The organism is Kitasatospora sp. NPDC038210, from assembly GCF_055600605.1.
The window spans coordinates 57,672-115,342 of the sequence record NZ_JBVJYK010000006.1 but is presented as its reverse complement, the minus strand read 5'-3'; the positions used below and the strand labels follow the sequence as shown (position 1 = coordinate 115,342).

At 72.4% G+C, this 57,671-nt stretch carries 42 protein-coding genes (2 of these 42 cut by a window edge); 16 read left to right on the top strand and 26 right to left on the bottom strand.

Annotation, left to right across the window (positions count from 1 at the left end):
• On the top strand, window positions 1-175 hold the 3' end of the coding sequence (gene meaB, locus ACZ7KX_RS14595; protein WP_350522897.1) for a methylmalonyl Co-A mutase-associated GTPase MeaB. 782 nt of this gene lie to the left of the window's left edge; 175 of the gene's 957 nt are visible here — the last part of the coding sequence; its start codon lies beyond the left edge, outside the window; its stop codon occupies window positions 173-175.
• A 128-nt stretch (window positions 176-303) separates the two neighbouring features.
• On the opposite strand, the gene ACZ7KX_RS14590 is transcribed toward meaB, so the two are convergent.
• From ACZ7KX_RS14590 to ACZ7KX_RS14570, 5 genes are all read right to left on the bottom strand, one after another.
• Window positions 304-819, bottom strand: a complete 516-nt coding sequence (locus tag ACZ7KX_RS14590; RefSeq protein ID WP_350520246.1) for a MarR family winged helix-turn-helix transcriptional regulator — start codon at window positions 817-819, stop codon at window positions 304-306.
• A gap of 40 nt (window positions 820-859) precedes the next feature.
• Window positions 860-1,669 carry an AIM24 family protein gene (locus tag ACZ7KX_RS14585; protein ID WP_470326962.1) on the bottom strand — a complete coding sequence of 270 codons (810 nt, stop codon included), beginning with the start codon at window positions 1,667-1,669 and terminating at the stop codon, window positions 860-862.
• 263 nt (window positions 1,670-1,932) lie between these two features.
• Entirely contained in the window at window positions 1,933-2,583 is a 651-nt protein-coding gene (locus ACZ7KX_RS14580) for an AIM24 family protein (RefSeq protein ID WP_470326755.1), read from the bottom strand.
• On the bottom strand, window positions 2,583-3,221 hold the full coding sequence (locus ACZ7KX_RS14575) for an AIM24 family protein (RefSeq protein WP_350520244.1): 639 nt from the start codon (window positions 3,219-3,221) through the stop codon (window positions 2,583-2,585). The genes ACZ7KX_RS14580 and ACZ7KX_RS14575 overlap by 1 nt, the downstream gene beginning before the upstream one ends.
• 80 nt (window positions 3,222-3,301) lie before the next feature.
• Window positions 3,302-4,099 (bottom strand): DUF2127 domain-containing protein, encoded by a 798-nt coding sequence (locus ACZ7KX_RS14570; protein ID WP_470326754.1) that lies wholly within the window; start codon window positions 4,097-4,099, stop codon window positions 3,302-3,304.
• Between the two features lie 294 nt (window positions 4,100-4,393).
• On the opposite strand from ACZ7KX_RS14570, the gene ACZ7KX_RS14565 reads away from it, so the two are divergent.
• Entirely contained in the window at window positions 4,394-4,705 is a 312-nt protein-coding gene (locus tag ACZ7KX_RS14565) for a DUF3817 domain-containing protein (RefSeq protein ID WP_350520242.1), read from the top strand.
• A 186-nt stretch (window positions 4,706-4,891) separates the two neighbouring features.
• Here ACZ7KX_RS14565 and ACZ7KX_RS14560 read toward each other — a convergent pair whose 3' ends face one another.
• Window positions 4,892-6,517, bottom strand: a complete 1,626-nt coding sequence (locus ACZ7KX_RS14560; protein ID WP_470326753.1) for a M4 family metallopeptidase — start codon at window positions 6,515-6,517, stop codon at window positions 4,892-4,894.
• Window positions 6,518-6,991: 474 nt separating this feature from the next.
• Complete coding sequence (locus ACZ7KX_RS14555; RefSeq protein ID WP_470326752.1) at window positions 6,992-8,620, bottom strand: M4 family metallopeptidase; 1,629 nt, start codon at window positions 8,618-8,620, stop codon at window positions 6,992-6,994.
• Window positions 8,621-9,116: 496 nt separating this feature from the next.
• Here ACZ7KX_RS14555 and ACZ7KX_RS14550 point away from each other — a divergent pair, with 496 nt between their 5' ends.
• From ACZ7KX_RS14550 to ACZ7KX_RS14540, 3 genes are all read left to right on the top strand, one after another.
• Window positions 9,117-9,653: a MarR family winged helix-turn-helix transcriptional regulator gene (locus ACZ7KX_RS14550; RefSeq protein ID WP_350520239.1), complete on the top strand. Its 537-nt coding sequence runs from the start codon at window positions 9,117-9,119 to the stop codon at window positions 9,651-9,653.
• A 76-nt stretch (window positions 9,654-9,729) separates the two neighbouring features.
• Window positions 9,730-10,071: a DUF3817 domain-containing protein gene (locus ACZ7KX_RS14545; protein ID WP_470326751.1), complete on the top strand. Its 342-nt coding sequence runs from the start codon at window positions 9,730-9,732 to the stop codon at window positions 10,069-10,071.
• 284 nt (window positions 10,072-10,355) lie between these two features.
• A complete protein-coding gene (locus tag ACZ7KX_RS14540) occupies window positions 10,356-12,041 on the top strand; it encodes an acyl-CoA mutase large subunit family protein (protein ID WP_470326750.1) in 1,686 nt (561 codons plus the stop codon).
• Between the two features lie 75 nt (window positions 12,042-12,116).
• On the opposite strand, the gene ACZ7KX_RS14535 is transcribed toward ACZ7KX_RS14540, so the two are convergent.
• Window positions 12,117-12,743: a TetR/AcrR family transcriptional regulator gene (locus tag ACZ7KX_RS14535; protein WP_470326961.1), complete on the bottom strand. Its 627-nt coding sequence runs from the start codon at window positions 12,741-12,743 to the stop codon at window positions 12,117-12,119.
• Between the two features lie 447 nt (window positions 12,744-13,190).
• On the opposite strand from ACZ7KX_RS14535, the gene ACZ7KX_RS14530 reads away from it, so the two are divergent.
• The 4 genes from ACZ7KX_RS14530 (at window position 13,191) to ACZ7KX_RS14515 (ending at window position 17,962) form a co-directional block, all read left to right on the top strand.
• The gene (locus ACZ7KX_RS14530) at window positions 13,191-14,180 is read left to right on the top strand and encodes a tetratricopeptide repeat protein (protein ID WP_470326749.1); all 990 of its coding nucleotides are present in this window, start codon (window positions 13,191-13,193) and stop codon (window positions 14,178-14,180) included.
• A gap of 778 nt (window positions 14,181-14,958) precedes the next feature.
• Entirely contained in the window at window positions 14,959-15,630 is a 672-nt protein-coding gene (locus ACZ7KX_RS14525; protein ID WP_470326748.1) for a DUF6230 family protein, read from the top strand.
• Window positions 15,631-15,788: 158 nt separating this feature from the next.
• Complete coding sequence (locus ACZ7KX_RS14520) at window positions 15,789-16,472, top strand: DUF6114 domain-containing protein (protein ID WP_470326747.1); 684 nt, start codon at window positions 15,789-15,791, stop codon at window positions 16,470-16,472.
• The gene (locus tag ACZ7KX_RS14515; protein WP_470326746.1) at window positions 16,469-17,962 is read left to right on the top strand and encodes a hypothetical protein; all 1,494 of its coding nucleotides are present in this window, start codon (window positions 16,469-16,471) and stop codon (window positions 17,960-17,962) included. Before ACZ7KX_RS14520 ends, ACZ7KX_RS14515 begins: the two co-directional genes overlap by 4 nt.
• 85 nt (window positions 17,963-18,047) lie before the next feature.
• Here ACZ7KX_RS14515 and pyk read toward each other — a convergent pair whose 3' ends face one another.
• From pyk to ACZ7KX_RS14475, 8 genes are all read right to left on the bottom strand, one after another.
• Complete coding sequence (pyk, locus tag ACZ7KX_RS14510) at window positions 18,048-19,475, bottom strand: pyruvate kinase (RefSeq protein ID WP_470326745.1); 1,428 nt, start codon at window positions 19,473-19,475, stop codon at window positions 18,048-18,050.
• Between the two features lie 94 nt (window positions 19,476-19,569).
• Entirely contained in the window at window positions 19,570-20,793 is a 1,224-nt protein-coding gene (locus ACZ7KX_RS14505) for an acetate kinase (RefSeq protein WP_470326744.1), read from the bottom strand.
• Entirely contained in the window at window positions 20,790-22,919 is a 2,130-nt protein-coding gene (pta, locus tag ACZ7KX_RS14500) for a phosphate acetyltransferase (RefSeq protein WP_470326743.1), read from the bottom strand. The genes ACZ7KX_RS14505 and pta overlap by 4 nt, the downstream gene beginning before the upstream one ends.
• A gap of 130 nt (window positions 22,920-23,049) precedes the next feature.
• Window positions 23,050-23,721 (bottom strand): hypothetical protein, encoded by a 672-nt coding sequence (locus ACZ7KX_RS14495; RefSeq protein ID WP_470326742.1) that lies wholly within the window; start codon window positions 23,719-23,721, stop codon window positions 23,050-23,052.
• A 46-nt stretch (window positions 23,722-23,767) separates the two neighbouring features.
• Complete coding sequence (gene glgB, locus ACZ7KX_RS14490; protein WP_470326741.1) at window positions 23,768-26,215, bottom strand: 1,4-alpha-glucan branching protein GlgB; 2,448 nt, start codon at window positions 26,213-26,215, stop codon at window positions 23,768-23,770.
• Window positions 26,216-26,322: 107 nt separating this feature from the next.
• Window positions 26,323-27,813 carry a maltokinase N-terminal cap-like domain-containing protein gene (locus ACZ7KX_RS14485; RefSeq protein ID WP_470326740.1) on the bottom strand — a complete coding sequence of 497 codons (1,491 nt, stop codon included), beginning with the start codon at window positions 27,811-27,813 and terminating at the stop codon, window positions 26,323-26,325.
• Window positions 27,814-28,060: 247 nt separating this feature from the next.
• Window positions 28,061-29,785: a maltose alpha-D-glucosyltransferase gene (gene treS, locus ACZ7KX_RS14480; RefSeq protein WP_350520226.1), complete on the bottom strand. Its 1,725-nt coding sequence runs from the start codon at window positions 29,783-29,785 to the stop codon at window positions 28,061-28,063.
• The gene (locus tag ACZ7KX_RS14475) at window positions 29,782-31,737 is read right to left on the bottom strand and encodes an alpha-1,4-glucan--maltose-1-phosphate maltosyltransferase (protein ID WP_396552047.1); all 1,956 of its coding nucleotides are present in this window, start codon (window positions 31,735-31,737) and stop codon (window positions 29,782-29,784) included. The genes treS and ACZ7KX_RS14475 overlap by 4 nt, the downstream gene beginning before the upstream one ends.
• A gap of 1,105 nt (window positions 31,738-32,842) precedes the next feature.
• On the opposite strand from ACZ7KX_RS14475, the gene glgP reads away from it, so the two are divergent.
• Window positions 32,843-35,551 carry an alpha-glucan family phosphorylase gene (gene glgP, locus ACZ7KX_RS14470; RefSeq protein ID WP_350520225.1) on the top strand — a complete coding sequence of 903 codons (2,709 nt, stop codon included), beginning with the start codon at window positions 32,843-32,845 and terminating at the stop codon, window positions 35,549-35,551.
• 135 nt (window positions 35,552-35,686) lie between these two features.
• Here glgP and ACZ7KX_RS14465 read toward each other — a convergent pair whose 3' ends face one another.
• Together ACZ7KX_RS14465 and ACZ7KX_RS14460 are read right to left on the bottom strand one after the other, a co-directional pair.
• On the bottom strand, window positions 35,687-37,543 hold the full coding sequence (locus ACZ7KX_RS14465; RefSeq protein ID WP_470326739.1) for an ABC transporter ATP-binding protein: 1,857 nt from the start codon (window positions 37,541-37,543) through the stop codon (window positions 35,687-35,689).
• The gene (locus tag ACZ7KX_RS14460) at window positions 37,540-39,402 is read right to left on the bottom strand and encodes an ABC transporter ATP-binding protein (protein WP_470326738.1); all 1,863 of its coding nucleotides are present in this window, start codon (window positions 39,400-39,402) and stop codon (window positions 37,540-37,542) included. Before ACZ7KX_RS14460 ends, ACZ7KX_RS14465 begins: the two co-directional genes overlap by 4 nt.
• Before the next feature lie 232 nt (window positions 39,403-39,634).
• Between ACZ7KX_RS14460 and ACZ7KX_RS14455 the strand changes: the two genes are divergently transcribed.
• Window positions 39,635-41,068: a family 2B encapsulin nanocompartment shell protein gene (locus tag ACZ7KX_RS14455; protein ID WP_470326737.1), complete on the top strand. Its 1,434-nt coding sequence runs from the start codon at window positions 39,635-39,637 to the stop codon at window positions 41,066-41,068.
• Between the two features lie 21 nt (window positions 41,069-41,089).
• On the opposite strand, the gene glgX is transcribed toward ACZ7KX_RS14455, so the two are convergent.
• Window positions 41,090-43,312 carry a glycogen debranching protein GlgX gene (glgX, locus tag ACZ7KX_RS14450; protein WP_470326736.1) on the bottom strand — a complete coding sequence of 741 codons (2,223 nt, stop codon included), beginning with the start codon at window positions 43,310-43,312 and terminating at the stop codon, window positions 41,090-41,092.
• Window positions 43,313-43,515: 203 nt separating this feature from the next.
• On the opposite strand from glgX, the gene ACZ7KX_RS14445 reads away from it, so the two are divergent.
• The 5 genes from ACZ7KX_RS14445 (at window position 43,516) to ACZ7KX_RS14425 (ending at window position 49,912) form a co-directional block, all read left to right on the top strand.
• The gene (locus ACZ7KX_RS14445; protein ID WP_470326735.1) at window positions 43,516-44,766 is read left to right on the top strand and encodes a L,D-transpeptidase; all 1,251 of its coding nucleotides are present in this window, start codon (window positions 43,516-43,518) and stop codon (window positions 44,764-44,766) included.
• 199 nt (window positions 44,767-44,965) lie between these two features.
• On the top strand, window positions 44,966-46,222 hold the full coding sequence (locus ACZ7KX_RS14440) for a L,D-transpeptidase (RefSeq protein ID WP_396552034.1): 1,257 nt from the start codon (window positions 44,966-44,968) through the stop codon (window positions 46,220-46,222).
• A gap of 235 nt (window positions 46,223-46,457) precedes the next feature.
• On the top strand, window positions 46,458-47,681 hold the full coding sequence (locus ACZ7KX_RS14435) for a L,D-transpeptidase (protein WP_470326734.1): 1,224 nt from the start codon (window positions 46,458-46,460) through the stop codon (window positions 47,679-47,681).
• Window positions 47,682-47,820: 139 nt separating this feature from the next.
• The gene (locus ACZ7KX_RS14430) at window positions 47,821-48,366 is read left to right on the top strand and encodes an ATP-binding protein (protein ID WP_350520217.1); all 546 of its coding nucleotides are present in this window, start codon (window positions 47,821-47,823) and stop codon (window positions 48,364-48,366) included.
• 559 nt (window positions 48,367-48,925) lie between these two features.
• A complete protein-coding gene (locus ACZ7KX_RS14425; RefSeq protein ID WP_470326733.1) occupies window positions 48,926-49,912 on the top strand; it encodes a DMT family transporter in 987 nt (328 codons plus the stop codon).
• A 65-nt stretch (window positions 49,913-49,977) separates the two neighbouring features.
• On the opposite strand, the gene ACZ7KX_RS14420 is transcribed toward ACZ7KX_RS14425, so the two are convergent.
• The 7 genes from ACZ7KX_RS14420 to gcvT all read right to left on the bottom strand — a co-directional run.
• Entirely contained in the window at window positions 49,978-50,661 is a 684-nt protein-coding gene (locus tag ACZ7KX_RS14420) for a hypothetical protein (RefSeq protein ID WP_470326732.1), read from the bottom strand.
• Between the two features lie 235 nt (window positions 50,662-50,896).
• Window positions 50,897-51,436: a hypothetical protein gene (locus ACZ7KX_RS14415; protein WP_470326731.1), complete on the bottom strand. Its 540-nt coding sequence runs from the start codon at window positions 51,434-51,436 to the stop codon at window positions 50,897-50,899.
• 42 nt (window positions 51,437-51,478) lie between these two features.
• The gene (locus ACZ7KX_RS14410) at window positions 51,479-53,275 is read right to left on the bottom strand and encodes a hypothetical protein (protein WP_470326730.1); all 1,797 of its coding nucleotides are present in this window, start codon (window positions 53,273-53,275) and stop codon (window positions 51,479-51,481) included.
• 145 nt (window positions 53,276-53,420) lie between these two features.
• Entirely contained in the window at window positions 53,421-54,788 is a 1,368-nt protein-coding gene (locus tag ACZ7KX_RS14405) for an L-serine ammonia-lyase (RefSeq protein WP_470326729.1), read from the bottom strand.
• 216 nt (window positions 54,789-55,004) lie between these two features.
• A complete protein-coding gene (glyA, locus tag ACZ7KX_RS14400; protein WP_350520211.1) occupies window positions 55,005-56,285 on the bottom strand; it encodes a serine hydroxymethyltransferase in 1,281 nt (426 codons plus the stop codon).
• Between the two features lie 84 nt (window positions 56,286-56,369).
• The gene (gene gcvH, locus ACZ7KX_RS14395) at window positions 56,370-56,750 is read right to left on the bottom strand and encodes a glycine cleavage system protein GcvH (protein ID WP_402800887.1); all 381 of its coding nucleotides are present in this window, start codon (window positions 56,748-56,750) and stop codon (window positions 56,370-56,372) included.
• Between the two features lie 100 nt (window positions 56,751-56,850).
• Window positions 56,851-57,671, bottom strand: the 3' portion of a protein-coding gene (gcvT, locus tag ACZ7KX_RS14390; RefSeq protein WP_402800889.1) for a glycine cleavage system aminomethyltransferase GcvT. It continues 301 nt past the right edge of the window; 821 of the gene's 1,122 nt are visible here — the last part of the coding sequence; the start codon falls outside the window, past its right edge; the stop codon is at window positions 56,851-56,853.

Here is a 57,671-nt window from a genome sequence, read left to right as displayed (position 1 = left end):
CCGCCGCCGGGCCGCCGAGGAGATCGAGGCGATCGCGCTCGCCGAGCTGCGCGCCCGGATCGGCGACCTCCGCGGGGACCGTCACCTGGCGGCGCTGGCCGAGCGGGTCGCCGCCGGCGAGCTGGACCCGTACGGCGCTGCCGACGAACTCGTCGCCGGCCTGACCACGAGCTGACCGCCGGTTCTCCTGCGCAGGAAGTCGGTGTGGCCGACTTCCTGCGCAGGAGGTGCCGAGGGGGCCCCGGAATGCGGGCCGCCCCGCCGCGAGGGTGGTCGCGGCGGGGCGGGGAAGTGCGAGCGGCCCTAGCCGCGGCCGCGGAGGCCGCGGAGGTGGTCGGCGATCGGCGCGAGGGCGTCGAACATGGCGTCCAGCTGCTCCGGGGTGAAGCGGTCGATGAAGTGCGCCCGGACACTGCGCACGTGGTCCGGCGCGACGCGCTGCATGGTCTCCCAGCCCTGCTCGGTGAGGTGGGCGTAGAGGCCGCGGCGGTCACCGGGGCACTCCTGGCGGAGCACCAGACCGGCGTTCTCCATCCGGGTGATCTGGTGGGAGAGCCGGCTCTTCGACTGCAGGGTGGCCGTCGCGAGGTCGGTCATCCGCATCCGGCGGTCCGGGGCCTCCGAGAGCACGACCAGGATCTCGTAGTCGTTGATCGCCAGGTTGTGGGGCTGGAGTTCGCGGCTGAGCTGGTACTCCAGCAGCTTGGAGACCTCCAGATGGGCGCGCCACATCCGCTGCTCCCTGACGGTCAGCCAGGGAGTCTCCTCCTCGGGCTGCGACGGAGGGTTGTCCGCAGTGTCGATCGTGTGCGTATCCATGGCACCCAGCATACCTGATTTAGTTCAATCTTGTACGAGTTTACAGGCCGAAACGTCGGCCGAGTTCGCCCAGGTTACCCAGGCCCGGCAGGTTGGGGTTGCCGCCGCCGTGACCGACCGAACCCGGCTGCGACGGCACCCCGCCCATCGGGACGCCCGCCTCGGCGCCCACCTGGCCGACCGACCGCTCGGCCATCAGCTTCTCGCTGGACTGCAGCAGCACCTGCCCGGCACCGATGAACTCGAACTGGTGCTCCTCGCCGGAGGCGCCCCCGATGCCGGTCAGCCGCCGGATGCCGCCGATCAGCCCGTGCATGTAGTCGTGGTCGTAGTGGTGGCACGGCGCCGGGCAGTCCGCCCAGCCGACCAGGGCCTGCGGGTCCACCCGGAGCGGCGGTTCGACGAAGTGCACCGGCCCGTTGGAGGCGGCGACGAAGCGGCCGGTGCCGATCAGGGTCAGGAAGCCCGGGATGATCGACTGCTTGAGCCGCAGCGTCGGATCGAAGGCGAGCAGGTTGCCGGAGCGGACGGTGAGGTTGCCGTCCTCCAGGTCGTACGAGTTGAGGTCGAACGCCCGGTCGGCCAGCAGCAGCTTGCCGCGGCCCTCGGCGACCACCCAGTCCGCCGCGTGCATCGGCGAGTTGAAGTGCTGCCCGAGCATCCGGTCGATCATCCCGGCGCCGACGCCCTTGAAGGTGATGTCGCCGTAGTAGGCGACCATCTTGCCCTTCTGCAGGAAGTAGGACCCGTTCAGCTCGACCGAGAAGGCGTACGGGTTGACGTTGTCGTTGGCCGGCAGGCTGTGCACGTCGTGCACCACCGGGCCGGTGCCGCCCTGAGCGGTCGGCAGCGGGGCGATCGGTCCGCCGAACTGCTCCTGGGCGTACGCCTGTTGGGGCTGCTGTGCGGGCGGCTGGGCGTACTGCTGCGGCTGCCCGGGCGGAGGCGTCTGGTACCCGCCCTGCTGGGGGTACCCGCCCTGCGACGGGTACCCGCCCTGCTGCGGGTAGCCCTGCTGCGGGCCGTGGTTCGGCGGGGGCGGCGGCACGACGAAACCGGGCTGGGTCGGCTGGTCGTGCGGCGACCCGTACGGGGGCTGCGGCGGGTAGGACATCAGAGCTTCTCCTCGCTCGCCTGGACGTACACCGTGCCCTGGCCGGAGAGCTCCAGCTGGAACGCCTCGCCCGAGCCGCGGCCGATCATGTCGCGCCAGCCGATCGCGGTGGACAGCTTGTTGCGCACCTCGCCGCGGTGCGCCACGTACGCCTGCGGGTCGACGTGCACCGACTGGCCGGGGACGATCGGCAGCTCGAAGACGCCGCCGTGGGCCATCACCGCGACGGAGCCGTTGCCCTCCAGCTTGGTGGTGAACAGGCCCTGGCCGGTGACCTGGCCGCGGACCATGCCCATCACCCCGCCCTGCGAGCCCATGAACATGGTGGACTGCCGCAGCGTGCCCTCGAAGGCGAGCAGCCGGTCCGCCTCGACGTACAGGGTGTCGCCGAACAGGTCGATCACGTGGACGTGGTGGCCGCCGTGGCCGAACATGACCCGGCCCTGGCCCTCGACGGTCATCAGCGGGGTGTCCTCGTTGGCCACCCGGCGGCCGATCATCGACATCACGCCGCCCTGCCCGCCGGTGATGTTCGGCGTGAAGCGGACGTCGCCGCTGTACGCGAGCATCGCGCCGCGCTGGCTGAACAGCCGCTGGCCGGGCACCACCTGGGCCTCGACCATCTTTCCGTTGATCTTCGTGAAGCCCATCAGACGTCACCCCCGATGGTGATCTTCTCGGAGGGCTGCACGTACACCAGGCCGTCGCCGGTGAACTCGACCTGGACGGCCTCGCCGCCGCCCTCGCCGATGACCGTGGTCCAGCCCGCGCCCGACTTCAGGCTGCGGTGCAGGTTGCCGGTGTGCGCCACGTACGCGCCCGGGTCCACGCGCAGCGGCATGCCCTTGTCGACCCGCAGGATGAGGGCGGGCCCGTTGGAGGTGACGGCGGCCCAGCCGTGCCCCTCCACCTTGGTGGTGAAGAGGCCGTTGCCGGAGGACATGCCGTTCAGGCCGGTGAAGCTGGTGCCGGTGTGCAGGGAGGACTCCGTGCAGAGCAGGTTGTCCGCCTCGACGTAGAGCGTCTCGCCGTTCAGCCGGACCAGGTTGATCTCGGCGGCCTTGTCGGCGAAGTAGCAGGTGCCCTGGCCCTTCACCTCCATGACCGTCATCTTCTCGCCGGTCAGCCGGCGGGCGACCATGCCGCGTAGGCCGTCCCCGCCACCGGTCAGCTTCTTGAAGGTCATCTGCCCGGTGTAGGCGACCATGGAGCCGTGTCGGGCCTTGACGGCGTCCCCGCCCATGTCGACGGCGAGCACTCGCGATCCCTGGAGTCTGAACTGTGCCACGGCCGCAATCTAGCCGGTGCGGCCGTGGCGCGGGGAGAGTGCGGGGCGCAACTGGTACGGGGCTGCGACAAATGCGCCGGTCAGCTCCGTGCGTGCGCCCCGTGTCCGGGGTGCGGGATCGCGCCGGCCGCCTGCTCGACCTCCAGCAGCGACGCCGAGTGGCGCTCGGCCTCGAATGCCACCACGCCGCCGCGCAGTCCGAACAGGCGCTTGGAGAGCATGATCCAGAGGACCGCCGCGATGTTGAGCACCAGGGTGCAGATCTTCACCGCGCTCACGTGGTGGCTCAGCTCGTAGCCCTCCAGCGGCAGGAAGGCCGCGGTGGCGACCACCGTCAGGTACTCGGCCCAGCGCTTGTTCAGCCAGAGGCCCACCGCCTCGACGATCTCGATCAGGGCGTAGGCCACCAGCGCGCCCGCGACGATCAGCAGGGTGCTCTTCTTGAAGTCGAAGGTCTTGCGGATCGTCTCGACGATCGGGGCGTGTTCGAGGTCCCAGTGGAAGTGGTCGGTGACGGGCCGGAAGACCGTCAGGTTCTCGTCGAAGATCCGGTGCACCGCGTCCTGGCTGTTGGAGAACTTCCACACGGCCCAGGCGACCACGATGATCAGCAGTCCGCGCAGCACCCGCTCGACGGCGAGGAAGCGCAGGATGAAGAGGTCCCGCAGCGCCTTGCCGCGCGGCACCAGCGGCGCGTCCCCGGCCGGGCCGGAGCCGTGCGGGGCGCCCAGCGCGAAGTCGCCGCAGCGCAGGCAGCGCCAGGCGTCGCCGAGGGCGGTGTCGGCGTGCAGCCGGGACGCCAGCTCGGGCTCGGTGGGCGCGTAGGTGATGTGGCCGCGCTTGGCGCAGGTCCTGCGGTCCCAGTCGCGCTTGAACATGTGGTGACTACCCCCGTGGCGTGATGCTTCCGGCGCCCGGATCGGTGGGCGCGCGGGCAGCAGGATAGGGGTTCCCGGTGTCGGGCCGTCGCGCTCGGTCGCGTTCCGGCACACAGCTGTGACAGGGACGGGACCGCGGGGGCGGCGGAGCCGCGGGCGGGTGCTGTGAGATCGGGCACGGAGCCCACCCCCGGCAGGGGCGTCGGACGTGTGCTCGGTGATAATGACCGGAAGGCTTGTGAGTCGCTTCACAAGCGCGCCCGCGCCTCCGACCCCCGTATTGAGGTACCCAACGTGAACAGCAGCGCCGTCCACCGCCTGCGCCTGGTCTCCGGCCCCGAAGGGGTCTCGTTCATCCTGCTGCTGATCTGCTCGGTGCTGAAGCGGACCACCTCGTTCGACGCCGTCCCGGTGATGGGCATGGTCCACGGGGTCCTGTTCATCCTGTACGTGGTCTTCTGGATCCAGGCCTGGCAGACGCAGAAGTGGGACGCCAAGCGCGGCGTCCTGCTGTTCGTCCTCGCGGTGCTGCCCACCGGCGGCTTCCTCGCCGAGCGGATGCTCGGCCGGGAGGAGCGCGGCGAGCTGAAGCCCGCCACCGCCTGATCCCCGCCGGCGCCCGGGTCCCGCCACCGTCCGGGGGTCCCGCCACCGTTCGGGTCCCGCCACCGCTCGGCACCGGACCGATCCGCGGCGCGGACGGTCGACAGGCTGCCGCGGCCTCCTCTCCCAAAGGGCCGCGGCAGCCTGTCGCCGTTTCTTACCGGGGGTGGCTCGTGCCGGGGCGGACGGCTAGTTGACGTTCACCGCGCTCCAGGCCGCCGCGACCGTCTTGTACTCGGTGCTGGTCGCGCCGTACAGGTCGGTGGCGGCCTTCAGGGTCGCCGTGCGGGCGGCCTTGTAGTTGGTGGTGGAGGTCATGTAGACGGTCAGCGCGCGGTACCAGATGGCCGCCGCCTTGGTCCGGCCGATGCCGGTCACCGTCGAGCCGTTGGAGGTCGGGCTGTTGTAGCTGACCCCGTTGATCACCTTGGCGCCGCTGCCCTCGGCCAGCAGGAAGAAGAAGTGGTTGGCGACGCCGGAGGAGTAGTGGACGTCCTTGTTGCCGACGGTGGAGGACCAGTAGTCGGCCGAAGCGCCGTCCTTGGAGGGCTTGTCCATGTAGCGCAGCGGGGTGCCGTTGCCGTTGATGTTGAGCTTCTCGCCGATCAGGTAGTCCGGCGGGTCGGCGGGCAGGTTGGCGGACCACTCGACCATGGTGCCGAAGATGTCCGAGGTGGCCTCGTTGAGGCCGCCGGACTCGCCCGAGTAGTTCAGGCCGGCGGTGGCCGAGGTGACGCCGTGGCTCATCTCGTGGCCGGAGACGTCGATCGCGGTCAGCGGGTGGGTGTTGCCGGAGCCGTCGCCGTAGGTCATGCAGAAGCAGGAGTCGTCCCAGAAGGCGTTGACGTAGTTGGTGCTGTAGTGGACCCGGCTCGCCGCGCCGACGCCGTTGTTCTTGATGCCGCTGCGGCCGAAGGTGTTCTTGTAGTAGTCCCAGGTGGCCGCGGCGCCGAACTGGGCGTCCACCGCGGCGGATTCACGGTTGGACGGCGAGCCGTTGCCCCAGGAGTTGGTGGTGTTGGTGAACAGCGTGCCGCTGCCCGAGGTGCCGCCCTTGAGGTCGGTGGTCGACTGGTTGCCCCGGGAGGCGTCCTTGAGCTGGTAGTTCGAGCCGCTCTGGGTGGTGGTCAGCGTGACGGTGCCGACGTTGACGCCCTTGCCGGTGCCGGTCGCGGTCTGCACGTGCTCCTGGCTGGAGAGCACCTGGCCGGTGGCGGCGTCGGTGACGACGTCCTGGCGGCTCGGGGTGCCGTCCGCCCGCTCGCCCGTGACCACCGTGCGGTGGGCCAGGCGCGGGGCGCCGTCGGCCGCCCAGACGACCAGCTCGGTCGCGCCGGCGCCGTCGACCTTGCTGAGCGCCGCCTCGTCCGCGTCGGCGGCGATGCCGACCGTGGCGCGCACCGCGGCGGTGGCCCGCTCGGCCGCCTGGCCCGCGGCGACGGCCGGGGTCAGGGTGGGCACGGACAGCCGGCCGGCGAAGGCGCGGTCGACCGAGCCCACCGAGCCGTCGGCCTTCTGGTGGACGACCAGGTCGCCGCCGAGCACCGGCAGGCCGGCGTAGGTCCGCTCGTACCGGAGGTGGCGGGTGCCGTCCCGGTCCACCACGACGTCCTTGGGGACCAGCTTCTCCTGGCCGCCGAGGGCGAGGGCCTGCGCGACCGGGGCGCTCTGCCCGGCCGCGAACGTGAGCAGCGCGGACTGCTGCTGCTCCGGCGCGGGGGCGGCGGCCTGGGCGGGGACGGCGGCGATCTGGACGACGCCGGCCAGCAGGGCGGTGGCGGAGAGTACGGCTCCGACGGTCAGCTTTCGCTTCATGGACGGGGGTTCCTTCCACGAGACCCGCGGGTGCGTGCGGGTGCGCCGCGTACCGGGGCGCCGGGGTTGGCACCGTTGGGGCGGTAGGGCGCGGACGTGCCGTTCCCGTGCGGTTCCTGACGCTCCGCCGATGGGTGGGGGTGGCGGAGGTCGGACGGGATGTGGTCAGAAGCATGACAATTTCGGGCCCGAATGGACAGACCGCGTCCGGGGATTGGCCAGGAACCGCCAGTCCCGGTACGGATGGTTCGGTTGCTGCCCGATGCCCGGTATGCCGCGTTCGCCCCCCTGGCGGGACTCCGCCAGCCGGGTGGCCTTGACAGGCGGACGGCCCCGAAGCGGCAGTTCCGAACGAACGGCCCGAGCGAACGGCCCGAGCGAACGCCCCCGAACGAGCGGCCCCGAACGAGCGGACGCCCGGGGCCTGCCCTCCCTCCGAGGGGCCCCGGGCGTCCGGATCGCGTGCGCCGTACGTCAGTTGACGTTGACGGCGGTCCAGGTCGCGGCGACGGCGCTGTACTCGGCGCTGCTCGCGCCGTACAGGTCCGCAGCGGCCTTCAGGGTGCCGGTGCGGGCCCCCGCGTAGTTGGTGGTGGAGGTGAAGTAGGTGGTCAGCGCGCGGTACCAGATCTGCGCGGCCTTGTCCCGGCCGATGCCCGCGAGGGTGGAGTTGTTGTAGGTCGGGCTGTTGTAGCTGACGCCGTTGACGGTCTTGGCGCCGCTGCCCTCGGCGAGCAGGTAGAAGAAGTGGTTGGCGACGCCGGAGGAGTAGTGGACGTCCTTGCTGCCGACGCTGGAGGACCAGTAGTCGGCCGAGGCGCCGTCCTTGGAGGGCTGGTCCATGTAGCGCAGCGGCTTGCCGTCGCCGTTGATGTTGATCAGCTCGCCGATGAGGTAGTCCGGCTTGTCGGCGGCCAGGTTGGCGTAGAACTCGACCATGGTGCCGAAGATGTCCGAGGTGGCCTCGTTGAGGCCGCCGGACTCGCCCGAGTAGTTCAGGTTGGCGGTGGCGGAGGTGACGCCGTGGCTCATCTCGTGGCCGGCCACGTCGAGTTCGGTCAGCGGGTGGGTGTTGCTCGTGCCGTCGCCGTAGGTCATGCAGAAGCAGCTGTCGTCCCAGAACGCGTTGACGTAGTTGCGGCCGTAGTGGACCCGGCTCGCGGCGCCGACGCCGTCGTTCTTGATGCCGTTGCGGCCGAAGGTGTTCTTGTAGAAGTCCCAGGTGGCGGCCGCGCCGAACTGGGCGTCCACCGCGGCGGACTCCGCGTTGGAGGCCAGGCCGTTGCCGAAGCTGTCGGTGGTGTTGGCGACCAGGGTGCCGGAGCCGGACGTCTTGCTCTTCAGGGTGTAGGTGGCCTGCCCGCCGCGGGTCGCGTCCTTGAGCTGGTAGGAGGAGCCGCTCTGGGTGGTGGTCAGCGGGACGGTGCCCACGAAGACGCCCTTGCCGGTGCCGGCGGCGGTCTGCACCTCCTCGTGGGTGGAGAGCACCTGGCCGCTGGCCGCGTCGGTGACCAGCAGCTGACGGCTCGGGGTGCCGTCGGCGCGCTCGCCCTCGACGGTGGTGCGGTACGCCAGGCGCGGGTTGCCGTCGGTGGCCCAGACCACCAGCTCGGCCTTGCCGGTCTGGTGCACCGCCGTCAGCGGCGCCGCGTCCGCGTCGGCGGTGATGCCGACGGTGGACTGCACGGCGCCGGTCGCCTGGGCGGCGGCCTTGTCGGCGGGGATCTGCGGGGTGAGGCTCGGCAGGGCGATGGTCGCACCGGTGGCCTTGTCCACGGAGGTGGTCGAGCCGTCCGCCTTCTGGTGCACCACCAGGTCGCCGCCCAGGACCGGGAGGCCGGCGAAGGTGCGCTCGTAACGGAAGTGACGGGTGCCGTCGGCGTCCACCACGGCGTCCTTGGCCACCAGCTGCTCCTGGCCGCCCAGGGCCAGGGCGTGCGCCACCTTGCCCGCCTGGCCGTTCGCCAGGGCGATCAGGTCGGCGCGCTGTCCGGCCCGGGAGTGCGGGGCGGGGTCCGCCACGGCCACGGTGCTGACCTGGACGACGCCGGTGAGCAGAGCGGTGGCGGAGAGTACGGCGACTGCGGCGAGCTTTCGCTTCACGGACGAGTCCTTCCGGGAAACCGCGTGTGGGCGCGGTCGCGCCGCGTCCCGGGGGCCGGGGTCGGCACCTGAGGGGCGGGACGGGCACTGACGTTCAGGGCCCCGAGCGGTCGAGCGGCCGGCCACCGGGGGTGGGGGTGGTGGAGGGCCGTACGGGGTTGGCGGAAAGCATGACAATCGAGCAAAACAAATGACAGGTCTTGCTCATGAATTGGCCAAGTCCCGCCAGGGGGAAGGATTGTGAACGAGCGGACAAAAGGAACGGATCACCCCTCCGTTCGACGGGTTACCGTCCGAACCGAGGCCTGTTGGAGCGGTGTTGGCGCGATCGGTGGTCAACCCCGGTGCGCCGTACGTCCGTTGCAATCCGTTCACATCGGTGCAATGTCCTGGTATGGACCTGGCCGTCCGATTGGCGGGATCCCGCCACACGTTGCGCTTGTCCACCATCAGGACAGCTGGTAGCACCCGTACCGTCCGCCGGTACGGTAAGGAGGTGGCCAAGCCCCTCGCACTCGACTTCGACCCGATCGCCCGCGCCGACGAGCTGTGGACCCGCCGCTGGGGCGGAGTCCCCTCGATGGCGGCGATCACCTCGATCATGCGCGCCCACCAGATCCTGCTCTCCCGGGTGGACGCGGTGCTCAAGCCGTACGGGCTGACCTTCGCCCGCTACGAGGCGCTGGTGCTGCTGACCTTCAGCCGGACCGGCGAGCTCTCGCTCTCCAAGATCGGCGAGCGGCTCATGGTCCACCCGACCAGCGTGACCAACACCGTCGACCGCCTGGAGCGGGCCGGCCTGGTCGCCCGCCGCCCGAACCCGCTGGACGGCCGCGGCGTGCTGGCCGCGATCACCGGGCGCGGCCGGGAGGCGGTCGAGGAGGCCACCCGGGAGCTCATGGCGATGGAGTTCGGGCTGGAGGAGTACGGCCCCGAGCAGTGCCGCCAGGTGTTCGACCTGCTGAAGCCGCTACGGATCGCGGCCGGGGACTTCTCCGAGCCCGACGAGGGGGCTGCGCAGGCGGAGGCGTGAGGACGGCTACCCTCGTGGGAGCGGTGCGCGGATCCGGGCGTACCGGCGGAAACTGCCGAGCGAGGCGAGGAAGAGTATGAAGGCGACCCCCCTGCTGGGCTGGTACCGGGCCCTGGCCATTGCGACCGGTGTGGCACTGCTGGTGTTCTGCGGTTTCATGGTCGCGAAGTACGGCTTCAGCACGGCCGAGGACGTGACCACGTACGTCGCGATGCTGCACGGCTACCTGTACATCGGGTACTTCGTGGTGACCTTCCTGCTCGGGCAGAAGCTGAAGTGGCCGCTCGGCCGGCTGGTGCTGACCCTGGCGGCGGGCTGCATCCCGTTCCTCTCCTTCGTCTTCGAGCGCAAGGTGGCCCGCGAGGCCGCCGAGAAGCTGCTGGCGGGCACCGGTGCCCGCCAGCCGGCCGGCGTCTGAGCCGACCGGCCGCCCGGGAGCCCGTGCGGCGGTCCGCCGCCCGGGAGCCCGCACGAGGGCCCCTTCCCCGCCGCGGGGGAGGGGCCCTCGGCGTTCCCGGACCCGTCCGGCCCGCCCCGCCGACCCGGTCGCCCCGGCTCGCCGGCCCGGCCGCTCTCGCCCGCCGACCTATTCGGGGGTGTCGTCCGTCGACAAGTACTAGGACGTCCGAGTAAATTAGTAGGACGTCCTAATAGCTGTGCCGCCCGTCGCCGTGGCGGCCGTACGGAGCGGAGTTCGGGGTCATGGACGCCGAGGAGATCGAGCGCGGACGGCAGCGCTGGCAGCAGCGGTACGACAAGGCCCGCAAGCGGGACGCGGACTTCACCACCCTCTCCGGGGACGAGGTCGAGCCGGTCTACGGCCCGCCCGCCGGGCAGGCCTACGAGGGCTTCGAGCGGATCGGCTGGCCGGGCGAGTACCCGTACACCCGCGGCCTGCACCCGACCGGCTACCGGGGCCGCACCTGGACCATCCGCCAGTTCGCCGGCTTCGGCAACGCGCAGCAGACCAACGAGCGCTACCGGATGATCCTGGACGCGGGCGGCGGCGGCCTCTCGGTCGCCTTCGACATGCCCACCCTGATGGGCTACGACTCCGACGACCCCAAGTCGCTGGGCGAGGTCGGCCACTGCGGCGTGGCCATCGACTCGGCCGCCGACATGGAGGTGCTGTTCAAGGACATCCCGCTCGGCGAGGTCACCACCTCGATGACGATCAGCGGCCCGGCCGTCCCGATCTTCTGCATGTACCTGGTCGCCGCCGAGCGCCAGGGCGTCGACCCGGCGGTGCTCAACGGCACCCTGCAGACGGACATCTTCAAGGAGTACATCGCGCAGAAGGAGTGGCTCTTCGCCCCCGAGCCGCACCTGCGCCTGATCGGCGACCTGATGGCCTACTGCGCCGAGGGCATCCCCGCGTACAAGCCGCTGTCCGTCTCCGGCTACCACATCCGCGAGGCCGGGGCGACGGCCGCGCAGGAGCTGGCGTACACCCTCGCGGACGGCTTCGGCTACGTCGAGCTGGGCCTGTCCCGGGGGCTGGACGTGGACGTCTTCGCGCCCGGACTGTCCTTCTTCTTCGACGCGCACCTGGACTTCTTCGAGGAGATCGCCAAGTTCCGTGCCGCGCGCCGGATCTGGGCCCGCTGGATGCGCGACCGCTTTGGCGCCAGGACCGACAAGGCGCAGTGGCTGCGCTTCCACACCCAGACCGCCGGCGTCTCGCTCACCGCGCAGCAGCCGTACAACAACGTGGTCCGCACCGCCGTCGAGGCGCTGTCCGCGGTGCTCGGCGGCACCAACTCGCTGCACACGAACGCGCTGGACGAGACCCTGGCGCTGCCCTCCGAGCAGGCCGCCGAGATCGCCCTGCGCACCCAGCAGGTGCTGATGGAGGAGACCGGCGTCGCCAACGTGGCGGACCCGCTGGGCGGTTCCTGGTACGTCGAGGCGCTGACCGACCGGATCGAGCAGCAGGCCGAGGCGATCTTCCAGCGGATCCTGGACAAGGGCAGCGAGGACCACGAGATCGGCCCGATCACCTCCGGCATCCTGCGCGGCATCGAGGAGGGCTGGTTCACCGGCGAGATCGCCGAGGCGGCCTTCCAGTACCAGCAGGGCGTGGAGAAGGGCGAGAAGCGCGTGGTCGGCGTCAACTGCCACCCGCGCAGCGTCACCCCCGAGCTGGAGATCCTGCGGGTCAGCCACGAGGTCGAGCGCGAGCAGGTGCGCGTGCTGGGCGAGCGCAAGGCGGGCCGGGACGACGCGGCCGTGCGGGCCGGGCTGGACGCCATGCTGGCGGCGGCGCGCTCGGGCGAGTCGATGATCCCGCCGATGCTGGACGCGGTGCGCGCCGAGGCGACGCTGGGCGAGATCTGCAACGCGCTGCGGCAGGAGTGGGGCACGTACCAGGAGAACGCGGCGTTCTGACCGGGCCGGCGAACGGCCGCAGGAGCGCGGGGAGCCGCCCGTACGGAGTTCCGTACGGGCGGCTCCGTCATGCCCTCAGCAGGTGGTGAGCGGGCCCAGCAGCAGGTCGGTGAAGCGGCGGGTCCACTCGGGGGTGATCGGCTCGCCGCTGACCAGGACGCGGTGCTCGACGGTGCCCGCGATGGTGTCGAAGATGATGTCGACCTCCTCGCAGGCGGACCCGGCGTCGGTGTCCGGTTCGAGTTCGCCGCGCGCCTGGGCGGCCGTCCGGCCCTGGCGGACCAGCCGCTTCTGCGGGTCCACGATGGCCTCGCGGATCCGGCGGTGCAGCTGCCGGTCGCGGATGCCCTCGGCGAACAGCGCGAGCAGCGCGGCCTGGGTCTCCGGGCGGGCCAGCAGGTCGGCGAACTGGGCCACCACGGCCTCGATGTCGGCCCGCAGGCTGCCGAGGTCGGGCATCACCAGGTCGTCGAAGAGGGTGGCGACGGCGTCGACGACCAGTTCGTTCTTGGAGGGCCAGCGGCGGTAGAGCGTGGTCTTGGCGACCCCGGCCCGGCTCGCCACGTGGCCCATGGTCAGTCCGCCCCAGCCGAGTTCGGCGAGGGCTTCGCGGGTGGCGGCGAGGATGGCGCGGTCGGCGGCGGCGCTTCGCGGGCGGCCCTTGGCCCGGGCGGTGCCGACGGCCTCCGGGGTCGGGTGCACGGCCTCCGGGGCCGAGCTCGCCGGGTCCGTGCACGTCGGGACCGTGCTCTCCGGGCTCGCGGGGGGCTGGGCGGCCGGCACCGGGCCTCCTTGCGCTTTACTGGTAAGTAACTTGGGTGGGGCAGGTAACGGTAGCGACTGTTGGCCGATTCGGGCAGCCGGGCCGCCCGGGAAAGTGGGGCAGGTCACGTCGCCGAACCGCCGGTGGGGCTTGCGGCCGGGGCACCGCCTCCAGTTACGCTACGACTCGTAGCGAAAGAACAGTGACAACCAGGCGCCGCGACCGTGGGACGGGAGCGGCGCGGGCGCGGGTGGGGATCCGCGCCGAACGGTCCAGGCTACCGGGGGGCGGGTACGACGCCCGGGAACCGGCGCAGCGCGCCCCGCGCGAGCCGACTTTCCCGAGGATGGTGCCCGCGAGCAGCGCGGACGGGGGAGGATGGTGCCATGCAGCCACGGAATTCGCGTCCCAACAGCTCCGCCCTGCGCGGCGCGGTCGACCTCGCCGCAGTGAAGGCGGCCGGCGAGGCCGCACAGAAGGCCGAGCAGGCCCGGGCCGAGCGGGCCCGTCAGGCGGCCGCCGCCGAAGCGGCCGGAGTCGCCCCCGCCCAGTCCGCCCTCCAGCTCGTCATCGACGTCACCGAGGACACCTTCGAGTCCGACGTCGTCCAGCGCTCCACCGAGGTGCCGGTCGTCATCGACTTCTGGGCCGAGTGGTGCGGCCCCTGCAAGCAGCTCAGCCCGGTCCTGGAGGGCCTGGCCGAGGAGTACGCCGGCCGCTTCGTGCTCGCCAAGATCGACGTGGACTCGAACCAGCTGCTGGCCCAGCAGTTCGGCATCCAGGGCATCCCGGCCGTGATGGCCGTGGTGGCCGGCCAGCTGGTGCCGCTGTTCCAGGGCGCGGAGAGCGCCGCCAACATCCGCAAGATCCTGGACCAGCTGATCCTGGTCGCCGAGCAGCGCTTCGGCGTGGGCGGCGCGGTCGCCCCGGGCGAGGCCCCGGCCGCGGCCCCGGAGCGTCCCGAGGACCCGGCGCTGGCCGCCGCGCACGACGCGCTGGACGCCGGTGACCTGGGCGGTGCCATCCAGGCGTACAAGAACGTGCTGACCGACCAGCCGGGCAACACCGAGGCCAAGCTGGGCCTGGCCCAGGCCGAGCTGCTGCAGCGGATCGAGGGCCTGGACCTGCAGGACGTCCGGGCGGCGGCCGCCGCCGAGCCGAAGAACGTCGCGATCCAGCTCCAGGCGGCCGACCTGGACCTGGTCGGTGGCCACGTCGAGGACGCCTTCGGGCGCCTGGTGGACACCGTCGGGCGGACGGCCGGCGAGGACCGGGACACCGCCCGGCTGCGCCTGCTGGAGCTGTTCGAGGTGATTGGGTCGGACGACCCGCGGGTCACCGCGGCCCGTACGGCGCTGGCGCGCGTCCTGTTCTGACCCCGGTCCGGGCCCGTTCCGACGCCGGTCCGGGCTCGTTCCGAGAGCGCTTCGGGTCCGCGCCCGGGCCGGGTCCGACCCGGCTCCGGCCGGTCGGCTGGCACGGCGGATGACCTGCGGTGTCGCCAGGTGATTTGGCGACAATCCGGTCAACCGGACAGAGGTTTACCAAATCTTGATTTCACCCGTGGGTGGTCACTATCCGTGACCACCCACGGGTGTTTCGGCGGTGTTTCCGGCAGATTTCGCCGTCACCGTTCCTTCAAGACGTCACGTACGGTGCTCGTCGCGTCCAGTTCATGATCGACGCCACCGAATGTTGGATTACCCGTCAGTAAGGCACCCCTTGTGCTTCGCCCGGGATTCAAGCAGCATCGGCGTCGCCCGGTCCCGGACTCCACACCCTCCGACAGTCGTCGGCCAAGCGGAGCGCGGGATCCCCACCGGGTGATCCGCCGGCCCCGGTCGGCGGTAGGGAGGGCAGGGGGGTATCCGCGGTCCCACGGCGGTTCCTGTCCTTCGACCGGCCGCGCGGCCCTGCGCGGTCGCTGGTTGTCGCTCGGGGGTGATCGCCGATGTCGTCGGTCCTGCCCGCCGCCCCACAAGGTCGGTCGGTGCTCGGCCGGGAGGGCCGCTCTACGCAGGCCGCTCCCGCGTCCGACGACGCCCAAGGCGCTCTCCGCTACCGAGGACGTAGCTCTCTCCCATCCCAGGCCCCCACCGGCGCGCGCCACGCCGCCGGGGAGCCGGAGATGTACGTCCTAGAAGGAGGACTCGCATGTCCAAGACCTACGGCAAGACCCGCTGGAAGCGCTTCGCCCTGGTGATGGTTCCGAGCGTCGCGGCCACCGCGATGGTCGGCGTCTCGATCGCCAACAGCGCGCTCGCCGCTTCGTTCAGCATTTCCGGCCAGCAGTTCAAGGTCAGCACCGACCAGCTGCACGGCACCAACTTCGCCCAGTTCGGCTCGGTCGACATCGAGGCGAACGGCAAGCCGCACCCGGTCGCGGTCTCGGCCTTCGACCACGCCGACATCACCAACCTGTGCCAGTCGGTGGTGACGGACCTGACCGGCTTCGGTCTGGGCAAGATCACCCTGCAGCTGCACGCCGGTACCGAGGCGGGCAAGCCGGTTCAGGCCGACAACCTGCTGATCGACCTGGAGCAGCTGAAGGCGGACGCGACCTTCACCAACATCAACATCGGTCAGGACGCCTCCACCCTCTCCGGCTCGGCCACCCAGGGCTGGACCCCGCACCCGGGCGTCACCAAGGCCGGCGGCGGCGCCGGCCTGCCCTCCGGTGCGACCGGTTTCGCCCAGGCCGCCAAGGCGGCGGACCTGAGCGGCGTTCAGCAGGTCGCCCGGGCCACCTCGGCCGGCACGTTCAAGCTGAACGGCCTGAGCCTCGCGCTGAAGAGCGGCGACGGCGCGGGCAACGAGTGCTTCTGAGCCTCGCTTTGACCGGGACGCCCGCCCGGCACGCCTGACGGCCTGCCGGGTGACGCGACCCGACGACGGGTCCACCCGGGGCCGGGGGCGGCGGAGCATCGCCGCCCCCGGCCCACCCCCATTGTTCTCCCCTCGTAGCGACATCGAGGAGCTGCACCATGTCCAGCGCAACGGTCGAACCCCGGACCGGCCACCAGAGCCCGATCGGGTGGCTCTGGCGGCACTTCCGTGATTTCCGCCGCACCAGGCCCTTCTGGGGCGGCCTGCTGGCCATGATCGCCGGCGTCCCGATCCTCTACTTCCCCTATGCGCACCTGACGTTCGGTGGCCTGACCATCGCGATGTCGACCACGGCCGGCGCGGGGTCGCTGATCATCGGCGTGCTGATGATCATCCTCGGTCTGACCGCCTGGTTCCAGCCCGCGGTGCGGGTCTTCGGCGGCATCGCCACCATCCTGCTGACCCTGGTCTCGATCCCGGTCTCCAACCTGGCGGGCTTCGGACTGGCGCTGCTGCCGGGCCTGATCGGCGGCGGGCTGATGGTCTCCTGGGCGCCGCTGCCGGAGCCGAAGACCGCTGCCGAGGGCCGTCGTCGTGGCCGCCGCAAGGGCACCGAGGACGCGGCGGCCGCGGACACCGGGACCGGTGAGGCCGTGGCGCAGAGCGTCGCCACCGAGCCGGCCGCCGAGGCCGCCGCGGAGACCGCCGCCGCGGCTGCCGCCGAGGCGCCCACCGCCCAACTGCCCGCCCAGGGCGAGCCGCAGGAGCCGGCCGCCCAGCCCGTCGCCGAGGCGTCCGTCCCGAAGCAGGCCGGTGCCACCGACCCGGAGGCCGCGCGGTGACCGGGCCGGCCGAGCAAGCCGACGACGCGGCCGTGCCGGCGCGGCGCTCCGGTCGGCACGCGGCCCCGCGCACGCCCGTACGGGTCAGACTCAGAGGCCGCGCACTGGCGATGGCCGCGGTGCCGACCGCGCTGCTGATGGCCGCCGCCTACACGCCCAACCCGGCGATCGCCGAGGCGGCGGCGGGCAAGCCCTGCGGTGCCGCGCCGGCCACGGTGCCGGACGTCGCGCCGATCGAGACGCCCGTCCCCAAGAGCGAGCTGCCCGAGCCGCCGCCGGGCCCGACCGCCGACCCGACTACGGGCCCGACCGCGGGCCCGACCACCCCGCCGACCGCGCCCACCACCGCGCCCACCACGGCGCCCAACCCTGGGCCCTCGACCGGCCCGAGCTCGGTGCCGACCCAGCCGACCGGCCAGACGCCGACCGTCGCGCCGGTCAAGCCGCCGGCCGCGGCGGAGCCCGGCACCCAGCCGCCCGCCGCCCGGGCGGCCGCGCAGCCGCAGACCGGGGCCGCCACCACCGGCGCGGTCGCGCCGGGCACGGACCGGCCGGGCGTCGGCAGTGGTCCTGGCACGGCGACCCAGGCGGGGCTGATCGACGACATCGTCGGCGGCATCAACCACCTGCTGAACCCGACGGCTTCGCCCAGCCCGACCGCCACCCCGACCCAGGCGCCCAAGCCGGGCACCACCCCGGCGCCGGCGGCCACCACCCCGACCGCCCCGGCCCCGCGGGCCGGCGCGCCGGCCCAGCCGCAGGTCCACGGCGCGACCCCGGACGCCGCGCCGACGACGACCCCGTCCTCCGGCGGCGCGCCCTCGCCGGCCGCGACGCCGAGCGGGAAGGCGAGCCCCAGGGCGACGCCCTCGGCCGGCGCCTCCGGCACCGCCTCGCCCACCGCGGGCGCCACCGGCACCCCGTCCGCCACGCCCACCGACAACCCCAACTGCGACGTGGACACCCGGGGTCTGACCGCGGGCGCGGCCACGACCGGCCACGTCGTCCCGGAGCAGAACTGGACGCTGCTGACCAGCCGTCTGGCCCTGCACGGCGCGGCCTTCCACGGCGTCTACGACGTGAAGACCCCGACCGGCAGCAAGCGGGTGCTGAAGTTCGTGGTCGACAGTGTGGACATCGACAATCTCGACATGTCGACACTGGAGGGGAACGGCGTCACCTTCCACGTCCAGGGCGCCAAGGGCTCCACCTCGACCATGCGCAACGGCCCGGTCACCATGTACGTGGAACGGCTGTCCGGCCATCTCTCCAAGGTGCTCGGCCTGCCGATCCCGATCGACCTGGGCGAGATCACCCTCACCCCGGACACCCTGCCGCGCTGGCTGTACGACCTGATCGGTGCCATCCCGATCCCGCTGGACCTGGAGCTGACCGGCGTCACCGCCAAGCAGGCCGGCCAGTTCGGCGGCACCCTGCACATCCCGGGGATGCACCTGTTCAACGACGACGCGCCCTACAGCAACGAGTGAGCGACGGGCTCCGGACGCACTGACGCCCGTGGGGCGGCCCTCCGTACGGGAGGACCGCCCCACGGGCGTTCTCAGGTCCTGGGGCTCACTCGCCCCGGGTGCCCAGGTGGTGCACCTGCACCATGTTGGTGGTGCCGGGGATGCCGACCGGGACACCGGCGGTGACGATCACGGTGTCGCCGTCGGCGAGCCGGCCCATCCGCAGCAGCTCACGGTCGACCTGGGCGACCATGGCGTCGGTGGTGGCGACCTGCTCGGTCACGTACGCCTCGACGCCCCAGCTCAGCGAGAGCTGGTTGCGGGTCGCGGAGTCCGGGGTGAACGCGATCACCGGGATCGGCGAGCGGTAGCGGGACAGTCGGCGGGCGGTGTCGCCGGACTTGGTGAAGGCGACCAGCGCCTTGCCGTCGAGGAAGTCGCCCAGCTCGCACGCGGCGCGGGCGACCGAGCCGCCCTGGGTGCGCGGCTTGCGGCCCGGGTTGAGCGGCTGCAGGCCCTGGGAGACCAGCTCCTCCTCGGCCTTCTCGCAGATCCGGCTCATGGTGCGGACGGTCTCGACCGGGTACTTGCCGACGCTGGACTCGGCGGAGAGCATGACCGCGTCGGCGCCGTCCAGGATGGCGTTGGCGACGTCGGAGACCTCGGCGCGGGTCGGGCGCGAGGCGTGGATCATCGACTCCATCATCTGGGTGGCGACGATGACCGGCTTGGCGTTGCGGCGGGCCAGCGTGACCAGCTGCTTCTGGACCAGCGGCACCCGCTCCAGCGGGTACTCCACGGCGAGGTCGCCGCGGGCGACCATGATGGCGTCGAAGGCGAGGACGATCTCCTCCATGGCCTCGACGGCCTGCGGCTTCTCGATCTTGGCGATGACGGGCACCCGGATGCCGACCTCGTCCATGACCTCGTGGACGTCCTTGATGTCGTCCGCGTTGCGGACGAAGGACAGGGCGACCATGTCGACGCCCAGGCGCAGGGCGAAGCGCAGGTCGTCCTTGTCCTTCTCGGACAGGGCGGGCACGTTCACGGCCGCGCCGGGCAGGTTGATGCCCTTGTTGTTCGAGAGCACGCCGCCCTCGACCACCACGGTCTTCACCCGCGGGCCGTCGACGCTGACGACCTCCAGGGCGATGACGCCGTCGTTGATCAGGATCGGGTCGCCGGGCTTCACGTCGCCGGGCAGGCCCTTGTAGGTGGTGCCGCAGATGTACTGGTCACCGGGGACGTCCTCGGTGGTGATGGTGAACTCGTCGCCGTTGTCGACGGTCACCGGGCCGTTGGCGAAGGTCGCCAGACGGATCTTCGGACCCTGGAGGTCGGCCAGGACGCCGATGGCCTTGCCGGTGTCCTCCGAGACCTGGCGGACCTTGCGGTACCGCTCCTCGTGGTCCGCGTGGTTGCCGTGGCTCATGTTCAGTCGGGCGACGTTCATGCCCGCCTCGACGATGGCCTTCAGCTGTTCGTAGGAGTCCGTCGCCGGACCCAGGGTGCAGACAATTTTCGCTCGGCGCATATCGATCAGTCTATCCGTTCGGGTTATGGGTGCATTCGGCACGGACCGGGAGGAATCGCCGACGAATGATTCCGAGGAGTGAGACGATTTCGTGTCAGTCCTCGGACATGTGAGGTTCCCGGTGCACCAGTGCGAAGGCCTGCCGGGCGATCTCCAGCTCCTCGTCGGTGGGCACCACCGCGACCGCCACCCGGGCGTACGCGGGCGAGATGATCCGGGCCGCGCCCGAGCGCACCGAGTTCAGCTCCGGGTCCACGGCGATGCCCAGCTCGTCCAGCCCCGCGGTGGCCGCCGCGCGCACCGGCGCCGCGTTCTCCCCGACGCCCGCGGTGAAGGCGATCGCGTCCACCCGGCCGAGCACCCCGTAGTACCCGCCGATGTACTTGCGCAGCCGGTGGACGTAGCTGTCGAAGGCGAGCCTGGCGTCCGCGTCCCCCTCGTCGGCGCGGCGCATGATCTCGCGCATGTCGTTCTCGCCGCACAGGCCGCGCAGCCCGCTGCGGCGGTTGAGCAGGTCGTCGATCTCGTCGATCGACAGTCCGCCGACCCGGTGCAGGTGGAACACCACGCCGGCGTCGATGTCGCCCGAGCGGGTGCCCATGACCAGGCCCTCCAGCGGGGTCAGGCCCATCGAGGTGTCGACGCAGCGCCCGCCGCTGACCGCCGAGGCGGAGGCGCCGTTGCCCAGGTGCAGCACGATCACGTTGACCTCGGCCGGGTCCTTGCCGAGCAGCCGGGCGGTCGCCCGCGAGACGTACTGGTGCGAGGTGCCGTGGAAGCCGTAGCGGCGCACCCGGTGCTCGTCGGCGACGTCCTTGTCGATGGCGTACCGCGCCGCGTACTCGGGCATCGAGGCGTGGAAGGCGGTGTCGAAGACGGCCACCTGCGGGAGGTCGGGGCGCAGCGCCCGGGCCACCTCGATGCCGGTGATGTTGGCCGGGTTGTGCAGCGGGGCCACCGGGATGAGCCGGCGGATCTCCCCGAGCACCTCCTCGGTGATCACGGTCGGCTCGGTGAACCGCTTGCCGCCGTGGACCACCCGGTGGCCGATCGCGGCCAGCTCGGGGGAGTCCAGCCCGAGGCCGTCGGCGGCCAGCTCCTCGGCGACGGCCTTCAGCGCGGCCGAGTGGTCGGGGAACGGCTGCAGCGCCTCGCGCGGTTCGCCGGTGCGGGGGGTGTGCACCAGGCGCCCGCCCGACTCGCCGATCCGCTCGACCAGCCCGGAGGCCAGCCGGGTGCCGTCCAGCATCTCGATCAGCTGGTACTTCACCGACGAGGAGCCGGCGTTCAGCACGAGAACGCGGGTTCCTTCGCTCATGCCTGGGGCTCCTTGTCGTCCTGGGACTGGATGGCGGTGATCGCCACGGTGTTGACGATGTCCTGCACCAGCGCCCCGCGGGAGAGGTCGTTGACGGGCTTGCGCAGCCCCTGCAGCACCGGGCCGACCGCGACGGCGCCGGCCGAGCGCTGGACCGCCTTGTAGGTGTTGTTGCCGGTGTTGAGGTCCGGGAAGATCAGCACGGTCGCCCGCCCGGCCACCGGGGAGCCCGGCAGCTTGGTGGCCGCGACGTGCTCGTCCACCGCCGCGTCGTACTGGATCGGGCCCTCGACCAGGATGTCCGGCCGCAGCTCGCGGACGAGCTCGGTGGCCTTGCGCACCTTGTCGACGTCGGCGCCGGAGCCTGAGGTGCCGGTCGAGTACGAGAGCATCGCGACCCGCGGCTCCACCCCGAACTGGGCGGCGGTGGCGGCGGCCTGGATCGCGATGTCGGCCAGCTGCTGGGCGTCCGGGTCGGGGTTGACCGCGCAGTCGCCGTACACCAGCACCTTGTCGGCCAGGCACATGAAGAAGACGGAGGAGACGATCGCGGCGCCCGGCGAGGTCTTGATCACCTCGAAGGCCGGCCGGATGGTCGCCGCGGTGGAGTGCACCGCGCCGGACACCATGCCGTCCGCGATGCCCTCCTGGACCATCAGGGTGCCGAAGTAGGAGACGTCCGTGACGACGTCCAGCGCCAGCTCGACGGTCATCCCCTTGTGGGCCCGCAGCCGCGCGTACAGCTCGGCGAACTGGCGGCGCAGCGGGCTGGTGGTCGGGTCGACGAGCCGGACCTGGGCGCGGTCGGCGCCCGGCGCCTCCAGCGGCAGCTCGATGCCGAGGCCGGCGGCCTTGCGGCGCACCGCGTCCGGATCGCCGAGCAGGGTGAGGTCGCAGATGTTGCGGCGCAGCAGGATCTCGGCCGCGCGCAGCACCCGCTCCTCGGTGCCCTCGGGCAGCACGACGTGCCGGCGGCCGGCCCGGGCGCGCTCCAGCAGCTCGTGCTCGAACATCATCGGGGTGACCCGCTCGGACCGGTCGACCTCGATCAGGTTGGTCAACTCGGCGGTGTCGACGTGGAGTTCGAACAGGCCGAGGGCGATCTCGGCCTTCCGGGGACTGGCCGCGGTGAGCTTGCCCTCCAGGTGGGTCAGGGTGGCGGCGGTCGGCCAGCTGCCCTCGGGGACGACGGCGACCGGGGTGCCCGGGGCGAGCCGGGCGGCGAGCGCCATCACGTTCGGGCCGGGGTGCTGGCCGAGCGTCAGCAGCACGCCGGCGATCGGCGGGGCGCCGGCGGCGTGCGCGGCCAGCGAGCCGATCACCAGGTCGGCGCGGTCCCCGGGGGTGACGACGAGCGCGCCCTCGGTCAGCGCGTCCAGGAAGGTCGGCAGCATGGCGCCGCCGAAGACGTAGCCGCGCACGTCGCGGGCCAGGCCGGCCGCGTCGCCGAGCAGCACCTCGGCGCCGGTCGCCTCGACCAGCTGGGCGACGGTCGGCGCGGCCAGGGCCGGCTCCTCCGGGATGACGTAGGCGGGGATCGGCAGCTTCTCGGTGAGCTTGCGCTGGATCCGCTGCTTGGCGCTGGCGGCGGTCCGGTTGGCGATCATCGCCAGGGTCTCGCAGCCGAGGTCGGTGTACGCCCGGTGGGCGTTGCGCACCTCGGCGATCACGGCCTCCGGGTCCTTGCCCTGGCCGCCGACCACCGGCAGCACGGCGGCGCCGAACTCGTTGGCGAGGCGGGCGTTGAAGGCCAGTTCGTCCGGGATGTTGGTGTCGGCGAAGTCGGTGCCGAGCACCAGCACCGCCTGGCAGCGCCGTTCCATCGCGCGGAACCGGTCGACCAGGACGGAGACCAGCTCGTCCTGCCCCTGGGCGGCCTGCAGCGCGGCGGCCTCCTCGTAGGTGAGGCCGTACAGCTCGGTGCTCGGCAGGTCGATCCGGTAGCGGCCGTGCAGCAGCTCGACGACGTGGTCCGAGCCCGGCTCACCGGGGGCGGAGGCGTGCACCAGCGGGCGGAAGAGCCCGACCCGGTCCACCTGGCGGGTGAGCAGTTCCATGACCCCGAGTTCGACCGCCTGCCGGCCGTCCCCCCGGTCGATCCCGGTCACGTACACGCTGCGCGCCACGTGGGTTTCTCCGTCCCGTCGTCTCGGAAGGTGGTCATATCGACCATACCTTCGCACCCCGAACGACCGTCCGCGAGCAGAGGCGGGCCGGAGCGGCAAGGGACGAACGTCCTGCCGGGGGCGCCGGTGGTCAGTACCCGGCGTTGGTGATTTCCGAGCCGGACAGCTCCACCGTCCGCCCGCTGACGAAGGCCTCCGACACGCGCCGGTCCACCAGCCAGCCGTGCGGGTGCACGAGGGCGCCGTTGCGGCCCGGGGTCCAGCCGTCGGCGGCGAGCGCGGCCCGCAGGCGGGCCTCCACCCGGTCGGCCGTCACGCCGGCGGGGCTGCCGATGGTGAGGGTCCGGGAGCAGAAGTTCGAGCCGCAGTAGCCCCCGTCGTCGTGCTCGACGGTCACCCCGGGTGGCAGCGGCATCTCGGCGGCGCTCGGGAGGAAGGCGGTTTGGGCGAATGCCCCGTAGCCGAACGCGATCGCCGAGCCCGCCAGGGCGTGGACGGTGATCGCGATGGCCGATCCGGCCACCGGGTGGTCGTACTCCTTCGCGGGCCGGGGGCCGCGCAGGCGCCGCTCGGCCAGCCCGCCCGCGAGGACCACCAGGCCGGCGGCGATCGGATAGCCGGCCTCGACCTCGGCGGCGGCGCGGGTGAAGTACCAGTCCTCCGCCAGGCCGGCGAGCGCGAGGGCCAGACCGGCGAGGACGGCGAAGACGGCCACCCCGACCGTCCGGGTGCGGACCAGGAACGCCCAGCAGACCGCGGGCAACAGAAGGTAGAGCAGTTCCAGTACCAGCAACACCTGCAAGCCCCCCGCCTGCTGACGACCCGTCCCAGGCGGGGAGCCTAGGCGATCACGCCGGGCGGAGCCAGAGCGTGGCGAGCGGGGGGAGGACCAGTTCCGCGGAGCGGGTCTGGCCGTCCCACTCCACCGCTTCGGCCTTGACCGGGTGGGAGTTGCCGATGCCGCTGCCGCCGTACTCCTCGGCGTCGGTGTTCAGCACCTCCTCCCACAGCTGGTCGCGGCCCGCCAGGCGGGGCAGGCCGACCCGGCGGCCGTGCCGGACGACCGGGGAGAAGTTGCAGACCGCGACCAGCGGTGTGCCGTCGGCCGCGTACCGGACGTAGGAGAGCAGGTTGTCGTCCGCGGCGCCGCCGTCGAGCCAGCGGAAGCCGTCCGGGGTGGTGTCCAGCTCCCACAGCGCCGGGGTGTCGCGGTAGTGCCGGTTGAGGTCACGGACCAGGCGGCGCACCCCGCGGTGGTCCTCGTGGGCCGGCCACTGCTCGTCGAGCACCCACCACTGCGGGCCGTGCTCGTGGTCCCATTCCGCGCCCTGGGCGAACTCCTGCCCCATGTAGAGCAGTTGCTTGCCCGGGTGGGACCACATGAAGCCCAGGTAGGCGCGGTGGTTGGCGCGCTGCTGCCACCAGTCGCCGGGCATCTTTGAGACCAGGGCCTGCTTGCCGTGGACGACCTCGTCGTGCGAGATCGGCAGGATGTAGTTCTCCGAGTAGGCGTACACCATCGAGAAGGTGATCTCGTTGTGGTGGTACTTGCGGTGCACCGGCTCCTTGGAGATGTAGACCAGCGAGTCGTGCATCCAGCCCATGTTCCACTTGAGCCCGAAGCCGAGGCCGCCGGCGTCGGTGGGGCGGGTGACCCCGTCCCAGGCGGTGGACTCCTCGGCGATGGTGATCACACCGGGGCAGCGCCGGTAGACGGTGGCGTTCATCTCCTGCAGGAAGGAGGCCGCGTCCAGGTTCTCCCGGCCGCCGTACTGGTTGGGCGTCCAGGCGCCGCCCTCGCGGGAGTAGTCGAGGTAGAGCATCGAGGCGACGGCGTCGACCCGCAGGCCGTCGATGTGGAACTCCTCGCACCAGTAGACCGCGTTGGCGACCAGGAAGTTGCGCACCTCCTTGCGGCCGTAGTCGAACTCCAGGGTCCCCCAGTCGGGGTGCTCGGCGCGCAGCGGGTCGGCGGGCTCGTACAGCGGCTCGCCGTCGAAGCGGGCGAGCGCGAAGTCGTCCTTGGGGAAGTGCGCGGGCACCCAGTCGACGATCACGCCGATGCCGTGTCGGTGCAGGGCGTCCACCAGGTACCGGAAGTCGTCCGGCCCGCCGAGCCGGGCGGTGGGGGCGTAGTAGCCGGACACCTGGTAGCCCCAGGAGCCGCCGAAGGGGTGCTCCATCACCGGCATGAACTCCACGTGGGTGAAGTTCAACTCCTTGAGGTAGCGCGGGAGCTCCTCGGCGATGGCGCGGTAGTCGGTGAGGTCCGGGCGCCACGAGGGCAGGTGCAGCTCGTACACCGACATCGGCGCCCGGTGGTGCGGGGCGCGGGCCCGGCGGGCCATCCACTCGCCGTCCTGCCACGCGTAGGCGGAGGAGGTGACCACCGAGGCGGTGCCGGGCGGGCACTGGGCCGCCCGGGCCAGCGGGTCGGCCTTGTCGAGCACCCAGCCCTGCCGGGTGTGCACCTCGTACTTGTACGTGGTGCCCTCGGCCAGGCCCGGGACGAACAGCTCCCAGATGCCGGAGGAGCCGAGCGAGCGCATCGGGTGCCCGGTGCCGTTCCAGTGGTTGAAGTCGCCGATCAGCCGCACTCCGACCGCGTTCGGCGCCCAGACCGCGAACGCGGTGCCGGCCACGCCGTCGACGGTGCGCACGTGCGAGCCGAGCGCCCGCCACAGCTGCTCGTGCCGGCCCTCGGAGATCAGGTGCAGGTCCAGCTCGCCGAGGGTGGGCGCGGTGCGGTAGCCGTCCTGCTGGCGCAGCGGCTCACCGTCCGGGTAGGTCACCAGCAGGGAGTAGTCCCGCAGTTCGCCGCCGGTCACCAGCCCGGTGAACAGCCCGCTCTGCTGGTGGGTGAGTTCGGCGGGGCCGTGCGGGGTCTCGACGACCACCCGCTCGGCGAACGGGCGCAGCACCCGGACCGCCGTGCCGCCGTGCACCGGGTGCGCGCCGAGCAGGGCGTGCGGGTCGTGGTGCTGCCCGCTCACCAGCCGGTCCACCTCGGACGGCGGCAGCGGCGCCTCGGGCAGGCGAAGGGCCCCGACGGGGGCGTCCGCCGGAACGCCCGCGGGAACGGGGGCCGCGCGCGGCGTGGTCCGCCCGCGCGGCGCCGGGCGCTCGGGCCCGGCGTCGGCGCCCGCCGTTGCGGCACCCCCTCCTTCGTCGGTCGCTCGGCCCGCTCCGCCGTCGGCGTCGGCGAGCCCTTCGGCTCGGGGCGGGTCGGCGGCGTCGGCCAGGAAGGTGGCCGGAACGGTGCGGTCGGGGCGGCCGGTCGGGTCGAGCGGCGTCACGGCGTGGTCCTCCTGCGGCGGGGGTGGGCGAACTCCTGCGGGCGGTACGGGAAGCGGCGGTGCGGCGAGCGGCGGTGCGGGTGGCGGGCGAGCGGGGATCGGGGGAGTCAGACGGACAGGGCGAGCCGGTTGATCGCGGCCAGCGGGATCGGCAGCCAGCTCGGCCGGTGCCGGGCCTCGTACACCACCTCGTACACCGCCTTGTCGATCTCCAGCGCCCGCATCAGCTCCGGCGAGGCCGCCGGGTCGGCGCCGCCCCCGGCCGTGTAGCCGGCGCTGAAGGCGGTGCGGTTGCGCTGGGCCCAGGCGGCGGCCAGGTGCGCCAGTTCCGGGTCGACCGGGCCGCCGGCCAGCAGGTGGGCGGCGGCGTAGTCGAAGGAGCGGAGCATGGCGGCGACGTCGCGCAGGGCGGGCTGCGGTTCGCGCCGTTCGTTGACCGACTTGGCTGGCTCGCCCTCGAAGTCCAGCAGGACCCAGCCGTGCGGGGTCCGCATGGCCTGCCCGAGGTGCAGGTCGCCGTGGATGCGCTGGACCGGCAGCCCGTCCGGGTGGGCGTCGGCGAGCTGCTGGAAGGCGGTGCGCAGCGCGGCCCGGAAGCGCAGCAGTCCGGGGACGGCGGCGACGGCGCTGTCCAGCCGGTCGGCCATCGCGGTGGCGAGCCGTCCGGTCTGGGTGCGGTCGAGCCGGGCGACCGGCATCGACCGGGCCAGCACCCGGTGCACCTCGGCGGTGGCCCGGCCGAGCCGGTGCGCCTCGATGGCGAAGTTGCCCGGCGAGCGGTCGCCCTTGAGCCGGCCGACCTGGTCGAGGGCGAGCTCCCAGCCGTCCTCGGCGTCCGGCAGGTAGCGCTGGAGCAGGCCGAGGGTGGCCGGTTCGGCGCGTTCCATCCGGCTCTCGAACCAGGCGGCGACCCGCGGGATGCGGGTGGAGCCGGCCCGGGAGAGGGCGAGCGAGAGTTCGAGGTCGGGGTTGGTGCCGGGGTGGATGCGGCGGAACAGCTTGAGGATGTACGAGGTGCCGTAGATGACCGAGCTGTTGGACTGCTCGGCGGTGGAGGCGCGGCCGGGGAGGTTGGCGGGCAGTCCGGAGCCGGGGGTGCGGCGGAAGGACAGTGAGCCGAAGCGGTCGCCGGTGGCGAGGTGTTCCAGCAGGCGCCCGGTGAGTTCGGGGTCGTGCACCGCGTCGTAGAGGGTCGCGCCGTCGTACGGTCCCTGGCTGAGCCGGCCGAGCACCGCGCCGGGCCCGATGTCCCCGAGTCCCTGCGAGCGGATGCCGAGCAGCAGCTGGTAGATGTCGCCGTGCGGCGCGCCGGCCGTGGTGGCGTGCTCGACCCGCAGCAGCAGGTGCAGCAGGGCCGGGTCGCCGACCTGCAGCGGGGTGCCGACCACCGGGGTGAGACCGGTGATGGGCCGTCCCTTCCCGGCGTACCAGCGCTGGGTGGGCAGCCACGCCGCGATCAGCGGCAGCGCCGCCTGGACGAGCTCGCTGACCCCCAGGGCGGTTCTCCGGACCCCGGAGCCCCGCGCGCCGGTCGGCGTGGTGGAGCCGCCCGGGGCGTCGTGCTGCACATGGGCTTGAGAACGGGAGGTTTCGGACATGACTCCCTTTCCCCGGAAGCACGCGGACTGCCCGACGGGTCGTGGCCGGGTCCGTCAGTCTTCCGGATTGCGGCGGCGCGGCGGTCGCGGCACGCGAGCGTGGCTCGGGTGTCACGCCTTCGTGTGGGTGGCCGTTGGGCTGTTCTCCGTACGCGGTGGTGCAGAGAACTCCGGGGGCGCTGGGGTTCAACTGGCGCCCCCGGAGGGTCTGGTGGTGCCGGTGTGGCGGTGCGGCCGTGGCGGATCGTTACTTCGACCGCCTGGTCCCGCTCAGACGCGGGGGCTGCCGGAGCTGGAACCAGTAGAAGCCGTGCCCGGCCAGGGTGAGCAGGTAGGGCCACTCACCGATCGACGGGAAGCGCACCCCGCCGATCAGCTCGACCGGGTACCGCCCGCCGTACTGCCGCAGGTCCAGCTCGGTCGGCTGAGCGAACCGCGAGAAGTTGTTCACGCACATGACCAGGTCCCCCTCGTGCTCGCGCACGAAGGCCAGCACGGCGGGGTTGCTGGACGGCAGTTCGGCGTAGCTGCCGAGGCCGAACGCCGGATTGAGCTTGCGGATCTCGATCATGCGACGCGTCCAGTGCAGCAGCGAACTCGAACTGCTCTGCTGCGCCTCGACGTTGGTCACCTGGAAGCCGTACACCGGGTCCATGATGGGCGGCAGACTGAGCCTGCCCGGGTCGGCGGAGGAGAAACCCGCGTTGCGGTCCGGGGTCCACTGCATCGGAGTGCGCACGCCGTCCCGGTCGCCGAGCCAGATGTTGTCGCCCATGCCGATCTCGTCCCCGTAGTAGAGCACCGGCGAGCCGGGCAGGGAGAGCAGCAGGGCGGTGAACAGCTCGATCTGGTTGCGGTCGTTCTCCAGCAGCGGGGCGAGCCGGCGGCGGATGCCCACGTTGGCGCGCATCCGGGGGTCCTTGGCGTACTCCGCGTACATGTAGTCGCGCTCCTCGTCGGTGACCATCTCCAGGGTCAGCTCGTCGTGGTTGCGCAGGAAGATGCCCCACTGGCAGCCGTTGGGGATGCGCGGGGTCTTGGCGAGGATCTCGGACACCGGGTAGCGGGACTCGCGGCGCACCGCCATGAAGATCCGCGGCATCACCGGGAAGTGGAACGCCATGTGGCACTCGTCGCCGCCCGAGGTGAAGTCGCCGAAGTAGTCGACGACGTCCTCCGGCCACTGGTTGGCCTCGGCGAGCAGCACGGTGTCGGGGTAGTCGGCGTCGATCTCCTTGCGGACCCGCTTGAGGAACTCGTGGGTCTCCGGCAGGTTCTCGCAGTTGGTGCCCTCGCGGGCGAAGAGGTACGGCACCGCGTCCAGCCGGAAGCCGTCGATGCCGAGGTCGAGCCAGAACCGCAGCCCGGCGATCATCTCGTCCTGGACCCGGGGGTTGTCGTAGTTGAGGTCCGGCTGGTGCGAGAAGAAGCGGTGCCAGTAGTACTGCTTGCGGACCGGGTCGTAGGTCCAGTTGGAGGTCTCGGTGTCGACGAAGATGATCCGGGCGTCCGGGTACTGCTTGTCGTCGTCGGCCCACATGTAGAAGTCGCCGTAGGGCCCGTCCGGGTCCTCCCGGGAGGCCTGGAACCACGGGTGCTGGTCGCTGGTGTGGTTCATGACGAAGTCGATGATCACGCGCATGCCGCGGGCGTGCGCGGCGTCGGTGAACTCCATGAAGTCGGCGAGGTCGCCGAACTCCGGCAGCACCGAGGTGTAGTCGGACACGTCGTAGCCGCCGTCGCGCAGCGGCGAGGCGAAGAACGGGGGGAGCCAGAGGCAGTCGATCCCGAGCCACTGGAGGTAGTCGAGCTTGGCCGTGAGCCCCTTGAGGTCCCCGACCCCGTCGCCGTTGCTGTCCTGGAAGGACCGCACCAGCACCTCGTAGAAGACCGCACGCTTGAACCACTCGGGGTCCAGGTTCTTCTTCGAGGTCTCGGGGAAGGTGTCGGGGACGGGCTCGTTCACTGTCACGCTGGGTTCCTCCGAACCGTGAGGAGGTGAGCCGGCTCGGCTGAGGGATCGAGCCGGACGTAGTTGTGCCGGCCCCAGGTGTAGACGGCGCCGGTGAGCTCGTCGTGCACCGCGTACGGGCCGTCGCCGTCGAGGCTGACGGTGGCCTCCTGGACGTGGTGCGGGTCGAGGTTCACCACGGTGATGACCTGGTCGGTGAGGCCCTCGGGGGTGGTCGCGGTCTTGGAGTAGGCGAGCACCTGGTCGTTGTCGGTGGGGTGGAAGCGCAGGTCGCGCAGCTGCTGCAGGGCGGGGTGGCGCCGGCGCAGCCGGTTGAGCACGGTCAGCAGCGGGGCGAGGGTGTCGGTGCGGTTCCAGTCGCGCGGGCGCAGCTCGTACTTCTCCGAGTGCAGGTACTCCTCGGAGCCCGGGTGGGCCGGCTCGTTCTCGTGGAGCTCGTAGCCGGCGTAGACGCCGTAGCTGGGGGAGAGGGTGGCGGCGAGCACCGCGCGGACCGCGAAGGCGGCCCGGCCGCCGTGCTGCAGGTAGGCGTGCAGGATGTCCGGGGTGTTGGCGAAGAAGTTGGGGCGCATGTAGGCGGCTGCGTCACCGGTGAGTTCGGTGAGGTACTCGGTGAGTTCCGGTTTGGTGGTGCGCCAGGTGAAGTACGTGTACGACTGGTGGAAACCGATCTTCGCCAGGGTGTGCATCATCGCGGGGCGGGTGAAGGCCTCCGCCAGGAACACGACATCGGGGTCGGTGCGGGCGATGTCGGAGAGCACCTTCTCCCAGAACACCACCGGTTTGGTGTGCGGGTTGTCGACCCGGAAGATCCGCACGCCGTGTGACATCCAGAACCGAAGGATTCGGACGGTTTCCTTGACGATTCCGTCCATGTCCTGGTCGAAGTTGACCGGATAGATGTCCTGATACTTCTTCGGCGGGTTCTCGGCGTAGGCGATGGTGCCGTCCGCGCGGTGGCTGAACCATTCCGGGTGCTTGTTCACCCAGGGGTGGTCCGGCGAGCACTGGAGGGCGAAGTCGAGCGCCACCTCCAGGTTCAGCTCCCGCGCCTCGGAGACGAAGTGGTCGAAGTCCTCGATGGTGCCGAGGTCCGGGTGGACGGCGTCGTGGCCGCCCTCCGGGGAGCCGATCGCCCAGGGCGAGCCGACGTCGTGCAGACCGGCCGTCAGGGTGTTGTCAGGGCCTTTGCGGAAGGCTCGGCCGATCGGGTGGACCGGCGGCAGGTAGACCACGTCGAAGCCCATCGCGGCGACCGCCGGTAGCCGTTCGGCGGCGGTGCGCAGGGTGCCCGAGCGCGGCGGCTCGACGCCGCTCGGGTCCACCACGGCCCCCTCCGAACGGGGGAAGAACTCGTACCAGGAGCCGAACAGTGCCCGCTCGCGGTCCACCTGCAGCGGCAGCGGGCGGGAGGCGCTGAGCAGCTCGCGCAGCGGGTAGCGGGCCAGCAGCTCCAGCACCTCGGGGGCGAGGGCGGCGGCCAGCCGGGACAGCGGCGGCATGGTCGGGTCGCGCAGCGCCTCGGCGGCGGCCAGGACGTCGGCGCGGCCCTCCTTCTTCGGCACGCCGGCCGCGGCCTGCTCGAACAGCCGGGCCCCCTCCTCCAGGACCAGCGCGGTGTCGATGCCGGCGGGCAGCTTCACCGAGGCGGTCCTGCGCCAGGTGGCGACCGGGTCGCTCCACGCCTCCACCAGGTACGACCAGCGGCCGGGCGCGGTCGGGGTGACGTACGCGCCCCAGCGGTCGGTGCCCTCGGCGAGCTCGCGCATCGGCGTCCACGGGCCGCTGCGGCCGCGCGGGTCGCGCAGTACCACGTTGGCGTTGACGGCGTCGTGGCCCTCCCGGAAGACGGTCGCGGTGACCAGGAAGGTCTCGCCGACGACGGCCTTGGCCGGGCGGCGGCCGGCGTCGACGAGGGGACTGACGTCCAGGACGGGGATGCGGCCGATCACGGTGTCGCTCTCTGTCTTGCGGGCGGAGGGCTTGGCGGCGGTCTTGCGGGCCGGCCCGGCCGCCGGTTCGGCGGCGGTCTTCGCGGCGGGCGCCTTCGGGGCGGCCGCCTTCCTCGGGGCGGTCTTGCGGGGCGCGGGCTCGGCCCCGGCTCCGGCCTTCGGGGTGGCGGCCGACGCGGTGGCGGTGGTGCGGCGCGTGGTGGTGCGCCTGCGGGGTGCCGCGGTCCGGTCCTCCTCGGTCCCGGGTCGTCGGGCCGTTTCGGGGGACCGCGCCGTCGAGGTCCGGTCCGCGGGGGGTTGGGATTCGGAGGATCCGGTACGGACCGCGCCGGACGCCCTGGGCGCAGGCATCGCCGGATCTGTCCGAGTGTCAGAATCCATCCGTCCGGCGGATTCCGCGACCGCTGAGTCGAGGGCTTCGGCCACCGGTGTGGACTGGTCCCGCGTGTCGCCGTGCATGCCAAGCTCCTGCCCGAGATCGGCGGCAGCTCCCGCGGGCCGGGGGATCGGGCCAGGGGAGTACCGGGAGGACTGCTGGGTGGGGAGGACGTGCGACCGGAGCCTGCCCGCGCCGCTGTCCCCGGCAACCTGCCCGGCGCCCGCCGAGCCGGTGGCAGGACGCCCCCGAGCCCGTGCGCGTCCCGGCGCACGCCTCCGGGGGCGCGCCCCTGGGCGGTCCGGTCCACCCGTGAACGAGCGGGCCGGGCGCGAGGACACGCGTCGGTGCGCGGTGAGCGCCGAATGGGCTAAGAAGAACGGGAACGGCCAACGCGAAAAGGATTCGGACGTGCTGCTTCAAGGGGGACGCCACCCGTCGCCGCACTCCCCACAGCATCAACGACCTTCGGTCATCCTCGCACCGGCGACAAGGTTTTTGCAGCAGTACGACAGTAGTTTCGGGTCTTCTCCCGAGCGGATGCGCCATCGGAAATGGATCCGTACCGAAGAGTTCACGTATTGGTAGCGCGGCTCCTCGAAATGTGCGCCTCGCGCGCCCCCCGTGCAGTCCAATGCGCCGAATGCGATCTCATCAATAGCCCGAACGGATGCCCAATAGCCCACTTGACGCACTGTCGGACCGGCCGCCACGGCTACGCTTCACGCCGTGAAGGCAATCCGCAGATTCACCGTCCGCACCGTCCTGCCCGAACAACTCCAGCCGTTGCACGAGCTGGCCCTCAACCTGCGCTGGTCCTGGCACCCCGAGACCAGGGACCTGTTCCGGTCCGTGGACCCGGAGGTCTGGGCCGCGACCGGCGAGGACCCGGTGCGGCTGCTCGGGGAGGTCCCGGCCGGCCGGCTCGCCGCGCTCGCCGCCGACCGGCGGTTCCTGCGCAGACTCGGCGACCTCGCCGACGACCTGCGCGACTACCTGACCGGCCCGCGCTGGTACCAGACCCGGCAGCAGGAGGCCGAGGCCGCCCCGCTGCCCGCCGCGATCGCCTACTTCTCGCCCGAGTACGGCATCGCCGCCGCGCTGCCCCAGTACTCCGGCGGGCTCGGCATCCTGGCCGGCGACCACCTCAAGGCCGCCAGCGACCTCGGCGTCCCGGTCATCGGCGTCGGGCTGTTCTACCGGCACGGCTACTTCCGGCAGTCCCTCGGCCGGGACGGCTGGCAGCAGGAGCGCTACCCGCTGCTCGACCCGGACGAGCTGGCGGTCAGCCCGCTCCGGGAGGCCGACGGCACCCCCAGCCGGGTCGACCTCGCCCTGCCCGGCGGCCGCACCCTGGCCGCCCGGATCTGGAAGGCCCAGGTCGGGCGGGTCCCGCTGCTGCTGCTCGACTCCGACATCGAGGCCAACTCGCCGGCCGAACGCGACGTCACCGACCGGCTCTACGGTGGCGGCAGCGAGCACCGGCTGCTGCAGGAGATGCTGCTCGGCATCGGCGGCGTCCGGGCCGTGCGCGTCTACTGCCGGCTCACCGGACACCCCGCCCCCGAGGTCTTCCACACCAACGAGGGCCACGCCGGTTTCCTCGGCGTCGAACGGATCCGCGAACTCGTCGCCGAGGAGCCGGACGGTCCGGACTTCGCCGCTGCCCTGGAGTCCGTCCGGGCCGGCACCCTCTTCACCACCCACACGCCGGTCCCGGCCGGCATCGACCGCTTCGACCGCGACCTCGTCGCCCGCCACTTCGGCGGCGACGCCGCCCTGCCCGGCGTCCCGGTCGACCGGGTGCTCGCGCTCGGCGCCGAGACCTGGCCCGGCGGGGACCCGAAGCTGTTCAACATGGCCGCCATGGGCCTGCGGCTGGCCCAGCGCGCCAACGGGGTCTCCACCCTGCACGGCGAGGTCAGCCGCTCGATGTTCAACGGCCTCTGGCCCGGCTTCGACCCCTCCGAGGTGCCGATCACCTCGGTCACCAACGGCGTGCACGCCGCCACCTGGATCGACCCGGCGGTCGTGCGGCTCGGCGCCGCCGAGATCGGCGCCGAGCGCGCCGAGGAGGCGATGACCACCGGCGAGGCCACCCGCTGGACCGGCCTGGAGACGATCGGCACCACCGAGATCTGGGAGCTCCGCCGCACCCTGCGCGCCCAGCTGGTGGAGGAGGCCCGCCGCCGGCTGCGCGCCTCCTGGCGCCAGCGCGGGGCCGGGGAGGCCGAACTCGGCTGGGTCTCCTCGGTGCTCGACCCCGACGTGCTCACCATCGGCTTCGCCCGCCGGGTGCCCTCCTACAAGCGGCTCACCCTGATGCTGCGCGACCCGGAGCGGCTGCGCGGCCTGCTGCTGCACCCCACCCGGCCGGTGCAGATCGTGGTGGCCGGCAAGGCCCACCCGGCCGACGACGGCGGCAAGCGGCTGATCCAGCAGATGGTCGCCTTCGCCGACGACCCGGCGGTCCGGCACCGGATCGTCTTCCTGCCGGACTACGACATGGCGATGGCCCGGCACCTCTACCCGGGCTGCGACGTCTGGCTGAACAACCCGCTGCGCCCGCTGGAGGCCTGCGGCACCTCGGGGATGAAGGCAGCGCTCAACGGCTGCCTCAACCTGTCCGTCCTGGACGGCTGGTGGGACGAGTGGTACGACGGCCGCAACGGCTGGGCGATCCCCACCGCCGACGAGAGCGGAGGGGTGCTCGACCCGGACAGCGGCGAGGCCGAGCGGCGCGACGACATCGAGGCGGCCGCGCTCTACGACCTGATCGAGCACCAGGTCGCCGCCCGGTTCTACGACCGCGACGCGGACGGCCTGCCGCACCACTGGATCGCCATGGTCCGGCACACCCTGGTCACCCTCGGGCCCAAGGTGCTCGCCGGGCGGATGGTCCGCGAGTACGTCGAACGGCTGTACGCCCCGGCGGCGCTGGCCCAGCGGGAGCTGGCGGCGCCGGAAGCCGGGCGCGCGGAGGCGGGCGGGCGGTCCACCGGGCGGTTCACGGGCGCCCGGGAGCTGGCCGGCTGGAAGGCGAAGGTCCGGGAGGCCTGGCCGGCCGTCCGGGTCGAGCACGTCGAGGCGGAGTGCCCGACCGAGGCCCAGGAGCTGGGCAGCTCGCTGGCGCTGCGGGTGCAGGTCGCGCTCGGCACCCTGCAGCCGGGCGACGTCGAGGTCCAGGTGGTCTCCGGCCGGGTGGACGAGTCGGACGGCATCTCGGACGCCTGCCTGCTCGCCCTGAAGCCGGTCGGCGGGCCCGACCTGGACGGCCGCACCCGCTACGAGGGCACGCTGGAGCTGTGCCGGACCGGCCCGTTCGGCTACACCGTCCGGGTGCTGCCCGCGCACCCGCTGCTGGCCTCCCCGGCCGAGCCGGGCCTGGTCGCTCTGCCCGTCGAGTCGGCCGGGATGGACGCGGGGCTGCTGCGCTGACGTCGCGCCGGACGACTGCCGTCCGTGCGTCCGAGACGGACGGACGGCAGTCGTCCGAGGTGCGGCCCGGCCGGGTGCGTGACGGCGCACCCGGACGGGCACATCGAGGGGCCGGGGGTGTCGGACACCCCGCGGCTAGACCAGGCTGTCCCGCCAGGCCCGGTGGAGGGCGGCGAAGCGGCCGGAGCCGTCGATCAGCTCCTGCGGGGAGCCGTCCTCCACGATCCGGCCCTGGTCCATCACCAGGACGCGGTCGGCGATCTCCACGGTGGAGAGCCGGTGGGCGATGATCACCGCCGTCCGGCCGGCCAGCACCGTGCGCATCGCCCGTTGTACGGCCTGCTCGCCCGGGACGTCCAGCGAGCTGGTCGCCTCGTCAAGGATCAGCACCGCCGGGTCGGCCAGCAGGGCACGGGCGAAGGCCACCAGCTGGCGCTGGCCGGCTGAGATCCGGCCGCCGCGCTTGCGCACGTCGGTGTCGAAGCCGTCCGGCAGCGCGGCGATGAACTCGTACGCGCCGATGTCGCGGGCGGCCCGCTCGACCTCCTCGCGGGTGGCGCCGGGGCGGCCGATCGCGATGTTCTCGGCGACCGTGCCGGAGAACAGGAAGGACTCCTGGGTCACCATCACCACCCCGCGCCGCAGCTCGGGGGTGGCCAGCTCGCGCAGGTCCACGCCGTCCAGCCGGATCCGGCCCTCGGTCGGGTCGTAGAAGCGGGCCAGCAGCTTGGCGACCGTCGACTTGCCCGCGCCGGTCGCGCCGACCACCGCGACCGTCTGCCCGGCCGGGATCAGCAGGTCGAAGGGCGGCAGCACCTCCTTGCCGGTGGGGTAGGAGAAGCGGGTCGCCTCGAAGGACACCTCCCGGCCCTTCCGAGCCGCCTGCGGCAGCTCCTTCGGCTCGGCCGGTTCGGCGACGGTCGGCTCGTGGGCGAGCAGGCCGGCGATCTTCTCCAGCGCGGCGGCGGCCGACTGGTAGCTGTTCAGGAACATCGCCAGCTGGTCGATCGGGTCGTAGAGCCGGCGCAGGTAGAGCACGAAGGCGGTGAGCGTGCCCAGCGCCAGCGAGTCGTCGACGGCCAGGTACGCGCCGAACAGCAGCACGCCGGTGAGCCACAGGTTGGCGGTGGCCCGGGAGAGGCCGACGTAGCGGGCGATCTCCAGCAGGCCGTCCGCGGTCGCGGTGGCGGACTGCCGGTTGACCACCGCGAAGGCCGCGTCGTTGGCCTTCTCGCGGCGGAAGGCCTGCACCGGGCGGATGCCGTTCATGGTCTCGGTGAAGCGGACGATCAGCGAGGCCGCCGAGGTGCGGGAGCGGCGGTACACCCGGCGCGAGCGGCTGCGGAAGGACCGGGCGATCAGCGCCAGCGGCACCGCGGACACGAGTGAGACCAGCCCGAGCCGCCAGTCCAGCACCAGCAGCAGCACCGAGATGTAGCAGACCGACAGGAAGACCGTCAGCAGCTCCTGCAGGCCCTCCGAGAGCAGCTCGCGCAGCGCGTCGATGTCACTGGTGGCCCGGGAGATGATCCGGCCCGAGGTGTAGCGCTCGTGGAAGTCCAGGCTCAGCCGCTGGGCGTGCCGGAAGATCCGGCCGCGCAGCTCCAGCAGGATGTCCTGGTTGATCCGGGCGCTGATCTTGATGAACACCCACTGCAGCACCGGGCTGAGCAGTGCGCAGAACAGGTACGCGGCGATGACCGCGACCAGCGGGCCGGAGTCGTGCGCGCGCAGCGCCGGGATGGCGCGGTCCATCGCCACGGCGACCAGCAGCGGGCCGGACTGCAGGGCCGCCTGCTGGACCAGGATCACCACCATCGCGACGGCGATCCGGGCCCGGTGCGGGCCGAGCAGCGAGCGCAGCAGCGCCCGGGGCGCGCCGGGCGGGACGGGGATGTCCTCCTCGTCGGCCGGGGGCGGGGGAAGTTCCTCCTCGGCGGACGCGGCGGACGCGGCGGGCCCGGCCTTCGTGGGTTCGGCGGTCGTGGTCACGGGGCTGCACTTCCTTCGGGCACGAGGGCGGCCTCGCCCGACATCAGTTCGCGGTAGAGCGCGCAGTCGCGGAGCAGTTCCTGGTGGGTGCCGACGGCCTCGATCCGGCCGTCCGCCAGGACCGCGACCCGGTCGGCGAGCAGCACGGTGCTGGGACGGTGGGCCACCACCAGGGCGGTGGTGGTGCCGAGGACCTCGCGCAGCGCGCGCTCGACCAGGGCCTCGGTGTGCACGTCCAGGGCGGAGAGCGGATCGTCCAGCACCAGGAAGGCCGGGTCGCCGACCACCGCGCGGGCCAGGGCGAGGCGCTGGCGCTGGCCGCCGGACAGGCTCAGGCCCTGCTCGCCGACCTCGGTGTCGGCACCCTCGGGGAGCTTCTCCACGAAGCCGGCCTGGGCGGTGGCGAGGGCGGAGCGCAGCTGCTCCCCGGTCGCGCCCGGGGCACCCATCAGGACGTTCTCCCGGACGGTGGCGGAGAACAGGGTGGGCTCCTCGAAGGCGACCGCGACGAGTTCGCGCAGCCGCTCCCGGGGCAGGTCGCGGATGTCCCGGCCGTCCAGCGTGATGGTGCCGGCGGTGGCGTCGTACAGCCGGGGGAGCAGGGCGGTCAGGGTGGTCTTGCCGCTGCCGGTGGCGCCGACCAGGGCCATCGTCTCGCCGCTGCGGACGTGCAGGTCGATGCCGGTCAGCAGGTCGGGGCTGCCGGCCGGGGCGTCGGGGTAGCGGAAGCGGACGTCGGTGAAGCGGATGCCGTCCCGGGTGGCGAGGCCGGTGGCGGAGCCCGGGTCGGGGGTGTCCGGCTCGTCCAGCACCTCGAAGAAGCGGTCGGTCGCGGTGGCGGCCTCGTTGGCGTACGCGAGCAGCCAGCCGAGCGACTCCACCGGCCAGCGCAGCGCGAGCGCGGTGGAGAGGAAGGCGACCAGGGCGCCGGCGCTCAGCTCGTCGTGGGCGACCAGGTACGCGCCGACGGCGAGGGCGCAGCCGAGGGCGATCTCCGGCAGGCCGACGATCACCGCCCAGAGGTTGGCCAGCAGGTGGGCCTTGTGCAGCTCGGTGCGGCGCAGCTCCCGGGCCTGGGCCCGGAAGCGCTCGGCCATCGAGCGGTGGCGGCCGAAGGCCTTGAGGATCCGGATGCCGAGGACGGACTCCTCGACCACGGTGGCGAGGTCGCCGTTCTGGTCCTGGGCGAGGCGGGAGGCGCCGGAGTAGCCGGACTCGAAGCGCCGGGTGAGGACGAACAGCGGGACGACGGGCACCAGGGCGATCAGGGCGAGCCGCCAGTCCTGGGTGAACATCACCACCGTGCCGGCCAGGAACATGACCGAGTTGACGATCAGGAACACCAGCGGGAAGGCCAGGAACAGCCGCATGGTGTACATGTCTGCGGTGGCCCGGGACAGGAGCTGGCCGGAGCCCCAGCGGTCGTGGAAGGAGACCGGCAGCCGCTGGAGCTTGGCGAAGAGGTCGCCGCGCATCGCCGTCTCCAGCCCGGCCAGCGGGCGGGCCAGCACCACCCGGCGGGTGAAGAACAGTCCGGCCTCGAAGAGCCCGACCAGCAGCACCAGGCCGATCAGCGGCCAGAGGGCGGCGAGGTCGTGCGTGGCGAGCGGGCCGTCCACGATCCGGCCGAGGAGCACCGGGACGGCGAGGGTGCTCAGCATGCCGAGCGTGGCGGCCGTCACCGAGACGACCAGCCGGCCGCGGACGGCGCGCGCGTACGGCCACAGGCGCAGCAGCGAGCGGACCGTGGAGTGGCGGGGCGCGGCCGGCGGTGCGGCTGCGGCGGTGGTGGCCGCCGCGGCGGGTTCGGCGGTCCCGTCGGCGGGCGGGTTGTCGGTGTCTTGTCGGTTCTCGGCCATCGCGGTGAGGGTAGGCAGAGAGCCCGTCACTTCTCATCCGGTTTTTCGCCCCTGTCGGCGGTGTGCGGCGAGAACCGGCCACCCGGACGGGACGTGTGCGGGTGGCCGGTGGGGCGCGCGCGGCGGTTCGTGCAGGGAGGAATGCGCCGTGCGCCTCTTGCGAGCCCCGGCCGATCGGCCGATGGATCTTCTGACGGATGCTCATCGATGCCCGAGTGACAGGAGTGCGGACATGACGGTCGAGACCGAGTCCACCCCGACCCCCGGCCCGGGATCCGCGACAGTGCGGGTGCGGGCCCAGCTCAGCCTCAGCACGACCGCGGCGCGCAACCTGGCGACGACGACCAAGTCGAAGCCGCAGATGCAGGAGATCACCTCCCGCTGGCTGCTGAAGATGCTGCCCTGGGTGCAGGTCAGTGCCGGCACCTACCGGGTCAACCGCCGCCTCAGCTTCGCCGCCGGCCGCGGCCGGGTGGGCTTCTCCGTGGCCGGCTCCGCGGTGAGCGTGATCGCCCCCTCGCTGCGCGAGGTCCCGGCGCTGCGCGGCTACGAGGACGACACCGTGCTGGAGGAGCTGGCCCGCCGGTTCGTGCAGCGGGACTTCGCGGTCGGCGACGTGCTGGTGCAGGAGGGCGCGCCGATCGAGGAGGTGTTCCTGGTCGCGCACGGCAAGGTGGACCGGATCGGCACCGGCAAGTACGGCGAGCAGGCGGTGCTCGGCTCGCTCGCCGACGGCGACCACCTCGGCGACGAGGCGCTCACCGAGCCGAGCGGCACCTGGCCTTACACCGTGAAGGCGGCGACCTCCGGCACCGCGATGGCGCTGTCCTGGTCGGTCTTCCAGGAGCTGGTCGACCGCTCGGACTCGCTGCGCGAGCAGCTGCTGGGCTTCGCCGCCGACGCCGCGCAGGCCCAGAACGCGCACGGCGAGGCGGAGATCGACCTGTCGGCCGGGCACGAGGGCGAGTACGAGCTGCCCGGTGCCTTCGTCGACTACGAGCTGAGGCCGCGCGAGTACGAGCTGAGCGTCGCCCAGACGGTCCTGAAGGTGCACACCCGGGTCGCGGACCTCTACAACAAGCCGATGAACCAGACCGAGGAGCAGCTGCGGCTGACCGTCGAGGCGCTGCGGGAGCGGCAGGAGCACGAGATCATCAACAACCCGGAGTTCGGCCTGCTCAACAACGCCGACTTCGACCAGCGGATCCAGACCCGCTCCGGGGCGCCCACCCCGGACGACCTGGACGAGCTGTTGAGCATGCGCCGGGACACCGACTACCTGTTCGCCCACCCGCGGGCGATCGCCGCCTTCGAGCGGGAGTGCAACAAGGCCGGCGTCTACCCGGCCACCGTCGACGTGCTCGGCAAGCAGCGGCCGACCTGGCGCGGGGTGCCGATCTTCCCGTGCACCAAGATCCCGGTCTCCGACCAGCAGACCAGCGCGTTCATCGCGATGCGGGTCGGCGAGGACAACCAGGGCGTGGTCGGGCTCACCCAGATCGGCATCCCGGACGAGGTCGAGCCGGGGCTGAACGTCCGGTTCATGGGCATCGACGAGAAGGCCGTCGCCTCGTACCTGGTCAGCACCTACTACTCGGCGGCGGTGCTGGTGCCGGACGCGATCGGCGTGCTGGAGAACGTCGAGCTCGGGCACGCCCGCGGCTGAGCCGGCCGCGGTGCTCCGGCCCTAGGCCCCCGGGGCGGGCGCGCGCAGCAGCTGCAGGGAGCGCCCGCCCAGGACGACGGTGCCCCGCGGGTGCGGCTCGCCCGTCCCCGCCTCGGCCGTGTCGACCACCGTCTCGTACCCGGCCTCCGGCGCCGCCCAGGGCTCGCCCGGCAGGGTGAACACCGTGGTCCGGTGGCCGGCGTTGAGCAGCAGCAGGAAGCTGTCGTCGCGCAACGGCTTCCCGGCGTCGTCCCGTTCGGACATCGCGGTGCCGGACAGCAGCATGCCCAGGCAGGCGGTCGGCGCGAACCAGTCGGCCTCGGTCATCTCCTTGCCCAGCGGGGTGAACCAGGCCAGGTCGGGCTGGCCGCCGGGGGTGGCGGCCCGGCCCGAGAAGAACGCCCGCTGCCGCAGCACCGGGTGGGAGCGGCGCAGCCGGATCAGCCGGGCGGTCAGCTCGGACAGCTCCCGCCAGCCGGGCTCCGCCAGCAGCGACCAGTCCAGCCAACTGACCTCGTTGTCCTGGCAGTAGGCGTTGTTGTTGCCGCCCTGGGTGCGGCCCAGCTCGTCCCCGGCGGTGAGCATCGGGACGCCCGCGGAGAGCAGCAGGGTGGCGGTCAGGTTGCGCAGTTGGCGCAGCCGCAGCGCGTTGACGTCCCGGTCGGCCGTCTCGCCCTCGGCGCCGTGGTTCCACGAGCGGTTGTCGTCGGTGCCGTCCCGGTTGGCCTCGCCGTTCGCCTCGTTGTGTTTGCGGTCGTAGGAGACCAGGTCGCGCAGGGTGAAACCGTCGTGCGCGGTCACGTAGTTGACGGAGGCGTACGGGCGGCGCCCGCCGCGCTGGTAGAGGTCGGAGGAGCCGGTGAGCCGGTAGCCGAGCTCCCGGACGTCCGGGCGGGCGCCGCGCCAGAAGTCCCGCACGGTGTCGCGGTACTTGTCGTTCCACTCGGCCCACAGCGGGGGGAAGCCGCCCACCTGGTAGCCGCCCGGGCCGACGTCCCAGGGCTCGGCGATCAGCTTCACCCGGCTGAGCAGCGGGTCCTGGGCGACGGCGGCGAGGAAGGGGTGGTCCATGTCCACGCCGTCGCCGCCGCCCGGGCCGCCGCGGGCCAGGGCGGCGGCGAGGTCGAAGCGGAAGCCGTCGACGCCCATCTCGGCGACCCAGTAGCGCAGCGAGTCGGTGACCAGCCGGATCGCCTGCGGGCGGCGGGTGTCCAGGGTGTTGCCGCAGCCGGTGTAGTCGGCGTAGCCGCGCGGGCGGTTGGGCGGGAGGCGGTAGTAGGCGGCGTTGTCGATGCCGCGCAGCGAGAGCATCGGGCCGAGCTCGCCGCCCTCGGCGGTGTGGTTGAACACCACGTCCAGGATCACCTCGATCCCGGCGGCGTGCAGGGCGCGGACCATCCGCTTGAACTCGCCGACCTGGCCGCCGCGCGAGCCGGAGGCGGAGTAGCCGGCGTGCGGGGCGAAGTAGCCGATCGTGTTGTAGCCCCAGTAGTTGACCAGGCCGCGCGCCTGCAGGTGGTCCTCGCTGGCGTACTGGTGGACCGGCAGCAGCTCGACGGCGGTCACGCCGAGGCGGGTGAGGTGGGCGATCGAGGCGGGGTGGGCGAGGCCGGCGTAGGTGCCCCGCAGGTGCGGAGGGACGTCGGGGTGGCGCATGGTGAAGCCGCGCACGTGCAGTTCGTAGAGCACCGTCTCGGCCCACGGGGTCTTCGGGCGGTGGTCGTCGTACCAGTCGTCGTCGTCGTGGACGACCACGGCTCTGGGCACGTAGGGGGCGGAGTCGCGGTTGTCCCGGACGGTGTCGGCGACGTCCGCCTCCGGCCAGTTGCGCACGGCGGCGCAGGCGGCGTCGTGCGAGGTGTAACAGCCGTCGACGGCGCGGGCGTACGGGTCCAGCAGCAGCTTGGCCGGGTTCCAGCGGGCGCCGGTCCACGGGTCCCACCGGCCGTGCACCCGGAAGCCGTAGCGGGTGCCGGGGCGCACGCCGGGCAGGAAGCCGTGCCAGACCTGGAAGTCCTGTTCGGTGAGGCGGTGCCGGCTCTCCCGGCCCTCCTCGTCGAAGAGGCAGAGGTCGACGGCCTCGGCGCCGGCCGCCCAGAGCGCGAAGTTGGTGCCCCGGCGGCCGAGCCGGTCGGTGCGGACGCGGGCGCCGAGCGGCTGCCAGCTGCCGGGCCGCGGTGGCTCGGCGGTGTGCGGGCCGCCGTCCGGCCGTGCCCCGGCTTCCAGCTCCTGCCCTGACGCCATGGCCGTACCCTCCCTGGGCGGGGTGTCCCGGACCCCGTTCACTTCCTCTTTCCCGGATTGCGCAGATCGGAAGCCGCTGAACGGGGGCTTACCGGCGGATGGCCCCCCGGGGGAGCGGGGATTCCGGGAGTCGTCCGGCGTGTCCCCCCGTCCGCGGGCGTCGTTGTTCCGGGCGTCGGACGCGAACAGTGGGAGGCCCCGGGATGCGGCGCCGAGGACGGGTGTGGGCGCGGGGTGCGGCGGCGGTGGCCTGCTGCCTGGCCGTTCTCACGGGGTGCGGCGGTGGCGGTGGCGCGCCGGGCGGGGACGCGGCGGTCGGGGCGGCCGCCGACGACGTGGGGCCGGTGCCGTACACCGCTCCGCCGCCGCCGTCCCGGGCGGTGGTGACCGCGCTGCCGGCCGACGGCGCGCAGGACGTGCAGCCGGAGGGCGCGGTCCGGGTGAGTACCGCGCAGGGCCGGCTGGTGTCGGTGCGGCTGGCGGACGCCAAGGGCACCGAGGTGCCCGGCACGATCACCCGGGACGGCGCCGGCTGGGCGCCCGACGGCCCGCTGCCGCTGGGCACCGCGTTCACCCTGGACGCCGTCGCCGAGGACGACCAGGGGCAGAAGGCCGCCCAGCACTCGGCGTTCTCGACCGTCGCCCGGGCGCACACCTTCGTCGCGTTCTTCACCCCGGAGGACGGCTCGACGGTCGGCGTCGGCATGCCGGTCTCGCTGCGCTTCAGCCGGCCGATCGCCGACCGGGCGGCGGTGGAGCGGGCCGTCCAGGTCACCGCCGACCCGCCGGTGCCGGTGGCCGCGCACTGGTTCGGCAACCAGCGGCTGGACGTCCGCCCGCAGCGGTACTGGGCGGCCGGCACCAGGGTCACGGTGGTGCTGCGGCTGAAGGACGTGCAGGGCGCGCCGGGCGAGTTCGGCACCCAGAGCCGGGACCTGCACTTCACCGTCGGCCGGGCGCAGGTCTCCACCGTGGACCTGGACGCGCACACCCTGACCGTCCGGGCCGGCCAGGGCGGCAAGGTGGTCAAGGTGCTCAAGGTCTCCGGCGGCAGCCCCGACCACTCGACCTACCGGGGGGTGCTGGTGGTGTCGGAGAAGTACAAGGTGACCCGGATGAACTCGCAGACCGTCGGCATGGGCGACGAGTACGACATCAAGGACGTCCCGCACGCGATGCGGCTGACCACCTCCGGCACCTTCATCCACGGCAACTACTGGGCGGCCCCGGGCGTGTTCGGCACCGCCAACACCAGCCACGGCTGCATCGGCCTGGCCGACGAGAAGGGCGGCACCAGCAAGGACTCCCCGGCGGGCTGGCTGTTCGAGCACACCGTCCCGGGGGACGTGCTGGAGGTGAAGGCCTCGACCGGGGACGTCGTGCCGCCGCAGAACGGGCTGAACGGCTGGAACGTGGCCTGGGACCAGTGGGTGGCCGGGAGCGCGCTGCGCTAGCCGGCCCCGCTCCCGCTGCCCGCCCGCCGATTCACGGCCGGTTCACCCCCGCTCCACCCGGGACCCCCGGAGATCCGTTCGAACGGCCCGGTTATCCTGCTCCGACGCGTCCGCAGCCCGGCGCGAAAGATCGGCGCCCGGTGCAACTCATGGGGGCACTCAACGCGTCAAGAGAGTGGATACCGGGAGGGGAGAAACCGTGAAGACGGGTAAGACGGCCGGCGCCGCGATACGCACCAGCAACCGCTACGGGCGGATGAGTGCGATGGCGTTGGTCATGGGTGGGGTACTGCTGTTCACCGCGGCCTGCAACGACGACAAGGGCAGCGGCTCCGGGGGCTCGGGAGGGGGCAACGCGGCCGCGTCGTCCTCGGCGGACGCCGGGGGCGCGGGCGGTTCGGGCACGACGAAGGCCTCGGCAGCGGTGATCGCCGTCGAGCCGAAGGACGGCGCCCAGGACGTCCAGCCGAACGGGCTGCAGGTGTCGGTCTCCAACGGCAAGCTCACCACGGTCGACGTGACCGACAAGGACGGCAAGCCGGTCACGGGCGCGATCACCGCGGACGGAACCGGCTGGAAGCCCGCGGCGGCGCTCACCGTCGGCATGGCGTACAAGGTGAACGCCCAGGCCAAGGACGCCGAGGGGCTGGTGGCCGCGTCCACCACCTCGTTCACCACGCTGACGCCGGACAAGAAGATCTCCACCAACGACAACATCAGCGACGGCGCCACCTACGGCGTCGGCATGATCGTTTCGGTGGAGTTCAACAAGGCGGTCAAGAACAAGGACGCCGTCGTCCAGGGCATCACCTTCGAGACCAGCAACGGCACCGCGGTCAAGGGCCACTGGTTCGGCGACAAGCGGGTGGACTTCCGCCCCGAGCAGTACTGGGCGCCGGACACCAAGGTGACCATCAAGTACCGGCTCAAGAACGTCGAGGTCGCCCCGGGCGTCTACGGCGACGTGGACAAGGACGAGCCGTTCACCATCGGCCGCTCCCAGGTCGCCACCGCGGACGCCAAGACGCACCAGATGACCATCGAGCGGGGCGGTCAGAGCACCACCGTGCCGGTCACCCTGGGCGCGGACGCCACGCCGTCCTGGGGCGGGACCATGGTGGTGATGGACAAGGAGAAGGTCACCCGGATGAACTCGCAGACCGTCGGTCTCGGCGGCGAGTACGACATCCAGGACGTGCCGCACGCGATGCGGCTGACCACCTCCGGCACCTTCGTGCACGGCAACTACTGGGCGAACCCCTTCGGCAAGTCCAACGCCAGCCACGGCTGCATCTCGATGCAGGACGTGAAGGGCGGCAGCGACACCTCGGTGGCCGGCAAGTTCTTCAACGACTCGATCGTCGGCGACCCCATCAAGATCGTGAACACCAAGGAGAAGACCGTCGCCCCGGACAACGGGCTCGGCGGCTGGAACGTGGACTGGGCCAACTGGTAGGCCCTACCCGGAGGTCGGCCCGGCCAGTCCGGGCACTCCGGTGAGTTCTCTCCGAGCGGTCCGATCCTCACCCGTTGGGGTCGGGCCGCTCGGGTTTCCGGGGCGGCGAGCCCCGCGCATGGCGCAACCTTTCCGGTGACCGGGTGCGTATACCCGGTCGGGCCGGCGCAGGGCCGTCGCACGGTCCTGCGCCGGCCCACGGGGAGTCCGGGGAGTCCAGAGGGAGGGAATCGACGTGAGGTCGATACGCAGAGTGGTGGCCGTCGGCCTGGTCGGCGGAGCGATGACGCTGACGGCCGCCTGCGGTGGGGGCAGCGGGGGCGGCAGCGCGGCCAAGGCCGACCTGGGAGCCGGCGCGGCCGCCTCCCAGCCCGCGGCGGCGGTGCCCACCAGCGCGGCGCCGAAGGTCTCGAAGGCCGCGGTGAGCATCGAGCCCAAGGCCGGTTCGGTGGACGTGGCGCCGAACGCTCTCAAGGTCGGTGCGACGGGCGGCAAGCTCACCACCGTCAAGGTGAGCGACAGGACCGGCAAGGAGGTCCCCGGCACCATCTCCGCCGACGGTGCCTCCTGGACCCCGTCCGCCGCGCTGGCGGTGGGCACCGCCTACCAGGTCAGCGCGATGGCCGCGGACGCCGAGGGCGCCGTCGCCACGGCGGACAGCGACTTCACCACGCTGACCCCGACCGCGCTCGCCAAGGCCTCGGACAACGTGGACAACGACGCCACCTACGGCGTCGGCATGATCGTCTCGGTGGACTTCAGCAAGGACGTCAAGAACAAGGACGAGGTCGCGAAGGGCATCACCTTCGAGACCAGCAACGGCACCGTGGTCAAGGGCCACTGGTTCGGCGACCGCCGGCTGGACTTCCGCCCGGAGCTGTACTGGGCCCCCGGCACCAAGGTGGTCGTGCACTACCGCCTCAAGAGCGTCGAGATCGCCCCGGGGGTGTACGGCGGAGACCGGGACGAGCCCTTCACGATCGGGCGATCCCAGGTTTCGACGGTTGACGCCGCCGCGCACAAGATGACGGTCGTCAGCGCCGGCCAGAGCTCCGACATCGACATCACCTCGGGCTCGGACGACCACCCGACCTGGAACGGCACCATGGTCGTCATGTCCAAGGAGGGCACGGTGCGGATGCAGTCCAGCACCCTGCCCGGCATGACCGGAGCCCCCTACGACCTCCAGGTGCCGCACTCGATGCGGCTGACCACCAGCGGCACCTACGTGCACGGCAACTGGTGGGCCAAGAACAGCATCTTCGGCGGGGACAACGTCAGCCACGGCTGTGTCGGGCTCAAGGACGCCGAGGGCGGCAGCGACTCCAGCTCGATGGGCAAGTTCTACGCGGGCTCGCTCGTCGGCGACGTGGTGGTCGTCAAGAACTCGATCAAGAAGGAGAAGCTCGACCCGTCGAACGGGCTGAGCGGCTGGAACCTGCCGTGGGGCTCCTGGTAGGAGGGCGCGGGGGTCAACCCGGGCTTGACGGACGTCGGCCCGGGTGGCCCCCTCCTTGCATCCGGCATATGCCGACTCGGGGGAGATCGTTTGCTCATTGTCCGTACGCGGCTGCTTGCGTTCCGCAATGATGGTCCGCATGGCGGGTTGGGGCGAAACAGATCAGTCATCAGTTCCCGGGGCCGGCACGGTCGCCGAGGCGTCCTGGATCGACGTCCAGGGAGCGCTCTCGGCGCTGGAGCGGCTCAGCTCCGAGGAGCTGGAGGAGATGTATTCCGGCAGGCTGTGCGATCAGTCCTCGCCGAGCGAGGTTCGGCTGCCGTCCCGGCCCGAGTCGGGCCCGGTGGCCCGGAGGCTGGTGCTGTCCGTCCTGGAGTCCTGGGACCTCCACCAGCACCTGGAGGCGGGCGAGTTACTCACCAGTGAGCTGGTGGCCAACGCGGTGCGGCACGCCGCCGGGCGCACCATCGGCCTGCACGTCAGCCGCAAGCCGGGCTGGTTGCGGGTCGAGGTCCGCGACTCCTCCCGGGCGCTGCCCTGCATGATCCTGGCCGAGCCCCGGCCGGTGAACGAGCGCGGGCGGGGGCTGAAGATCGTCGACGACCTCGCCGACCGCTGGGGCGCGGACCTGTTGCCGCGGGGCAAGGGGGTCTGGTTCGAGCTCAAGGTGCGCGAGCGGCACTGACGCGAGTGGTGCCGGTGCGAACGGCATCGATGCGAGCGGTGCCGACGTGAGCGGTGCCGGGTCGTGCGGGTCGTGCCGCCCGGAAAACACGCAGGGCCCCCGGAGTCGCCGTGGTCCGGCGGGTGGGGGCCCCTGCAAGTCATCGCGCCGGCCAAGGGGGTGCGTGCCGCGCGATGGGCGTCGGCAGTGCCAGGTCGGGCCCGCCGAAGTATGCCTTGACTATCGCACGGATCTCAGCATGTGGGCAAACTGGGTGACTGGGAATCCAAGGTTTGTAACCTAGTTCACCTTTGGATTTTGCATAGGTTCACGCTGTTGCCTGTGAATATTCATGATCGTGGAAATCCGATGATGCCGGTCGGCGCCCCTGGGTACCATCGGCCCGTGGACCTCTACTGGCGCGTCGTGCTGCCACCCCTCAGCGCCTGACCGGGCGCGCGTCGGTGGCTTGACTCCCGGACCCCTGGTACGGCCCGCTGGGGCCGCCGCGGGGCGGTGACGTGCGCCCGTTCTCGAAACCAGTCCTCCTGACGGTCTTCGACGACGGAAGTTCACGACTGTGCCGAATCGTTCGTCCGAGCGTGCGCGCTCGACCCGCCTCACCCGCCCGACCCGCCTGACCGGCCCGACCCGCCAGGCCCACTCCGCCCCTGCCGCCCGCCGTACCGCCGTGCTCGGCGGGCCGGTGCCGATCCTGGCGGCCGCGCTGCTGTGGGGCACCACCGGGACCGCCAGTTCACTGGTCCCGGCGGGCGCCCCGGCAGCCGGTGTCGGGGCCGCCGCCCTGGTGCTCGGCGGGCTGCTGCTGTTCCTGTCCGACCGCTCCGCGCGGGAGTTGCCCCGGACCTGCGGGCCGCGCGGGCGGTGGCTGCTCGCGGCCGGCGCGGTCGCGGTGACGGGGTACCCGCTCACCTTCTACCCGGCGGTGACCCGGACCGGGGTGGCGGTGGCCACCGTGATCGCGCTGGGCAGCGCGCCCGTGTTCACCGGGCTGCTCGGTTGGCTCGCCCACCAGGGGCGCCCGAGCGGACGCTGGGCCGCGGCCACCGCACTGGCCGTGCTCGGCTGCGCGGTGCTCGTACTCGGGCCCGAACTCGCCGGGCACGGCGCCGCGGTGGACGTCATCGGGGTGCTGCTGGCGACGCTCTCCGGGCTCTCGTACGCCGTGTACTCCCTGATCGGCGGCCGGCTGATCGCGGCCGGCCGGCCGTCGGCCGGGGTGATGGGGGCGATGTTCGGCGGGGCGGCGCTGCTGGTGCTGCCGGTGGTGGTGCTCGGGCCGGTGGGCTGGCTGCTGACGGTGCGGGGCGCGGGCGTCGTGCTGCACCTCGCCGTGATCACCACCTTCCTCGCGTACCGGCTGTTCGGCCACGGTCTGCGGCACGCCGGCGCGCAGACCGCCACGACCCTGACCCTGGCCGAGCCCGCCGTCGCCGCCGTCCTGGGCGTGACGGCACTGGGGGAGCGGCTGCCGGCCGTCTCCTGGTGCGGGCTGGCGGTGCTGGCCGGCGGGCTGGCGTTCCTCGCGCTCCCGGCCCGCCGGTAGCCGCCCCGCTGCGTGGGAAGTCGGCCCGGCCGACTTCCCATGCGGGTGGGGCGGGGTGTCGCGCGTCAGCCGGTGCCCGCCGGGCACTGGGCGGCGAAGCAGAAGCCGGTGAGCTCCGCGTCCCGGAGGCCCTGGATCAGGGTGGGCCAGTCGCCCTCGGGGCCGGCCACGATGACCGAGTAGGCGACGCCGCCCGGTCCGACGAGGATGTGGTCGACCGCCCGTCGGAGGGTGCCGGTCTCGGAGTGGTTGTAGGAGTACTCCAGTTCGGCGGTGCCGTCGGCGGCCTGTTCCAGACGGATGCGTCGGTAGCCCGCGGATGCCTTGTTCTTCGCGAGGTCGGCGTCGATCGACTTGGCCTGCTCGTAAGGGGACTCGGTGTTCATGGAGAACACCTGAACCAGGCTGGCCCCGTTCGCGGTCTCGTAGAACGTGGAGTTGTTCTGCTCCCTCCGCTGCCACCCGTCCGGGACGAGCAGGGTGAAGCCGTTCGGGTCCTGGACCCGGTTGAGGTGCAGCCCGGTGGGGGTGGGCGTCGGGGTGGTGGGCGTGGGGGAGGGCGACGCCGTGGCGGTGGGGGCCGGGGTGGACGGCGGGCCGGACGCGGAGCCGGGGGCCGTGGCCGTCGGTCCGCCCGGAAGGGTCGCCGCGCCGCTCGGCTTCCCTCCGCCGTCGTGCCGCGTCAGCAGGTAACCGCCGCCGCCCGCGAGCACGCCGAGGAGCGCTCCGGCGAGGGCGACCAGCACCACCCGCCGCGTCCCGGTGATCGGCGGGCGCTGCGGGCGAGGGGCGCGCGGTGTCGTGATCAGTGGCGGCTCGCCCGGCGGTGGCGGCGTGAAGGGCGGGTGTGACGGTGGCCGGCGCGGAGGGGGCGGAGGCGGCGGGGCCGCGCCGCCCGCCGGTGGCCGGCTCACCCACTGCTGGCTGTTCTTGTCCCAGTACGTGCCCGTCATGGCCGTTCCCCCCGTTGTCCCCGGTCCCCGCTCAGTGCAGGAACTGCTCGATCGCCTGGACGACTGCCAGCGCCGAGGCGAGTCCGGACACTACCGTGGTCGAGCTCCGCAGGAGGTCACGGAGTCGTTCCAGCCGGGTGCGCGGGGCGGTGCCGGTCTGTTCGAGGGCCGCGCCGACGGCGTCCAGCTCCTGTTCCACCTCGGCCACACCGTTGCCCTCGGCCCGGGTGAACATCGGCAGGTGGCCGCGCAACGCGTGGACCGCCGCGAGGAGTTCACGGCCCGAGGCGGTGAGGCGCACCGAGGCGTCGACGGCCGTCGAGTCCTTCCCGGCGGCGACGGCCCCGCCCGTCATCGTGCCGATCGACACTCCGCCGGGCGCCGACACGGGCACCGTCAGGCCGCTCACGTCCGGCAGCGGGTCGGGCGCTCCGGCCCGCTGCGAGCGGTCCTCCGCCCGGGCGCCGTGGCCCGAGGCGACGGCGCCGCCGGTCATCGCGCCGATCGACACCCCGCCGCTCGGCGGGGGCGTGGTCTCCTCGTCGTCCCGCACGTTCCGCTCCTCGCTCATTCGAATGCTCAACTCCCCACCCATGCACGCGGATCCGCGTGGCTACGAAGGTTTCCCGCCGGACGGCGGTGCCGCCGCCGTGCCGCCCGACTGCGCCGTGCCCCCGTTGGTGGCGACGGCGCCGCCGCTCATCTCGCCGATGTGGATCCCTCCCTGCATCACCTGGATCACGGTCTTGTCGAAGCGGTCGGTCTCGTACCCCGACTGTTCCAGTGCGACGCGGACGCCCTCGATGATCCGCTGCTCGATCGTCCGCAAGTACCGTCTGACGTCCAGCTCCTGGAAGATCGAGATGGTCGAGGTGGTGGCGGCCTCGCGCAGGGAGACGATCGGCCGGGCAGCGACGGTCAGCAGGTCCTCGTCGTCGGCCGTCCCGCCGGCGGCCCGGCCGCCGCCCGGGCGCAGCAGCGAGCGGAGCGCGGCCGGGCCGGCGGTGAAGGCGGACATCGCGGGGCCGCGACGTCCCGGTCGGGTGCCCTGCTGGGCCACCGCCTCCGCCAGCAGCTCGTAGTCGCGGCGGACCGGCCCGAGCACGTGCGGGACGACCTCCACCATCAGCAGGTTCCCCTGGGTGTGCACCCTCAATTGGACGGTCAGCACCACCTGTTCGTCCCACGCGCCGACCCGGATCCGCAGGAAGTGCCGGCGCCGCTCGCCGCCCTCGTCCACCGCCTCGGCGATGTGCCGGGCGATCTCCTCGGGTCCGCGCGGGACCTCGTCGCGCGCCGGGCCGTACGGGAGGTAGACGATGTGCTCGATCTCCAGGTCCTGCAGCCGGTCCAGGCTGATGTCGGCGGTGGCCTGCCGCAGGGCGGCCAGCCGCGGGACGACCAGGTCGAGGACGGCGCGGGCGGTGAGGCTGCCCTCCGGGGCCACCGGGCCGGTCTTGCGGCGCTTCAGTTCCAGGGTGAACTGCCAGGCCTTGAAGGGGAATCCGGCGCCGAGGAAGGGGTCGGCCGGGTCGTAGACGACGAGCTGCGAGTGCTGCTCCCGGGCGATGGCCCGCTGCACCTCCAGGTAGCGCGGCCGGAAGGGCACCCGGCGCGGGTGCCGCGGGAAGTTCTCCCGGGTCAGCTCCTTCCGGAGGGCCTGGGCGACCTGAAGGCGGTGCCAGCCCACCGTCACCGCGAGCGCCAGCGGGAACAGCGTGCCCTCCCAGCCCCCGTCCTTCAGGGAGGTCAACGCCAGCGCCCAGTACAGGACCTGGGCGGTCACGGCGAAGGCGGTGAGCAGTCCGGCGGCGGTGCGCCGGGGCTCGGAGGCCCGGGAGTCGGCCGGAGCGACGGGGGCGTACAGCGCGTGCCGCCGGACTTCCGGGGGCTTGGCGTACCAGGACAGCAGACACACCACGGCGTACAGGACGGCGAAGGTCGCGGTGAAGGGCGGCAGGTAGTGGGAGATCGCACCCCATGCGGTGTCGGACGCCGACTCCCGGCCGTACGGGTCGTAGTCGTGGTACCCACTGGTCAGCCCCTCGCCGTACGCCTTCCAGTAGTCGGCGGACGGCGGGTGCTGGATCAGCGCCCAGTAGTCGGTGAGGAAGAAGCCCGACCAGAGCGCGGCGAGCACGGCGCCGGTGCGGATCTCCAGCGCCCGGGCCCGCAGGGCGTGCGCCAGGACGGTGACCAGGTCGAAGCCCAGGGACGGCGGGACGGAACGCTCGTCGTGCTCGACCAGTTCGGTGATGACGCGTCGCCGGTAGTCCGGGTCGAGGTAGACCCCGGCGCAGAGCAGCCGGGTGGCCTCGGACTTCGCGTGGGGCGACGGTGGCGGCTCGTCGGGCGGCGCGGGTGGTCCGGGTGGCTCGTCGGGCCGCACCGGCCCGGGCTGGAAGGTCATCCGCCTCCCCCTTCGGCGTGAACCAACTGGCCGTGATTATGGACCTCCTGACGGTCAGTCGGCCAGTAAAAATGCGCACCGGGAGGACGAAGGCCCCCGGGCGGAGGGGAATCCGCCCGGGGGCCTGGGCCCGGTCAGCCGTGGATCAGCACTCGATGACGTTCACGGCGAGGCCGCCGCGCGAGGTCTCCTTGTACTTGATCTTCATGTCGGCCCCGGTCTCCTTCATCGTCTTGATCGCCTTGTCCAGCGAGACGTGGTGACGGCCGTCGCCGCGCAGCGCCATCCGGGCGGCGGTGACGGCCTTGACCGACGCCATGCCGTTGCGCTCGATGCAGGGGATCTGGACCAGGCCGCCGACCGGGTCGCAGGTGAGGCCGAGGTTGTGCTCGATGCCGATCTCGGCGGCGTTCTCGACCTGCTCGGGGGTGCCGCCGAGGACCTCGGCGAGGCCGCCCGCGGCCATCGAGCAGGCGGAGCCGACCTCGCCCTGGCAGCCGACCTCGGCGCCGGAGATGGAGGCGTTCTCCTTGAACAGCATGCCGATCGCGCCGGCCGCGAGCAGGAAGCGGACGATGCCGTCGTCGTCGGCGCCCGGGATGAAGTTCAGGTAGTAGTGCAGGACGGCCGGGATGATGCCCGCCGCGCCGTTGGTCGGCGCGGTGACCACCCGGCGGCCCGAGGCGTTCTCCTCGTTGACCGCCATCGCGTAGAGGGTCACCCACTCCATCGCGTTGGCCGGCCCGATCCCCTCGGCGCGCAGCGCCCGGGCCCCCGCGGCGGCGCGGCGGCGGACCTTGAGGCCGCCCGGCAGGATGCCCTCGCGGCTCATGCCGGCCCGCACGCACTCCTGCATCACGGCCCAGATCTCCAGCAGGCCGGTGCGGATCTCCTCCTCGCTGCGCCAGGCCTTCTCGTTCTCCAGCATCAGGCCGGAGATGGACAGGCCGGTCTCGCGGGTGAGCCGCAGCAGCTCCTCGCCGGTGCGGAAGGGGTAGCGCAGCGCGGTGTCGTCGGGCTTGACCCGGTCCGCGCCGATGGCGTCCTCGTCGACGACGAAGCCGCCGCCGACCGAGTAGTAGGTCTTCTCCAGCAGCGTCGAGCCGTCCGCCGCGTACGCCCAGAGGGTCATGCCGTTGGCGTGGTACGGCAGCGACCGGCGGCGGTGCAGCACGAGCTGGCCGTCGGGGTCGAAGTCGATGACGTGCTCGCCGAGCAGGTTGATCCGCTTCTCGGCGGTGATCCGCTCGATGTCCTTGTCGGCCTGGTCGACGTCGACGGTGCGGGGCGAGTTGTTCTCCAGGCCGAGCAGGACGGCCTTCGGGGTGCCGTGGCCGTGGCCGGTGGCACCGAGCGAGCCGTACAGCTCGGCGCGCACACCCGTCACCTGGGCCAACAGGCCTTCGGACCGCAGTCGGCGGGCGAACATCCGGGCGGCGCGCATCGGACCCACGGTGTGGGAGCTCGACGGGCCGATGCCGATGGAGAAGAGGTCGAAGACACTGATGGCCACGGAGGACGTCCTTGTCTGGTCTCGTGGAAGGACTTGCGGGCGGGACGTGGGGGGCTTGCTTGCTTCGGGTGGGTGGGCGCGAGCCGACACGGGACGGGGCACCGCGCGCACTGTCCAGTGTGCGCGGTGCCCCGGGGTCCCTGGTCCACCGGCGGGGTGAGGCCGGTCACTCGGGCCCTGTCCACCGGCCGGTCGTCCACTCCCGGCCGACGCGGACTAGTCCTGGTTGGCCAGGTTCGGGTACAGCGGGTACTTGTCGGCCAGCGCGGTGACGCGGGCCTTCAGCGCGGCGGCGACGGTCTCGTCGAAGGCGGGCTTGAGCGCCTCGGCGATGATGTCGGCGACCTCGCGGAAGTCCTCGGCCTGGAAGCCGCGGGTGGCCAGGGCCGGGGTGCCGATGCGCAGGCCGGAGGTGACCATCGGCGGGCGGGGGTCGTTCGGGATCGCGTTGCGGTTGACCGTGATGCCGACCTCGTGCAGGCGGTCCTCGGCCTGCTGGCCGTCGAGCTGGCTGTTGCGCAGGTCGACCAGGACCAGGTGGACGTCGGTGCCGCCGGACAGGACGGACGCGCCGGCCTCGGCGACGTCGGCCTGCAGCAGGCGCTCGGCCAGGATGCGCGCGCCGTCCAGGGTGCGCTGCTGGCGCTCCTTGAACTCCTCCGAGGCCGCGACCTTGAAGGCGACCGCCTTGCCGGCGATCACGTGCTCCAGCGGGCCGCCCTGCTGGCCGGGGAAGACCGCGGAGTTGATCTTCTTGGCGTACTCGGCCTTGGACAGGATGACGCCGCCGCGCGGGCCGCCCAGGGTCTTGTGGGTGGTGGTGGTGACCACGTCGGCGTAGGGCACCGGGTTCGGGTGCAGGCCCGCGGCCACCAGGCCGGCGAAGTGCGCCATGTCCACCATGAGCAGCGCGCCGACCTCGTCGGCGACCCGGCGGAACTCGGCGAAGTCCAGCTGGCGCGGGTAGGCGGACCAGCCGGCGATGATCAGCTTGGGCTGGTGCTCCTTGGCGAGGCGCTCGACCTCGGCCATGTCGACCTGGCCGGTCTTCTCGTCCACGTGGTACGCGACCACGTTGTAGAGCTTGCCGGAGAAGTTGATCTTCATGCCGTGGGTCAGGTGACCACCGTGCGCCAGGTTCAGGCCCAGGATGGTGTCGCCCGGCTGGATCAGCGCGAACATCGCGGCGGCGTTGGCCTGCGCGCCGGAGTGCGGCTGCACGTTGGCGTGCTCGGCGCCGAACAGGGCCTTGATGCGGTCGATCGCGATCTGCTCGACCACGTCGACGTGCTCGCAGCCGCCGTAGTAGCGACGGCCGGGGTAGCCCTCGGCGTACTTGTTGGTGAGCACCGAGCCCTGGGCCTCCATGACCGCCACCGGGGCGAAGTTCTCGGAGGCGATCATTTCCAGCGTGGTCTGCTGGCGGTGCAGCTCGGCGTCGACCGCGGCGGCGATCTCCGGGTCGAGGGCGTGCAGGGACTGGTTGAGAACCGTCATGGTGTGGTCTTCCCGGGAGGAGCGACAGGGGGGAGACGGCGCGGGGTGGGCCGCGGCACGGCGGCCCGCCCCGTCACCAGTGGATCAGCCCTGGGGGTTGGTGAGGGCCTCGTACTCGTCGGCGCTGAGCAGCTCGTCGGTGGACTCGACGCGCACCTTGAACAGCCAGGCGCTGCCGAACGGGTCGGCGTTCACGGTGGCCGGGTCGGCGACGACGTCCTCGTTGATCTCGGTGACCTCACCGGTCACCGGGGAGAACAGGTCGCTGACCGACTTGGTGGACTCCAGCTCGCCGCAGGTCTCGCCGGCGGTGATGGTGTCGCCGACGGCCGGCAGCTGCACGTAGACGATGTCACCGAGGGCGTCGGCGGCGTGCTTGGTGATGCCGACCGTGGAAACACCGTCCTCAGCGGCCGTCAGCCACTCGTGCTCCTTGGTGTACTGCAGGTGCTGGGGGTTGCTCATGACGTCATTCTCCAGGATGGGAAGCGGGTACGACGAAGCGGGCCGCCGCGCGGACGGCTTCGACCTGCGTCTATGGGAAAACGGGGGGCCCGGACGGGCGTCAGCGGGCGCGCTTGTAGAACGGCAGCGCCACGACCCGGACCGGCTCGTGCTTGCCGCGGACGTCCACCGCGACGGTGCTGCCGGGGGCGGCGTGGGCCGCGTCGACGTAGGCCATCGCGATCGGCTGGCCCAGCGTCGGGGACGGAGCGCCGGAGGTGATCCGGCCGATCGGGGCACCGTCGGCGGAGACCACGCTGTACTCGGCGCGCGGGACGCGCTTGCCCTCGGAGACCAGGCCGACCAGCACCCGCGGCGGGTTGGCCTCGGCCGCGGCGGCGGCCTGCTCCAGCGCCTTGCGGCCGACGAAGGCGCCCTCGTTGGTGGTCTTGTCGAAGCGGACGACCCGGCCCAGGCCCGCGTCGAACGGGGTGAGGTCGGTGGACAGCTCGTGCCCGTACAGCGGCATGCCCGCCTCCAGGCGCAGCGTGTCGCGGCAGGACAGGCCGCAGGGGACCAGGCCGCGGCCCTCGCCGGCGGCGGTCAGCGCCTGCCAGATCTCCTCGGCGTCGGCCGGGCGGCAGAAGATCTCGAAGCCGTCCTCGCCGGTGTAGCCGGTGCGGGCCAGCAGCACCTCGCGGCCGGCGACCTGCGCCGGGAGGATCGCGTAGTACTTCAGGCCGGGCAGGTCGGCGTCGGTGGTCCCGGCCAGGATGGCGGTCGACTCCGGGCCCTGGACGGCGATCAGCGCGTAGGTGTCGCGGTCGTCGGTGACGACGGCGTCGAAGCCCTTGGCGCGGGCGATCAGCTCGTCGAGGACCAGCTGGGCGTTGGAGGCGTTGGCGACGACCAGGAAGGCGTCCTCGCGCAGGCGGTAGACGA

What these genes read in the sequence shown, in the direction of transcription:
- ACZ7KX_RS14590 (WP_350520246.1), bottom strand. Translation starts at nt 819, where the DNA reads ATGGATACGCACACGATCGACACTGCGGACAACCCTCCGTCGCAGCCC.
- ACZ7KX_RS14580 (WP_470326755.1), bottom strand. Translation starts at nt 2,583, where the DNA reads ATGGGCTTCACGAAGATCAACGGAAAGATGGTCGAGGCCCAGGTGGTG.
- ACZ7KX_RS14570 (WP_470326754.1), bottom strand. Translation starts at nt 4,099, where the DNA reads ATGTTCAAGCGCGACTGGGACCGCAGGACCTGCGCCAAGCGCGGCCAC.
- ACZ7KX_RS14560 (WP_470326753.1), bottom strand. Translation starts at nt 6,517, where the DNA reads ATGAAGCGAAAGCTGACCGTCGGAGCCGTACTCTCCGCCACCGCCCTG.
- ACZ7KX_RS14545 (WP_470326751.1), top strand. Translation starts at nt 9,730, where the DNA reads ATGAAGGCGACCCCCCTGCTGGGCTGGTACCGGGCCCTGGCCATTGCG.
- ACZ7KX_RS14540 (WP_470326750.1), top strand. Translation starts at nt 10,356, where the DNA reads ATGGACGCCGAGGAGATCGAGCGCGGACGGCAGCGCTGGCAGCAGCGG.
- ACZ7KX_RS14530 (WP_470326749.1), top strand. Translation starts at nt 13,191, where the DNA reads ATGCAGCCACGGAATTCGCGTCCCAACAGCTCCGCCCTGCGCGGCGCG.
- ACZ7KX_RS14525 (WP_470326748.1), top strand. Translation starts at nt 14,959, where the DNA reads ATGTCCAAGACCTACGGCAAGACCCGCTGGAAGCGCTTCGCCCTGGTG.
- ACZ7KX_RS14520 (WP_470326747.1), top strand. Translation starts at nt 15,789, where the DNA reads ATGTCCAGCGCAACGGTCGAACCCCGGACCGGCCACCAGAGCCCGATC.
- pyk (WP_470326745.1), bottom strand. Translation starts at nt 19,475, where the DNA reads ATGCGCCGAGCGAAAATTGTCTGCACCCTGGGTCCGGCGACGGACTCC.
- ACZ7KX_RS14505 (WP_470326744.1), bottom strand. Translation starts at nt 20,793, where the DNA reads ATGAGCGAAGGAACCCGCGTTCTCGTGCTGAACGCCGGCTCCTCGTCG.
- ACZ7KX_RS14485 (WP_470326740.1), bottom strand. Translation starts at nt 27,813, where the DNA reads ATGTCCGAAACCTCCCGTTCTCAAGCCCATGTGCAGCACGACGCCCCG.
- ACZ7KX_RS14460 (WP_470326738.1), bottom strand. Translation starts at nt 39,402, where the DNA reads ATGGCCGAGAACCGACAAGACACCGACAACCCGCCCGCCGACGGGACC.
- ACZ7KX_RS14455 (WP_470326737.1), top strand. Translation starts at nt 39,635, where the DNA reads ATGACGGTCGAGACCGAGTCCACCCCGACCCCCGGCCCGGGATCCGCG.
- glgX (WP_470326736.1), bottom strand. Translation starts at nt 43,312, where the DNA reads ATGGCGTCAGGGCAGGAGCTGGAAGCCGGGGCACGGCCGGACGGCGGC.
- ACZ7KX_RS14445 (WP_470326735.1), top strand. Translation starts at nt 43,516, where the DNA reads ATGCGGCGCCGAGGACGGGTGTGGGCGCGGGGTGCGGCGGCGGTGGCC.
- ACZ7KX_RS14430 (WP_350520217.1), top strand. Translation starts at nt 47,821, where the DNA reads ATGGCGGGTTGGGGCGAAACAGATCAGTCATCAGTTCCCGGGGCCGGC.
- ACZ7KX_RS14415 (WP_470326731.1), bottom strand. Translation starts at nt 51,436, where the DNA reads ATGAGCGAGGAGCGGAACGTGCGGGACGACGAGGAGACCACGCCCCCG.
- ACZ7KX_RS14410 (WP_470326730.1), bottom strand. Translation starts at nt 53,275, where the DNA reads ATGACCTTCCAGCCCGGGCCGGTGCGGCCCGACGAGCCACCCGGACCA.
- glyA (WP_350520211.1), bottom strand. Translation starts at nt 56,285, where the DNA reads ATGACGGTTCTCAACCAGTCCCTGCACGCCCTCGACCCGGAGATCGCC.
- gcvH (WP_402800887.1), bottom strand. Translation starts at nt 56,750, where the DNA reads ATGAGCAACCCCCAGCACCTGCAGTACACCAAGGAGCACGAGTGGCTG.